Consider the following 57,671-nt stretch of genomic DNA (forward strand, 5'->3'; position numbering starts at 1 on the left):
GGTCGACGACGAGGCCATGATCGTCGAGCTGCTGACCGTGAGTTTGCGGTTCCAGGGGTTCGCGGTGGCCTCCGCGTCCGATGGTGCGCAGGCGCTGGATGTGGCGCGCAGATTCCGGCCGGATGCGGTGATCGGAGTGCGCGCAAGGCCTCTTCGCTGAAGGCGCGACACGAGTCGTAGCGGTCCGCGGGGTTCTTCGCCAGCGCCCGGTACAGCACCGCGTCGATGGCCGGCGGCTGTCCGGGGGCGCGCCGGGAGGCCGCGGGGGGAGGCCGGGCGCCGGGCGCCGGGGTTTCTCCGGTGCCGGGCGGCGCGGTATCGCCGGCGGGAGGTTCCGCGGTCGGTGCACCGACCGACAGGATCGCGGCATCGGTGAGCGCCCGGGTGCGGCGATGCCGCAGGATGGTGGAGACCGACAGTTCCTCGAAGGAACCGTCCGGGAGCCGGGCGGGGATATCGACGGCGTTGTGCCGGGCGTAGAAACCGGGTGTCGGCAGCGGTGTGGGCCGATGTCCGGGAACGCGGAACCGCTGCCGGGACAGTTCGCGCTGGCCGAGTTTGGAGACGAACTGCTCCCGGTGCGCCAGCAGCATGGCGCCGATGGTGGCGGCGATGAGCAGGGCTCCGGTGAGCTCGAACGCCCACATATACCGCACGAAGATCAACTCGGCGAGCGCGCCGATCACGTCCTGTCCGGGGAAACCGGTGGCGGGGAAGGTGATATCGGAACGCCGGATACCGTGCGCGATACCGGTGCAGAGCAGGATGCCGAAGCCGATCCCCACCACGGCGGCGGCGATACGCTGCCCGCGCAGGGTTTCCCGCAGGGATTCCGCGGAATCGACGCCCACGAGCATGAGGACGAACAGGAAGAGCATCATGACGGCGCCGGTGTACACGACGATCTGGACGACACCGAGGAACAGCGCATCCTGGGCGATATAGAAAACCGCCAGGCTGATCATCGTGGCGGCCAGGCAGATCGCCGAATGGACGGCCTTGGCCGCGAAAACCATACCCAGCGCACCGAGTACCGCCAGCGGTGCCAGGATCCAGAACTGGACGGCCTCGCCGGTTCCCGTCTCGGTGAGGGGAGCGGCGGCCACGAATGCGGTTGCGGGGCTCATCGGGTGCCTCCTTGTCCCGCGCCGGCGACGGGGCGCTCCGTATCGCCGTGGACGCGGCCGAGGTAGTAATCGGCCTCCGTGGTGCCCGGCTGCATGGCGTGTGGCGGGGCCTGCATATCCGGTGCCAGGGGCGCGAGGAGCCGGTCCTTCTCGTAGATGAGGTCGGCCCGGTTGTCGTCGGTGAGCTCGTAGTCGTTGGTCATCGTGAGCGCCCGGGTGGGGCAGGCCTCGATGCACAGGCCGCAGCCGATACAGCGCAGGTAGTTGATCTGATACACCCGGCCGTAGCGTTCACCGGGGGAGAAGCGTTCCTCCTCGGTGTTGTCGGCGCCCTCGACGTAGATGGCATCGGCCGGGCAGGCCCACGCGCACAGTTCGCAGCCGATACATTTCTCCAGCCCGTCCGGGTGCCGATTGAGCTGGTGGCGGCCGTGATATCGCGGCGCGGTGGGGACCTTTTCCTCGGGGTAGAACTCGGTATTGGGCTTTTTGAACATGGTGGCGGCGGTGACCGCGAAACCCGCCAGCGGTTCGAAGAGTCCGGCCGAGGAGGTGATGGTGGAGGTCCGTTCGGGAAGCGGCGGGGTCGGGAAGCCGAGGAAAACCTCGGAACCGCTCGGCTGCCCCGCGGTGGGGGCGGCGATCTCCTCGTCCGGCGGGAACTCCGGAGCCGGGGCGGGGATGCGGCCGGCGCGCAGGAACAACCCGATCAGCAGTGCGGTCACCAGCAGACCGGCGATCACCAGGATCGGCGTGGCCGCCGCATAACCTTCCAGATCGAGAACGCGGGCGGTGGCCACGACCATCACCCACGCCAGCGAGGCCGGAATCAGCAGTTTCCAGCCGAGGTTCATGAACTGGTCGTAGCGCAGCCGCGGCAGGGTGCCACGCAACCAGATGAAGACGAACAGGAACATCCACACCTTGGCGGTGAACCAGAGCAGCGGCCACCAGCCCGAATTCGCGCCCTCCCAGAGATTGATCGGGAACGGGGCACGCCAGCCGCCCAGGAACAGGGTGGTCGCCAGCGCGGACACCGTCGCCATGTTCACGTATTCGGCGAGCATGAACATCGCGAACTTCAGCGACGAGTACTCGGTGTGGAAACCGCCGACGAGTTCGCCTTCGGCTTCGGGCAGGTCGAACGGCGCACGGTTGGTCTCGCCGACCATGGAGATGCAGTAGATCAGGAACGACGGCAGCAGCAGGAACACGTACCAGGTGGGCTGCTGGGCCGCGATGATGCCCGAGGTCGCCATGGTGCCGCCGAGCAGGAACACGGCCGCGAAGCACAGCGCCATGGCGATTTCGTAGGAGATCACCTGGGCGGTGGAGCGCAGGCCACCGAGCAGCGGGTAGGTCGAACCGGAAGCCCAGCCGGCCAGCACGATTCCGTACACCCCGATCGAGGTGATCGCCAGAATGTAGAGCACACCCACGGGCAGATCGGTGAGCTGCAGCGCGGTCGGGTTCCCGAGGATCGACACCTCCGGCCCGAACGGGATCACCGCGAAGGCCATCACTGCGGCGATCACCGAGATGATCGGGGCGAGAACGAAAATCGGCTTATCGACGATCGCGGGGACGATGTCCTCCTTGAACGCCATCTTCACCCCGTCGGCCGCGCTCTGCAGCAAGCCTTTGGGGCCGACCCGGTTCGGCCCCACCCGCATCTGCATCCAGGCGACGACCTTGCGTTCCACCAGCACCCCGAACAGGACGGTCAGCAGCAGGAACACGAAAATGGCGACGGCTTTGGCCGCGACCAGCCACAGCGGGTCGAGGCCGAAAAGAGACAGATCAGTCATGGTCGGATGCCTCCGTCCGTTCGGCGCGCCGCACCGTGACGACGCTGCCCGGTCCGGCGCCCAGATCGGTATGCACCGAGCAGCCGGGTGAATTCATCGGCAGCCACACCACCCTGTCGGGCATGGGCGTCACCACCAACGGCAGAGTGACCGTGCCCTTTTCGGTGCCGACCGTGACCGGATCGCCGTCGGCCGCGCCCGCTTCCGCGGCGGTGGCCGCCGACATCCGCGCGACCGGCGCCCGGGCGATACCGGCGAGATTCGGCTCGCCGTCCTGGAGCCGGCCGCGGTCGAGCAGCATCCGCCAGCCGGCCAGGACCGCTGACCCGGCCGGGGGTGCGCTCAACGGGCCGGCCGGATAGGTGGGCGCAGCGGTGGTGGCTCCGGACCAGCCGGTGAGCCGGTCGAGTTCGGCGCGGGCGGCGGCGGTATCGGGCAGGCCCAGCGGTACACCGAGTTCCGCGGCGAGGCTGTGCAGTACCCGCTGGTCCGACATCGGCGCCGCGGTACGGCGCACCGTGCTCTCGGTCAGCGCCGCGGCGAACGGCCGCGGGCGGCCCTCCCAGGTGCGGTAGGTACCGGATTTCTCCATCGCCGTCGCCACCGGGAACACCACATCGGCGTACGCGGTCACCTCGCTGTGCCGCTGTTCCAGGGAGATCACGAAATCCGCCCCGGCGAGCGTGGCCCGGGCCGCGGCCGGATCGGGCAGGTCGGCGAGTTCGACACCGCCGACGACGAGGGTACCGACCCGGCCGGTGCCGTCGAGGATCATGCCGGTATCACGCCCCGGCCCGGCCGGTAATTCGCCGGCGTTCCAGACCTGGCAGACCTGACGCCGGGCCTCGGGGTCGGTGACGGGCCGGCCGCCCGGGAGCAGCCCCGGCAGAGCACCCGCTTCCACCGCGCCGCGTTCACCCGCCCGGCGCGGCACCCACGCGAGCGCGGCGCCGGTATCGGCGGCCAGCCGGATCGCCGCCGACAACGCCCCGGGGACCGCGGCCAATCGTTCGCCGGCCAGGATCACCGCGCCGGGCTCGCGCAGCAGCCGTGCCAGGTCCGCCGAGACGTGCTCGGATTCGGGCGAGGGCGCGGGCCCGCCGAGAGCGGCGAGGGCCTGCGCTTCGGCACCCGGCACCGTCGGTAGCAGGATGCCCGACATTCGTTCCAGACCGCGGGAGGCGTACGGAGCGATGGAGTAGACGGGCAGGGCCCGGGTGCGCGCCTGCTTACGCAGCCGCAGGAACACGATGGGCGATTCCTCCTCGGGCTCGAAACCCGCGAGCAGCACCACCGGCGCGGTGTCGAGACTGTCGTAGGTGACGGAGTCGGGATGGCCGGCGACCCATGCGCCGAGGAACTCGGCCTCCTCCGCAGAATGGGCGCGGGCGCGGAAATCGATATCGTTGGTGCCCAGGACCATCCGGGCGAATTTCGCGTAAGCGTAGGCCTCCTCCTCGGTGACCCGCCCGCCCGGCAGTACCGCCGCATTCCCCACTCCGGCGCGCAGCCCACGCGCAGCAGCGGCCAGGGCCTCCGACCACGAACAGGGCGCCAGCTCACCGTCGGGACCACGGAGCAGCGGTGTGGTGATCCGGTCCCGTTCGGTGGCGTAGGCGAAAGCCCACCGGCCCTTGTCGCAGTTCCATTCCTCGTTGACCTGCGGATCGTCACCGGCCAACCGGCGCATCACCTTCCCGCGCCGGTGGTCGGTGCGTTGCGCGCACCCCGAGGCGCAGTGTTCGCAGACACTGGGACTGGACACCAGGTCGAAGGGCCGGGCCCGGAACCGGTAGCTCGTTCCGGTGAGCGCACCGACCGGGCAGATCTGCACGGTGTTCCCGGAGAAATACGAGTCGAGCGGTGCGTGCTCGGCGGTGCCGACCTGCTGCAGCGCGCCGCGATCGAGTAGTTCGATGAACGGATCTCCGGCGATCTGCTGGGAGAAACGGGTGCAGCGCGCGCACAGCACACAGCGTTCCCGATCCAGCAGTACCGCGCTCGACAGCGGAATCGGTTTGGGAAAGGTGCGTTTGACACCTTCGAACCGGGATTCGGTACGCCCGGTGGACATCGCCTGGTTCTGCAGCGGGCATTCGCCGCCCTTATCGCAGACCGGGCAGTCCAGCGGATGGTTGATCAGCAGCAGTTCCATCACACCCTGCTGCGCGTTCTCCGCGGCCGGCGAACTCAACTGGGTGCGGGCCACCATGCCCTCGGTGACCGCCATGGTGCACGAGGCGACCGGTTTGCGCTGACCCTCCACTTCCACCAGGCATTGCCGGCAGGCGCCCACGGGCGCGAGCAACGGATGATCGCAGAATCGCGGAATCTGGACCCCGATCAGCTCGGCGGCGCGGATGAGCAGTGTTCCCGGCGGGACGCTCACCGTAGTGCCGTCGATGGTGAGGGTGACCAGGTCGGCGGGCTGCAGATCGGCGGAATCGGAACGGACGGTAGCTGTCATCGGATTACCTCTCCGGCCGCGGTCGGGGCCCAGGCGGTGGCGCGCGCCGGGTCGAAGGGGCAGCCACCTCGTTCCAGATGGGCGATGTATTCGTCGCGGAAGTACTTCATGGAGGACACGATCGGGCTGGCGGCGCCGTCGCCGAGCGCGCAGAACGATTTACCGTTGATGGTGTCGGCGATATCCAGGAGTTTGTCCAGATCGGCCGAGGTGCCGAGACCGGCTTCGAGCCGGGTGAGCAGCTGCACCAGCCAGTAGGTGCCCTCCCGGCACGGCGTGCATTTTCCGCACGATTCGTGCGCGTAGAACTCCGTCCAGCGCAGGACGGCCCGGACCACACAGGTGGTGTCGTCGAAGATCTGCAGCGCCTTGGTGCCCAGCATCGACCCGTGCGCCATCACATTCTCGTAATCCAGTGGTACGTCGAGATGTTCGGCGGTGAACAGCGGGGTAGAGGAGCCGCCCGGGGTCCAGAACTTCAGTTCATGGCCCGCCCGGATGCCGCCCGCGTAGCCGAGCAGTTCCCGCAGCGTCACCCCGAGAGGCGCCTCGTACTGACCCGGCCGGGTAACGTGCCCGGACAGCGAGTACAGCGTGAAACCGGGCGATTTCTCGGTGCCCATCGCACGGAACCAGCTCGGCCCGTTCCGGAGGATCGGTGGCACGCTGGCGATGGATTCGACATTGTTGACGACCGTCGGGCTGGCGTAGAGCCCGGCGACGGCGGGAAACGGCGGCCGCAGCCGGGGCTGGCCGCGGCGGCCCTCCAGCGAATCCAGGAGCGCGGTTTCCTCACCGCAGATATAGGCGCCGGCGCCCGCGTGCACGGTGAGTTCGAGGTCGTAACCGGAGCCGAGGATATCGGCGCCGAGCAGTCCGGCGGCGTAGGCTTCCGCGACGGCGGCCTGCAACCGGCGCAGCACCGGCACCACCTCACCGCGCACATAGATGAACGCATGCGCGGCCCGGATGGCGTAGGCCGCGATGATCACACCTTCGATCAGCGAATGCGGGGACGCGAGCATCAAGGGGATGTCCTTGCAGGTGCCCGGCTCGGATTCGTCGGCGTTGACCACCAGATAGTGCGGTTTCACCGTGCCGTCGGGTTCCGGATCCTGCGGGATGAAACCCCATTTCATCCCGGTGGGGAAACCGGCCCCGCCGCGGCCGCGCAGCCCGGCGTCCTTGACCGTCGCGATGACCTCGTCGGGCGCCATGGCGAACGCGATCGGCAGCGCCTCGTACCCCTGGTGCGCGCGGTAGGTGTCGAGGGTCCAGGAGTTCGGCAGATTCCAATACCTGCTCAGTACCGGAGTCAAGGTCATCGCGCACCGTCCTCGTCGGTCTCCGGGACCTCGGGGGCACGCATTCCCTGTTCGCGCGCGATATCCAGACCCGCCAGCGTCGGACCGCCCGGGTCGCCGTCCAGCACACCGGGGCGGGTATCGGGGAACCCGGCCAGTACGCGTGCGGTCTCGCGGAAGGTGCACAGTGGCGCTCCCCGGGTCGGCCGGACCGATTGCCCGTCGCGGAGATCGTCGACCAGGGTCTTCGCCGATTCGGGTGTCTGGTTGTCGAAGAATTCCCAGTTCACCATGACGACCGGCGCGTAATCGCAGGCGGCGTTGCATTCGATGTGCTCGAGGGTGATCTTGCCGTCCGCGGTGGTCTCCCCGTGCGTGATCCCCAGATGCTCACGCAGTGTGGCGAGGATGGCGTCGCCGCCGAGCACCGCGCACAGCGTATTCGTGCAGACACCGACGTGGTATTCACCGGTGGGAGTGCGCCGGTACATGGAGTAGAAGGTCGCCACCGCCGTCACCTCGGCGCCGGTCAGGCCCAGTAGTTCGGCGCAGAACTCGATACCGGTGCTGCTCACGAAGCCCTCTTCCGACTGCACCAGGTGCAGCAGCGGCAACAGGGCCGAACGCGGTTGCGGGTATCGGCCGATGATCTCTTTCGCCTCCGGTTCCAACCGGGCCCGGACCTCGTCCGGATAGGGTTGCGGCCGCGTGCTCAGGCGCAGCAGGATCTCGGTCATCGGTCCACCCCGCCCATCACCGGGTCGATACTGGCCACGGCGGCGATCACATCGGCGACCATGCCGCCCTCGCACATCGCGGCGACCGCCTGCAGGTTGGTGAAGGACGGATCGCGATAGTGCACGCGATACGGCCGGGTACCGCCGTCGCTGACCATATGCACCCCCAGCTCCCCGCGCGGTGATTCCACCGCCGCGTAGACCTGCCCCGGCGGCACCCGGATGCCCTCGGTGACCAGTTTGAAATGGTGGATGAGCCCCTCCATGGAGGTGCCCATGATCTTGCCGATATGCCGCGGTGAGTTCCCGAGCCCGTCCTCGCCGAGGGTGAGATCCGCCGGCCAGGCGATCTTCTTGTCCGAAACCATCACCGGGCCGGGACGCAGCCGGTCCAGGCACTGTTCCACGATTTTCAGCGACTCCTTCATCTCCTCGATCCGGATGAGGTAGCGGCCGTAGCAGTCGCAGGTATCGGTGGTGGGGATATCGAATTCGTAGTTCTCGTATCCGCAGTAGGGCATGGCCTTGCGCAGATCGTGCGGGAGCCCGGTGGACCGCAGCACCGGTCCGGTGACACCGAGGGCGATACATCCGGTGAGGTCGAGGTAACCGATACCCTCGGTGCGGGCTTTGAAGATCGGGTTATGGGTGAGTAGATGTTCCATATCGCGGAGCCGTTTCGGCATGAGCTCCAGCAGTTCCCGCACCTTCGTGACCCCGTCGTCGGGGAGGTCCTGGGCGATACCGCCGGGCCGGATATAGGCGTGATTCATCCGCAGGCCGGTGATGGCCTCGAAAACATCCAGAATCAGTTCCCGCTCCCGGAACCCGAACAGCATCGGGGTGAGCGCACCGAGCTCCATACCTCCCGTGGCGAGCGCCACCAGATGTGAGGAGATGCGGTTGAGCTCCATGAGCAGCACCCGGATCACGGTGGCTCGCTCGGGAATATCGTCGGTGATTCCGAGCAGGCGTTCCACGCCCAGGCAGAAGGCGGTCTCGTTGTAGAACGGGGACAGATAGTCCATCCGGGTGACGAAGGTGACGCCCTGCGCCCAGGTCCGGAATTCCAGATTCTTCTCGATCCCGGTGTGCAGGTAGCCGATTCCGCAGCGGGCCTCCACCACTGTTTCGCCCTCGATCTCGAGGATGAGCCGCAGCACCCCGTGCGTCGACGGATGCTGGGGTCCCATATTGACGACGATGCGTTCTTCCCCGGCGCCGCGCAGCGCATCGGCGACATCGTCCCAATCCTGGCCCGCGACCGTCACCACCGGCTGATCGGATTCCGTGCCCGGCGCGGCAGGGGTCGTCCCGGTTCCGGAGTCGTCGTGGCCCGGGCCGCCGGAAACCCCGGGCCGGATATCGATTTCACTCATCAGCTGTAGGCCCTCCGCTCATCGGGCGGCGGAATGCGCGCGCCCTTGTATTCGACCGGTATCCCGCCGAGCGGGTAGTCCTTGCGCTGTGGGTGCCCGCGCCAGTCGTCGGGCATGGTGATCCGGGTCAGCGAGGGATGCCCGTCGAACCGGATACCGAAGAAGTCGTAGGTTTCCCGTTCGTGCCAGTCGCAGGTCGGGTACACGCGGTACAGCGAGGGAATATGCGGGTCCGCATCGGGTGCCGCCACTTCGAGGCGCAGCCGCCGGCCGTGCGTGATCGAGTTCAGGTGGTAGACGGCGTGCAGTTCGCGGCCCGTCTCGTCGGGATAGTGCACGCCGCTCACTCCGAGGCATAGTTCGAAACGCAGGGCGGGATCGTCGCGTAATGCCCGCGCCACCGCCACCAGATGGTCGCGGCGCACATGCAGGGTGAGTTCGTCACGGTCCACGACCACTTTTTCGATCGCCGCGTCGAAGCCGGCGCCGGTGTTCAGTGCGGTGCGCAGCAGGTCGACGACCGTATCGAAATAGCCACCATAGGGCGGGGGAGTACCTCCCGGCAGGGCGATCTCGTGCACGAGGCGCCCGTACCCGGAGGTGTCGCCGCTGCCGGAGATACCGAACATGCCGCGGCGGCGGCCGATCACCTCGTCGTGCGGTCCGATGGGCTGTTCCGGTTCGACGGCTCGGCTGTCGGTGGATTCGGGACGGTCGGTGCTCATCGCAGCAAACCCTCCATCCGGATCGTCGGGGTCGCGGCGAGGGCGGCCTGCTCCGCCGCCCGGATCGCCTCGGCGCGATTCACGCCCATCGGGGTGTGCTGGATCTTGTCGTGCAGCGTGATGATCGCGTTGAGCAGCATTTCCGGTCGCGGGGGGCAGCCCGGCAGGTAGATATCGACCGGCACCACATGGTCCACGCCCTGCACGATCGCGTAGTTGTTGAACATTCCGCCCGAGGACGCGCAAACCCCCATGGCCAGTACCCATTTCGGCTCGGTCATCTGGTCGTAGACCTGTCGCAGCACCGGCGCCATCTTCTGGCTGACCCGTCCCGCGACGATCATCAGATCGGCCTGCCGCGGTGAAGCCCGGAAAACCTCCATACCGAAACGCGCCGAATCGAATCGGCCGCCGCCGGTGGCCATCATCTCGATGGCACAGCAGGCCAGGCCGAACGTGGCCGGCCACAGCGACCCCTTGCGCATATACCCCGCCATGGCCTCGACCGTGCTGAGTACGAAACCGCTGGGCAGTTTCTCTTCCAAACCCATATCCGACTACTCCCTGGGGCTATGGGCCCGCGCCGGAACGCGGGCCGCGGCTGATCGGAGGTTCGCGGCTCAGTCCCAGCCGAGGCCACCGCGCCGCCATTCGTAGGCGTAGGCGACCGAGACGTTGACGATGAACAATGCCATCGCGACCAGGCCGAACACCCCGAGCGCATCGATATGGACCGCCCACGGGTAGAGGAACACGATCTCGATATCGAAAATGATGAAAAGCATCGCGGTGAGGTAGTACTTCACCGGAAAGCGTTGGCCGGTTGTGCTTCCCGCGCCCCCGGCCACCGCGTGCGGGGTCGGTTCGATACCGCATTCGTAGGCTTGCAGTTTCGCGCGGTTATAGCGTTTCGGGCCGATGAGGCCGGCGATCAGGACCGAGATGATCGCGAACGCGGCGGCAACCGCGCCGAGGACCAATATCGGCAGTTCGGTGTTCACGACTGCGCTTCCCCTCCTTGCGAACTCCGGGCCCCGGCGGTTGTGCCGCGGGGCCCGCGAACGGGGCCGGGCGGTCGATGCGTACGGCCCGCGCCGCCGGATCGTCCCCGAAATCGAGAATGGGCTGGGGGCAGATTTCGGCGTCGCGGGTTATTTCATCTCCCGCGCTCATGTGAGCTACAGCACAGCCTACAACCGTCGCGGCAGGATGAACGGGGATTCACGGACCCGTTTGATCGAATTCGGGACTGAGATTTATGAGCGAATGAACCTAATCGGCCAAGGTGGCCGGACGGCGGCGCAGTAGGTCGACCACGAGCTCGGTGAGCTTCAGCGGGTCGATCGGATGGGAGGCGACGGCCTCGGCGCGCGACCAGTTCGCCAGCCACGCGTCGTCCGCGCGGCCGGTGAGCACGATCAGCGGCGGGCATTCGGCGAGCTCGTCCTTGAGCTGTTTGGCCAGGCCCAGCCCGCCGACCGGGGCGGATTCACCGTCCAGAACAGCCAGATCGGCCGCGCCGGCATCCATTCGTTCCAATACCACCGGGGCGGTGGCGACCTCGAGGTATTCGAGCGGGGGTAGGTCCGGATGCGGGCGGCGCCCGAGCGCCACCATCACCTGACTCCGGGTGTCGGCGTCGTTGCTGTAGACCAGGACCCGCAGTACGGCGGGAGGATTCGCATCGGCCACGTTCGCATGGTACGTCCGCGACCGCGCGGTTGGGGGCAGCTTGGCCGAGATGGTCCGCGCGCGGCGCTGGTCTAAGCTGCCGGCGTGACGGACGAATTGGTCGGTGAGCTCATCGATACGGTGGCCTGGGTGCTGACCGTGGACGGGCGGATCCTGTGCGCCCGCCCGGCGGGTAAGGAGATCTTCTACATACCGGGCGGAAAACGCGAAGCGGGTGAATCCGATGAACAGACCCTGGTGCGCGAGATCGCCGAAGAGCTCACCGTCGCGCTGGTCGCCGGAACCGTCGAACCGGTGGGCGTCTACGAGGCAGTCGACGGTACGGCCCGGGTACGGATGAGCTGCTACCGCGCCGACTACCGGGGACAGCTGACCGCGAGCAGCGAAATCGCCGAAATCGCCTGGTTCGGCTACGCCGACCGACCGCACGTACCCCCGGTGGATCAGCTGCTCTTCGACGAACTGCACGCGGCGGGCGCCCTGCGCTGAGTATCGGCTGTGCCTGTTGTGCCGGAGCGCGGGCCCGGCGTGGTTACGCTGCGCTACCGCCTCCGGACCCGATGCGCTCCGGCGGAGCCGGCGAGCGGCTCCGCCGGCGGATCACCCGGGGTTGGCGGTCAGATCGGGCCGGGTGGCCCGATCGATCAGATACTCGATCAAGCTGAGCAGCACATTCTTCGCCGAAACCCGATCACGGGCGTCGCAGAGCATCACCGGCATCGAGCCGTCGAGATCGAGGGCGTCGCGGACCTCGTCCACGGTGTAGCGGGGTGCCCCGTCGAAACAGTTGACCGCCACGAGGAACGGTAGCCCGCGGCGTTCGAAGTAGTCGATGGCGGCGAAGGAGTTCCCGAGCCGGCGCGTATCGGCCAGGACCACCGCACCCAGCGCGCCCCGCGCCAATTCGTCCCACAGGAACCAGAAACGGTCCTGGCCGGGCGTGCCGAACAGGTACAGCACCAGATCCTTGTCGATGGTGATCCGGCCGAAGTCCAGCGCCACCGTCGTGGTGGTCTTGGATTCGACACCCGACAGATCATCGATCCCGGTACTGAGTTCGGTGATCATCTCCTCGGTCCGCAGCGGCGGGATCTCACTGATCGAGGCCACCATGGTGGTTTTTCCGACGCCGAAGCCGCCGGCGATGAGGACCTTGACCGACGCGGCCAGGGCCGGCGCCGCGGGGTCGATCCGGGCAGGGTCAAATTTTTCGGATTCCATCCAGTACCGCTCGCAATATGTTGAAGTCGCCGGGTCCGGACTCCATCTGCACCGGAGTCCGGAAGATCAGATGGCTGTCACCGATCAGATCTCCGACGAGAATCTTGGTCACCGCCAGCGGCAGTTTCAAGGCGGCTGCCACCTCCGCCACTGTCTGTGGTTCCGTGCACAACTGCACGATATCGAGATATTCGGGTTCGGTACGACGTAGTGGCGGGGCTCCGCGAGCTCTGACCACGATGGTGAGCATATCCAGATCGTGTCCGGCACCGACGGTCCGGCCCCGGGTGATCGCATACGGCCGCACCAGCGGTCCGGCATCGTCGTCGAACCAGGAATCCCGTGTACCGGTCATCGCCGTATCGCTGTTCTCACGGTTGCTGTGGTCGGTCCCCGGTTCCGCTGCGGGAACTGGTCGAGAGATGAGTACCGACGCGCTGTACGGTCAGATTCATCTCGTAGGCCACCATGCCGAGATTGGCGTCGGCGGCGGCCTGGACCGCGATACAGGCGTTATCGCCGGCTGAGGTCACGAACAGTACGGCCCGATCGAGTTCGATCACCGCCTGCCGGACGTTACCGCCCTCGAAACGTGCGCCCGCGCTACGGGCCAGGCCGTGCAGGGTCGACGACATCGCCGCGAAATGCTCGGCCTCGGTGCGGTCCATTTTCGAGGAGTGGCCGAGCAGCATTCCGTCGGTGGACAGTACGACCGCCAGCCGGACCCCCGCGAGTCGCTCGACGAGATCGTCGAGCAGCCAGTTCAGGTCACCTTGAGTGGAAGTTGACACTTAGCCTTCCTGTTCATCCGGGGATGCGCCGTCCGGCGCCGGGTTCGCGGCGCCGGAATCCGTGGCGGGCAGGGGCCTGCGGCCCTGCCGGGTACCGTTCTCGATCGCCGCCATCAGATCTCGGGCTTGTTCGGCCGAGCGCGGCCGCGCCGTTGCGGCCTGCTGGGCGCCCGAATCTTCCGGTCGCGGTGCGACTTTAGCCTGCCTGGTGCGGCGTGGTAAAGCCGGACGACCGTCGGGCAGTACCTCCGGTTCGGCGGTGGTCGCGCCGGTCTCCGCCGCCGCGGCCTCCGCCGGCGCCGGATCGGGGCGAGCGGCGGGCCGCGGGCGGTCCTCGACGAGGGTGGCCGCCGGGGCTTCGGCGCGTTCCTCGGGTGCCGGGGGCGGGACCGGGGCAGCCGGCCGCGTCAGTCCCGTCAGCGGCGCGGTTTCCTCCGCGGGGTCGGTGAGCAGTGCGGACGGGATGATCACGACCGCACGCACACCGCCGTACTCCGATTCCCACAGTCGTACCGAGATACCGTGCCGGTGGGCCAGCTGCGCGACCACGAAGATCCCCAGCCGCGAATCCCGCTGCAGTGAGGCGACCTCGAAATCGGGCGGGCTCTCCAGGATCTCGTTGAGCCGGTCGCGGCTGTCGGCGGGGATCCCCATACCCTGATCGGTGATCTCGACGGCCACCCCCTTGCCGATGACCGATCCGGTCACCTGGACTCGCGACTGTGGCGGCGAGAACGAGGTCGCGTTGTCGACGAGTTCGGCGAGCAGATGGATGAGGTCGCCGACCGCGCTACCCGCCACCCGCAATTCGGGCAGCCGGGCCAGGCGTACCCGCGGATAGTCCTGGGTTTCGCCGACGGCGCTGCGCACCAGATCGACCAGCGGTACGGGGGTGCGCCACTGGCGGCCCGGTTTCCCGCCGCCGAGCACGATGAGGTTCTCCGCGTTACGGCGTTCGCGGGTGGCGAGATGGTCGAGTTTGAACAAGACGTCCAGCATCGCCGGATCTTCTTCACGCCGTTCGGCCTCGTCGAGGATCTCGAGCTGTTTGTGCACCACGATCTGGCTGCGGTGCGCGATATTCAGGAAGATCGATTTGACGCCTTCGCGGTTGCGGGCCTCGGTGACGGCGGCCGTGACGGCCACCGCGTGCGCGTGCTCGAATGCGGTGGCCACCGCACCGAGTTCGTCGTGACCGAAATCGAGTTTCGCGGCGGCCGCGGCATCATCGACGTCCTCCCCGGCGCGGAGCCGGTCGAGCATATCCGGCAGTCGTTCGTCGGCCAGGGCCAGCGTATGATCGCGCAACCGCACCAGGCGGTGGATGAACCGGTTGGCCAGCACCAGGGAGATACCGAACGCCGCCGCGGAGATCACCAGGACGGCGAGCCCGATCAGCAGGGATTGCGTCGTGGTGCGGGCCGCGGCATCCAGCGAGGCCTGCTGCATGACCAGGTTCTGCTCGTCCCAGAGTTCGAGCATCTCGTGATCGAGATGATCGGCCGCGCCCTGCCAGGCGGCGAACTGGGCGGGCGGCAGACCCGAGGAGTCGTCGTCGGCGCTCGGGAGGCTACGGGCGATGAGGGTGTTCTCGGTGCGGGTCAGCAGCTGCCACTGCGGGCTGCTGAGTAGATTGTTCAGCCGTTCACCGAGCTCCGGGGCGAGCTCACGGGCCAGCAGCGCGGTTTCGGTGTGGTAGAAGCCGGTCTGCTGGATGTACTCCTCGGGCAGGGCCACCGGCTTGCCGGATCGCAATGCCGCTCCGGCCAGTGCATGACTGCGGGAGGTGGCCTCCAGCATGTGCATGATTCGGGTGGCGAGGGTGAGCTGGGTGGCCGAATGTGCGTCGGGCGCGAAGGACTGCGAGATCTGCGCGCCGACCGCGAGTGCGTCGAGCAGGCGCGCGTAGAAAGTGTAGGCGTCCCCCGGAGAGACCGCGCGGCTGTCGACGGCGCCCCGGATATTGCCCAGTTGCTGGATGAGCGTGGCGAACGAGCCGACATCGTCGGTGATCTGATCGGGTTGCAGGTTGCGCAGCTCCTGGGAAGCGTCGAGGAGGCCGCGCAGCGCCTGCTCGCTGTCGGGGCGTACGGCGGCCAGCGCATCGGCCGCGGCGGAATCACCGGTGAGGAAGGCAAGCGTGAGCCGGCGTTCGTTCTGAACGATCTCGTACACCGTGCGGGTGGGGCCGGAGGCCGCCCGCATCGCCTCGGTCACCTGGCGGTCGTGCTGGCCCTGGTCGATCAGATAGCCGGTCGCGCCCACACCGACCACCAACAGGGTCAAACTCGGGATGAGCGCGATCGCCAGGATCCGGGCGCGGACACCGAGCCTCGCTCTGAACATCGCCACAAAGTAACCTTTCGACCCGCTTCCGGCACATCGGATCCCATTGAACAGGACTCCCTTCGACCTCGCGACCGGCAGCGGTGTAGGCCGCGTGAACGTGCCCGGGATCGAGTGTGGCAGCGACTGCCGAGGACCGTCCGCGCGGGCGTGATCATCGCCCATCCGGAAGAGGCGAGGATCGGGCGATTCAGCCCCGGTTACGTTTGCGGGACTCGAAGGCGGCGGCCTCGGCGGCGCTGAGCCGGCGGGCGCGCAGCAGGAAAACCGCGGTATCCGCGGTGGCTTCGGCACCGTCCGGCGGCGGCCCGGTATCGGCGGGGACGTCCACGGTCAGGTGGTCGCGTTCGAAATACTTGTACGCCTGCTCGCTCATCCACAGTTCGGTATGCCAGGCCAACCGGCCGAAGAGGGTATCGCCCTCGGCCGCCCGGAAATCGCGGATGGGCAACCAGGTCGGCGCCGGTTCGCCCGTATCGTGATGGGGCAGGTAGAGCAGGATGGGGCCGTGCTGTTCGATCAATTCGCGTAACGCGTTGCGGGCCCTGTCGGTTACCGCCACCCGGTCGCTGCGATACGCCATCAGGAACTCCGTGCCACACCGCGGCACCGCGGCGCTACCGATCCGATCCGATGAAACATTGCGCGCTCCTTGCACCTAGTCTCCGGCGCCGGCACCGGCCGGGCGCACCGATTCCGGCTCGCCGCAGCCCGGTATCCGGATCGCTACTTCGCCAGCACTTTTGCGAACACATTCTTGCGTATCCCGTTTTCCGGGGCGAGGGGGCGTGGGTGGTCCGGCGAAAAGGCTTGTGGTATAGGGCAAATGGTTGCGCGCGAGGGGCCCGTCGCCCGATCCTCCGGCACCGGCGGCGCGGTAGCCGGCTACTTCCGGATGAAGATGCCGGCCAGATCGGCCCGCTCGATGGGGGTATCGGCATTGGCCTGGACGGTGCACAGGCCGTCGACGGCGGCCATGGACAGGTCCACATTCGTACCGGTCGGCGCCTGACCGTGCTGTTCCTCGAGGAACTTGGTGATGGTGACGCGTTTGGTTTCCTGGTCCTGCGCGATGTACTCGCGGCAGGGTGTGTCGCCGCCCTTGTTCAGCGCCTGCTCGATCTCGGTGCACCCGGACAAAGCGAGCGCGGTGGCCGCGATCAACAGACCGAACCGGGCTTTCGTGGCGTTCATCGGCAATCCTCCTGGTGGCTCGGACCGGCGCCGCGCCTGCCCGGGACGTATACCCACCCTATGTCCGTCGACTCGCCGGTGCGGAGGGGGCGCGGTGAACCCGCGCGGGGTATGCAGAGGGTATGAGCTCACCGAGGGAATTCCGCTTCGGCGTCAACATGGTCGTGCCGGATTCGCGCGACGATTGGGTACGCAAATGCCGCCGGGCCGAGGAACTGGGGTACGACGTGATCGGCGTAGCCGATCATCTGGGCATGGCGCCGCCGTTTCCGGCGCTGGTGCTGGCGGCCGAGAACACCGAACGGGTACACCTGAACACGTTCGTGCTGAATGCGCCCTTCTACAACCCGGCGTTACTGGCCCGCGATATCGCCGGGACCGATCGGTTCGTCGAAGGACGGCTGGAACTGGGGCTGGGTGCGGGGTACGTGCGCGACGAATTCGAAACCGCCGGTATCCCGTTCGGTACCGGTGCGACCCGGGTGGCGTATCTCGAGCAGACCGTGCGGACGTTGCGCGACCTGTTCGCGGATCCCGGCTATGAACCTCAGCCGATGCGGCCGGGCGGCCCGCCGTTGCTGATCGGCGGCTGGGGTGATCGGATGCTCACGCTCGCCGCCCGCTACGCATCGGTTGTCGCATTGACCGGGGCTGCGACCACGGGCGCGGGCCCGCTGCGGCCGGCCGGCCCGGCGGAAATCGATGAACGCGTCCGGTTCGTCCGCGCGGCGCTGGGGGAGCGTGCCGCGGAGGTGGAGTTGAACATCCTGGTCCAGTCGGTGGTGCCCGCCGCCGGGCGCGACGAATTCCTCGACAGGTTCGGCTCGGCAGTCGAGCCCGAGGTGCTGGCCGCGGTGGACGAGTTGCCCACGGTGCTGCTGGGCGGTCCCCGCGAGATCGCCGATCGGCTGCGGGTCAACCGGGACCGGTTCGGCTTCGGCTATATCACCGTGCTCGAACCCGACCTGGAGACCTTCGCCCCGGTCATCGCCGAATTCCGGTGATCGGAGCAGGCGCGTTGCGGTGCCGGTGGCGGTCCTTTATGAGCAGGAGGGAAAATTGAGGTAAATATCACGTTGGTCGAGGTCGTGGCGGGGGAAACTGCGGAGTTCTCGACCTGAGGTACGGGGCTTGCCGGTGCCACCACTGATATCGGCTACTCTCGGTTACAGGTAAAAGGTGCGTCTGTCATGATCGACGGCGAACCCGGCACGAACAGACGAGGAACGCAATGACGCGGCATGTCGACGTACTGATCATCGGAGCCGGTCTGTCCGGTATCGATGTGGCCTGTCATCTGGAGAAGGAGAACACCGGGCGCAGCTACGCGATCCTGGAACGGCGGACCGCCATCGGCGGAACCTGGGACCTGTTCCGGTACCCGGGGATCCGATCCGACTCCGATATGTACTCCTTCGGCTACGGTTTCCGGCCCTGGCGCGGCACCAAGATGCTCGCCGACGGCGCCGCTATCCGCCGCTATCTCGAGGAGACCGCCGACGAGTACGGGGTCACCCCGCATATCCACTTCGGCCGGAAGGTGATCTCCGCGAGCTGGTCCAGTGCGGACAACCAGTGGACCGTCCGGGTCGTCGAGGAAGCAACCGGCGCCGAGGAACTGTGGACCGCCGGCTTCCTGGTCGGCTGTACCGGCTACTACGACTACGACCAGGGCTACCGGCCGTCGTTCCCCGGCGAAGAAAACTTCAGCGGGCAGATCGTCCACCCCCAGCACTGGCCCGAAGATCTCGACTACCGGGGCAAAAAAGTCGTGGTGATCGGCAGCGGGGCCACCGCCATCACGCTGGTGCCGTCGATGGTCGCCGACGCCGGCCATGTGACGATGCTGCAGCGTTCGCCCACCTATATCGCCTCGATCCCGGCCGACGATCCGGTCGCGATCGGCCTCACGAAAGTCAAATCCCCGGCCGCCCTCACCTATCAGGTCGGTCGCGCACGTAATATCGCCGTCCAGCAGGCCAGCTATCAGCTCTCGCGCAAACAACCGGCCCTGGCCCGGAAAATGTTCCTGAACTGGGTCCGGATGGCGGTCGGACCGGGTATCGATATGCGGCATTTCAGCCCGGATTACGCGCCCTGGGACCAGCGGCTGTGCGTGGTACCCGACGGCGACCTGTTCAAGGCCCTGCGCCGCGGACAGGCGTCCATCGTCACCGACACCATCGACACCTTCACCGAGAACGGGATCCGCCTCTCCTCGGGCACCGAGATCGACGCCGATATCGTCGTCACCGCCACCGGCCTGACCATCCAGATTCTGGGCGGCGCCACCCTGGAAGTCGACGGGGAGCCGGTGGTGACACGGGAGCGGGTCATGTACAAGGGTTCGCTGCTCGACGGTGTACCGAACGCGCTGATGGTCCTCGGCTACACCAACGCCTCGTGGACCCTGAAGGCCGATCTCGCCGCAGAATATTTCTGCAAGGTGCTCAACCGGATGCGGGACCGCGGCTATACGCGGTTCGTGGTGAACGCGCGCGAGGGCGACCGCTCCGACGTCTCGGTGATGGGTGGTGCGCTCAGTTCCGGCTATATCCAGCGCGGCGACGCGGTGATGCCGCGACAGGGCACCGGTGGACCGTGGAAGGTGGTCAACAGCTATTTCCGGGACCGCGCCTACCTGCGTAAGAGCCCGATCGAGGACGGCATTCTGACCTTCACCGACAGCAACGGCCGGTCGACCACCGGTTCCCGCCGCCCCGCCCGCACCGCCATGGACCGGCTCCCGCTGATCGGCTCGCGTACCGCCTGACGCCGAGACACCCGACCGGCGGCCAGGTCGTGACGGGCCCGGACGAGGAGTTCGGACCGGACGCCTGTGGAGTCGTCGCGAGCACAGTGAATCGGCGCGGGCGCCGAGGACGAACACACATCTCGGCGGTATCCAGCGGACCCGCCGAGATTTGGCTGATGGTGAAGAGCGACCCGGTCGCCGAGCGCGGGCCGGCCATCGCCGAAACCGGGTTCGCCATCGACCTTGCGGGGTGCGGTGATCGGGAACGATCACCGCGTCGAACTCTGCTGGTACCAGGATGGGTGCCTGTCATCCGGTGGCGTGAGGGTGGCGGCCGCCGGTGGTATCGACGAGATTCGTGGCCGACTGGGTAGGTTGATCGTATGACCGAGCGGTTGGTGATCGTCGGCGGTGACGCGGCCGGTATGTCGGTGGCTTCCCAGGCACGCCGGTACCGAGAGGCCGGCGACCTCGAGATCGTGGTGTTCGAACGCGGGCATTTCACCTCGTACTCCGCTTGTGGGATCCCGTACTGGGTCGGCGGGCAGGTCCGCGACCGGGACCAGTTGATCGCGCGCACACCGGACGAGCACCGGGCGCGGGCGATCGATGTGCGGCTGCGCAGCGAGGTCGTCGAACTCGATATCGCGGGCGGCCGGGTGCGTAGCCGTGATCTCGCCACCGGTGCCGAAACCTGGACCGGCTACGACCAACTCGTCCTCGCGACCGGTGCCCGGCCCATCCGTCCGCCGCTGCCCGGTATCGATGCGCCCGGTGTGCACGGGGTGCAGACCCTGGACGACGGCGAAGCCCTCATCGCGACCCTGGCCGCCACCGGCGGTCGCCGCGCAGTGGTGGTCGGCGCGGGATATATCGGAGTCGAGATGGCGGAGGCCCTGATCCGCCGCGGTTTCGACGTCACCGTCGTGCACCGCGGGGCCGAGCCGATGTCGACGCTGGACCCCGATATGGGCGCCCTGGTTCGCGAGGCGCTGGGCGGGCTGGGCATCGTGGTGGCGGGCGACCGGGAGGTGACCGGGATCCGGACCGGTGCCGACGGCCGGGCCCGCGCCGTGGTCGCCGGCAGCAGTGAATACCCCGCGGATGTGGTGGTGCTCGGGATCGGGGTCGCTCCGGAGACCGAATTGGCCCGCGCGGCCGGATTACCCATCGGCGGGCACGGTGGGATCCTGACCGATACCGCCATGCGGGTTCTCGGGCACGAAAATATCTGGGCCGGGGGCGATTGCGTGGAGGTGCTCGATCTCGTCTCCGGCATGCGCCGCCATATCCCCCTGGGCACCCACGCCAACAAGCACGGCCAGATCATCGGCGCCAATATCGGCGGGGGTTACGCGACTTTTCCCGGTGTGGTCGGTACCGCGGTGAGCAAGGTGTGCGATCTCGAGGTGGCGCGAACCGGTCTACGGGAGAAGGACGCCCGGACCGCCGGCCTGCAATACGTCACCACGACGATCGAATCCACCAGCCGTGCCGGTTATTACCCGGACCCGGCGCCGATGACGGTCAAGATGCTGGCCGAACGCCTCACCGGGCGCCTGCTCGGCGTGCAGATCGTGGGCCGGGAAGGCGCCGGAAAGCGGGTCGATATCGCGGCGGTCGCGCTGACCGCGGGAATGACGGTGACACAGATGACCGCACTCGATCTGGGATACGCCCCGCCGTTCTCGCCGGTCTGGGATCCGGTGCTGGTGGCGGCCCGCAAAGCCGTTCGCGCGGTTGGGGAGCGCGGATGAACGCGTCCGCGCGGTCACCGCGTACTATCGTCGATCGTCAGAACGGAACGGGTCGAATGAAGGGGGGCGGTGTGCGGACTCGCGGTATCCGGGTCGGGGGGCGCCGGGAACTACTCGACAGTGTGGTGGCCGGATGAACCCGGAGACGAACGGCGGGGGCGCCGAACCCGGCGATATTCTCGACGCGGTGACCGAACCCATGCCGGCGGTGCGCGATACCTTGGACACCCGCCGCCGGGCCGCGGCCGCGGAACGGACCGTTCCGCGCCAGGCGGTGACGCCGGGGATCCACCGGGTGGCGCTGCCGGACGACGGTCTGGCGGAAGTGGTCTGTGTGCACTGCGGGACCCAGGGCCGCGGCCCGCGCTGTCCCGTCTGTGATCATCCGCATCGGCTTCAGGATCGGTTCGAGGCCGATCTCGGGGTGGCCGCGCTGGTCACCGACCGTGGAATCGTGCATGCGCGTAACGAGGACGCCGTGGCCGCGGCGGTTGCTCCCGACGCCAGCGGGCAACCGGAGACTCTCGTCCTGGTGGTGTGCGACGGTGTGTCGTCGTCGCCGGATCCGCAGGCCGCCTCGGGGACCGCCGTACGCACCGGCGTTGATGCTTGCCTCGCCGCCCTCGCCGAGGATCGGACGGCCGAGGAGGCCACGGCCGCGGGGATGGCGGCCGCGTCGGAGGCAGTGCGCAACCTGGCCGGGCCGGACGGGGACGCGCCGTCGTGTACCTATGTTTCGGCGATCGTGCGCACCGAGGCAGACGGCCGGATATCGGTCACCGTGTCGAATATCGGCGACAGCCGCGCCTACTGGCTGGCGGCCGGGGACCGGGTTACCGAGCACCCGGCGCGTCCGGGGCATCCCGGTCCGCTCGCCGGCCCGCAGAAGCTGACGGTCGACGATTCGTGGGCGCAGACGCTGATCGAGGCGGGCGCGATGGACGAGCAGGCTGCCATGGCCGATCCGCGGGCCCATACCCTGATGCGCTGGCTCGGCGCGGACGCCGGGCAGCAGCCCTGGTCGGGCGACAGTATCCGGTCCTACTACGTCGACGGTCCGGGTTCGCTGCTGTTGTGCACCGACGGCCTGTGGAACTATCTGCCCGGTCCGGTCGAGCTTTCGCAACGTGCACTCGGGGTGCCGACGAGCGACGGCGCGCGGGCGCTGGTCGACTACGCGGTTGTCTGTGGGGGCAGCGATAACATCACGGTGGCTCTGGCCCCGATTTCCGGCGGCAGGTGACCGTTTTCCGGCCGCGGCGAATCTTCGGCAAACCCGAGGGGTCGCCGGGACGGGGATCGCCGGTCGCCGGAGTGACAGTGCGGACACACAGGACATTTGCCTGTCCGCTGTGTTTGCAAGAGTGCGAAGTCGGGTACAAGTCCGGAAAGCCGGTGTGACCACCGAGGGTCGCGCGGTGAGCACGTACGCACCTACCGCAAGGAGGTTCGTCATGAAGGGTGGCCTTTCCGCCGCTCCCGGAACAACCATGGTCACCACGAATCATGAGATCATCCGCCAGTGGGCCCAGCGGCGCGGTGCCAATCCGGCGACGACGCCCGGCAGTCAGTACAACGGCGAGGTGGGAGTGCTGCGCCTGGACTTTCCACACTATGGTGGCGCGGTCCTCCAGCCCGTCAGCTGGACCGACTGGTTCGCCACTTTCGACGCACGCAAACTGACTTTCCGTTACCAGGAACTCCGCGCCGACGGCACTCCGAGCAACTTCTTCCGTTTGGAGCATGCGCGCGACATCTGACAGTGAGTCATTTCACTTGGGGGGTTTACTTCGCAGGCATAGCGGCTACTCGTATAACCGGAAGGTTGCTCGAGTAAACTGAGTAGCGGGCTGTCGCGTCGGTTTGGGGATGCGAAACCCGCGCCGCGGCACGCCACGTGCGTCTGCAAGGGATTGAAAATTGAGCGCGAACCTGATGATCGTGGAAGACGACGACCGGGTCCGGGGTGCATTACGCCTGGCCATGGAGGACGAAGGCTACGACGTCGCCGAGGCCGAGGAAGCCGAGGCCGCGCTCACCCATCTGCGGACGATCGGTGTACCCGATGTCATGATCGTCGATCTGATGCTCGGCGGAATGGACGGATTCACCTGTATCCGGGAGATCCGCCGCGATCACGACGTACCGATCATCGTGGTGAGCGCACGTGACGATACTCATGATGTGGTGGCCGCCCTCGAGGCCGGCGCCGATGATTTCGTCACCAAACCGTTCGAGATCAAGGAGATCACCGCGCGGATGCGCGCCCTGCGGCGCCGTGCGCGCCTGTCGGTGGAACGGGAGACTGCGCCCATCGAGGTCGTCCTGGACGCCGATCCCACCACACCCCTGATCCTCTCGCCCGAAGGTGGCGCGGTGCGCCGCGGCGACGAGGAGATCAACCTCACCATCACCGAATTCCGCCTGCTGTGCGAACTGGCAGATGCGCCGGGCCGGGTCCTGAGCCGCGATGTGTTGCTGGAGCGCGTCTGGGACCGGGGATTCTTCGGTGACGAGCGAATCGTAGATGTCCATATGCGCAGGTTGCGCACCAAAATCGAGCGCGACCCCTCCGATCCGCAGATCGTGGTCACCGTCCGTGGCCTCGGTTACCGGCTGGACGTGCAGCGCTGATCGATGGCCGGCACAACGATTGCGGCCCGGGTCGAACGCGATCCGGGGCGCTGGAGCCTGCGCAGCCGGGTGACGACCGCGTTCGCGGCGTCCTCCGGTCTGATGGCGCTGGTCCTGGTCTTGGCGGTGTTCGCTGTGGTCAGCGATGAGAGCCGCACCTTCAGTGAGCGGTTGCATCACCGCCCGGCACTGCTGGTGGGCTGTGCCGTCGCCGCGGCGCTGGTCGGCGCCGCGGTCGGGGTCGGGGTGAGCCGGCGCATGCTCAAACCACTACGCGACGTCGCCGAGGCGGCCGCGCTCATCGCCTCCGGTGAACTGGGCACCCGGCTGCCGGACAGCAACGACCAGGATCTCGCCAGTACGGTTGCCTCGTTCAACCGGATGGTCGATTCGCTGCAACGCCGGATCGATCGCGAACACCGGCTCTTCGGCGATGTGAGCCATGAACTGCGCACCCCGATGACCACCCTGACCACGGCGGTGGGTGTGCTGGAACGCTCGCGTGCGGAACTTCCCCCGCGGTCCCAGCGGGCCTTGGATCTGGTGAGCGCCGAGGTGGAACACCTGCGCCGGCTGCTCGACGATCTCCTCGCCCTGGCACGGGTGGAAGCGGGTATGCACCACGGTGATGTGGATCCCGTTTCGGTGGGAGACCTGCTGGTACACACGTTGCGCGATAGTCACCGGCCTGCCGAGCTGCTCACAGTCGCCGAGCCCGTCACGGTTCTGGGCCGTAAACTGGAACTGGAGCGCGCCCTGCTGAATGTGCTGAAGAATGCCGACCGGCACGGCGGGGGTGCGGTGGCGGTGACAGTGCGCCGCGACGGCGCGGAGGCCGTCATCGAGATCGACGATGCCGGTGCCGGGGTTGCACCGGCCGACCGCGACCGAATTTTCGAACGTTTCGCAACTTCCCGAAGCAGCCGCCGGTCCACCACCGGTGGTACCGGAATCGGTCTGGCGCTCGTCGCCGAGACCGTGGCCACTCACCGTGGCCGGGTCGAATGTACGGAACGCCCCGGAGGGGGTGCCCGATTCGTCATCCGGCTTCCTGCCATCGATCGAGAGGGGCGTCATCAGCCTGTAACACAATCGTAAAGAACTCGACCAGGTCACCTCAAAGTTGATTCGTAAGCCTGGGAAAGTACTGCAAGCAGACATCGGAGTTGTATGTCTTTACACACTGAGTCCACGCAGATTGCCGGTTCGACCGGCACGCAGACCGCCGGTTCGACCGGCACCGGCTCGACCACCTCGTCCGCCGCGACCGATGCGGAGCCCGCCAGTACCGGCGTGAGCTTGCGCGCACCGCGGATCACGGACGCCGCGCGATTGTGGCAAATCGCCGACGAGTCGCAGGTCCTGGACGTCAATTCGAGCTATTCCTACCTTTTGTGGTGCCGAGATTTCGCCGCCAGCTCGGTGGTCGCCGAAAGCGACGGTCGTGTCGTCGGCTTCGTCACCGGCTACCTGAGACCCGATGCGCCCGGCACCCTGTTCGTCTGGCAGGTCGCTGTGGACGCCGACCAGCGTGGCCGCGGAACCGGGGTCGCCATGCTGGACTGGTTGGTCGCCACCGTCACCGCGCCGGATCATCCGGCCGGCGGTGCCGTAAACGCGCTGGAGACCACCGTGTCCCCCGATAATCCCGCCTCGATCGCCATGTTCGCCTCGCTGGCTCGCCGCCGCGGCGCCGAAATGGTGCGAAGCGTTCTGTTCGAACCGGATGTTTTCCCGGACAGTCACGCCGCCGAGGACCTCTACACCATCTCCCCGATCGCCCGTAAAAACGAAAGGGATCACTGATGATTACCCCTGAAACGACGATCTTCGACGACCTGGAATCCAACGTCCGCGGTTACTGCCGCTCCTGGCCCGCGGTGTTCGAGACCGCCCAGGGTGCCTGGCTGCGCGACGAGAACGGCCGGGATTTCCTCGATTTCTTCGCCGGAGCGGGCGCGCTGAACTACGGCCACAACAACCCCCTGCTGAAGACGGCGCTGATCGACTACCTGGCCGGTGACGGTGTTACCCATGGTCTGGACATGTCCACTGTCGCCAAGCGCAAACTCCTGGAGACCGTCCGCGATACCCTGCTGGCGCCGCGCGGCCTGGACTACAAGGTGCAGTTCCCCGGCCCGACCGGCGCAAACGCGGTGGAAGCGGCGCTGAAGCTGGCCCGTAAGGTGACCGGCCGCCAGACGATCCTCAGCTTCACCAACGCATTCCACGGGATGACGCTGGGTGCGCTGTCGGTGACCGGTAACGCCATGAAGCGCGCCGGTGCCGGTGTTCCGCTCAACCATGCGACACCGATGCCCTACGACGGTTACTTCGACGGCACCACCGCAGACTTCCAGTGGATGGAGCGGGTGCTCGACGATTCCTCCTCCGGCCTGGACCGCCCGGCCGCCGTGATCGTGGAAACCGTGCAGGGTGAAGGCGGGGTGAACCTGGCCCGCGCCGAATGGCTGAAGCATCTGGCCTCGCTGTGCTCCGCCCGCGGCATCCTGCTCATCGTCGACGATGTGCAGATGGGCTGCGGTCGCACCGGCCCGTTCTTCTCCTTCGAAGCGGCCGGGATCACCCCCGATATCGTGACCCTGTCCAAGTCGATCGGCGGTTACGGCCTGCCGATGGCGCTGGTGCTGTTCAAGCCGGAGCACGATGTGTGGTCACCGGGCGAACACAACGGCACCTTCCGGGGTAACAATCCATCCTTCGTGACCGCGCAGGTGGCGCTCGAGCATTATTGGTCCGATGATGTATTGGAGAAGTCCACCGGCACCAAGGGTAAGCGGGTGGCCGCGGCGTTGAACGATATCTCCGCGGCCGCACCGGGAATCTCGACTCGGGGCCGCGGTTTGGTGCACGGCCTGGTCTTCGACGACGCCTCGCAGGCCGGGAAAGTCTGCCAGGTCGCGTTCGAGCGTGGCCTGCTGGCCGAGACCTCCGGGGCATCGGATGAAGTTGTGAAACTGCTGCCGCCGCTGACCATCGCCGACGACGAACTGGACCACGGTTTGCGCATCCTGGGCGATGCCGTCGAAACCGTCTGCAGCTGAGAGGAACTACAGAAATGATCGTGCGCACCACCGACGAGATCACCGGCACCCACCGCGATGTCGGTGCGGAGGATTGGCGTAGCAAACGGATCGTGCTGGGCGGTGATGGTGTGGGGTTCTCGTTCCACGAGACCACCATCAAGGCCGGCACCACCCACGTCTTCCACTATCAGAACCATGTGGAAGCGGTCTGGCTGGTCGAGGGTGAAGGCACCCTCACCGACCTGACCAACGACCGCACCTACGATCTCGCCCCGGGCACGATGTATCTGCTCGACGGGCACGAGAAGCACGAGGTGCGGACACGGACACGGATGCGGATGCTGTGCGTGTTCAATCCTCCTGTCACGGGGCAGGAGGTGCACGACGAGAACGGCGTTTATCCGTTGATCGCCGTTCCGGCCGACTGAGAGGAAGGACGAACGACGTTGGTTGACAATCGGATCGATCGCTATCCGACCAGAACCGCCGAGCGGCTGGCGCTTCAGGAGCGACACGACGCGACGGTGTGGGGCCGGATCGGCAACGCGGAGCTGGCTGCGTTCGATACCGACGGTTACGCGATTCTGGATCGTTTGCTCAGCCCCGAAGAGGTGGCCGAGTTCGCCGCCGAGATCGATCGGCTGGCAACTGATCCGGAATTGCGGGGTGACGACCGGCTCATCGTGGAGAAGACGTCGCAGCGGGTGCGCTCGGTATTCGATGTGCACACGCTGAGCCCGGCGGTGAAGGAGCTGGTACGCGAATCCCGGGTGGTGGATCTGGCCCGGCAGGTTCTGGGTTCGGATGTGTACATCCACCAGAGCCGGGTCAATTACCTCCCCGGATTCGGTACCGGCTTCTACTGGCATTCCGATTTCGAGACCTGGCACGCCGAAGACGGAATGCCCACGCCACGGGCGGTGAGTCTGTCCATCGCGTTGACGGATAACTACCCGTACAACGGCAGCCTGATGGTGATGCCTGGATCGCATCGCACTTTCGTCCCCTGCCAGGGCGAAACTCCGGCGGACAACTACCGCGAATCACTGCGTGAGCAGGAGATCGGGGTACCGAGCCAGGCCGATATCACCGAATTGGCCCATAAGTACGGAATCGAGCAGTTCACCGGTCCGGCCGGGTCGGCGCTGCTGTTCGATTCGAATATCATGCACGCGTCGGCGAACAACATCACGCCGTTCCCGCGGTCGAATATCTTCCTCGTGTTCAACAGTGTGGAGAACACGCTGGAAGAGCCGTTCGCGGCACCGGCACGCCGACCGGCATATATCGCGAGTCGCGACTTCACGGCGGTGTAGGAGGGACTTATCGCCCATGGCGACGGGGTGCCGGGCGGCGGGTTCGCGGCGATGCGGTCTCGGACAACCGGTGGTACAGGGTGAGCCATGCTGGTGGTGGAACCAGCCCCACCGGTAGGTCGGTCGCGATCCCGGCCGCGGCGCAGGCCCGGTTCACCGCCCGGGCCGGATGCGCCTGCCGGAGTGAGGCGGCAAGTGAACCGCCGATTCCCGAGAATCCCAGTTCCACCATTCGCCGGTAATCAGCGCGGGCACCGGCCGGTAACAGCGGGACCGGGCGGCGCACAATGCGCAGTATCGCGCCGTCGACCCGGGGTACCGGAAAGAATTCCCTGCGGTCGATCCGTTCACCCAGGGCCGGAACCCGATCCGGCCAATGAATTACGGTCGATTTTGTCCACCGTCCGTAATCGCCGCTGTATTTCCGGGCGAATTCGTATTGAGTGAGTAGCGTGGCCGAAGTGAGCCGAGGCGCTCCCAGACACCAGCGCAGAATATCCGTGCTCGCCCCGAACGGGATATTGCCGACGACGGCGAACGGTTGTGCCGGTGGGACGACGAAACGGAAATCCTTGTTCACCACCCTGATTCGGTCGTCGGTGGCGTACCTTACGGAGAGTCGGCGGGCATATTCCGGATCCTTTTCATAGGCAACCACCAGTCCTGCATATCGAAGGAGGTGGCGGGTGAGCATACCGTCGCCGGGCCCGATCTCCAGGACGAGTTCGGATCGGCCGATATCGGCGGCCACCACGATGCGGCGGGCGGTGGCGGGTTCGGTCAGGAAATTTTGTGACAGCCTTTTGCGAGTCGCGGGCATACGGGTACGCGGGCGGGACATTGGTCCTCCGGAGGAGTGGGCCGAATCGAGGTGCGCTGATTCGCCCGGACCCATGCCGGTGCTGTACGCGGCGCCGAAGCGCCGGATGATCGCGACGAGATACCGGCCGGGTGGACCGGTATCGATTACGGCCGGGGGTCCCGTGAGCGGGACGACCCGGCGGCGTCAGCGGAGTGCGAGGTGCGCCGGCAGAGTCCGAGCTGCCGTGCGCAGGCGGAGGTAGTACACGCCCGCGCACACTCCGCTGGTGCACAAAGTTCCCATAGCGCTCACTCTAAGACGGCTCGTGGAGAACCGTCCAACGGTTTTCGGGCGGATTCGAAAAGGACTCTGCCATCAGTGCGTCCGCCTGCTCATCGCACTCCCGCGGGTTCGCATCCCGTCGCGTCGCATGGCTGTTCCGGTATCAGTCCGGTGAACTCGGCCTCGAGATCGTTCGCGGGCAGTTCGGCCAACGGTGTATCGGCGCCCGGGGCGCCGAGCGAGGTCGCGATATCCGGATCTGTTTTCTCCCTGCCGTGTTCCGAATCCTCCACCCGCGGACCGCCTGCGCGGTAGCTGCGGCTCAGGTAGCGGTAATGCTTGCTGCCGAGGGCGTAACCGGTGAACAGCAGGCCGAGGACACCGAGCAGGACGAACACCAGCGCCATACCGCGGGCTTCGCCGGTGCCGAACCAGCCGCCGATCCAGCGGGCACCCGACCCGTCGGTCATCAACGGGATGAAGAAGAACTGCGCCAGCGGGCTGATCAGGAATGCGGTCAGTGGAGAGGCCGCCTGCTCCACACTCTGCGCGAAACCGAACACCCGGCCCTGCCGTTCGTACGGGACGACCTTTTGCAGCACAGTCTGTTCGGCGGCCTCCGCGAAGGGCATCAGCACCATGAACACTGCCATACCGCCCACCAGCAGCAGCACCGAATCCCGGAGCGGGAACACCAGCATCACCGCCCACAGCGCCAGGTTGATCAGCAGGATCAACCGCACCGGATTCGACGAGGTGCCGGTTCGGGCCACGAGCAGGCCGCCGGCGATCATCACCGCGCTGAGCGCGCCCCAGATGATGCCCCAGGCCTGCACCGACATCATCGACAAGGCGTACGGGTCCATCAGCGCCATCAACCCACCGAATAGAAGGTTGTTCAACGCCGTGAAGGCAATCAGCGGGATCATGCCCGGAATTCCGCGGATGATCCGCACCGTCCCGCGCAGGTCGACCCGTTTGGGTTCGCCCGCGGCGGCGGCACGGGACAGCGCGTCCGGGAGAGTGAGACGTTGCAGGTGCAGGACGGCGCCGGTGAGGACGACGACGGCCATCACCAGCACGCCGAGCATTCCGTTCCAGCCGACCAGCAGCGCACTGGCCACCGATGTCGCCAGCTGCGATATCCCGGTGGTCGTGCCGACCAAGCCGTTGGCGCGATCCCGGATACGGGGGTCGAACATGGCGGTGACCACGGTCGGCAGCGCGATCGTCCGCAGACCACCGGCGATCACGCCGGCCATCACGAGCACGATGAGCACCCACAGGCGGATACCGGCCGGATCGCGCCATGCCTCGGCCGGAGTGACCAGGTAGAACGCGAGTGCGATCGCATAGACCGCGAGGGACACCAGCGCGGAAGCCTGCATCACCGACTTCTTGCGGTGGTGGTCGACGATACTGCCGAACCACACGCCGGTGCCGGCCATCGCGACCAGGAAAATCCCGGCGATCATCCCGGTCGCGAAAACGGAGCGGGTCTCCAGGTAGACGAAGAACGTGATACCGAACCAGATCGTGAAGTTGATGAACGATACGAGCAGCACGTTCACCAGCAGCTGAGCGAAAGTCCGGACGGTGGGGTCGGCGAGGTCGAGGCGGGTGCCGGTCGCGTCGGCAGGTCCATTCGGGGCTTCCATACTCATGAACTCAACAACCTCGACATTGGTTTAGGTCAAGTGGCGACCGGTGGACATATCACCACCTTGGACCGCCGCCGCGCCCGAAACTCATCGCAACCGCCGTCGCGTGCAGTCGCACGGCAACCCGGCCGGGGTTTTCCCGGCAACCGCGACCGCCGGCGCCGACGGGGTGATCGGCCGTTGAACGACAGCGCGCTCAGCCGGATCCCGGTCCGCAATACCTGGTCCCGGGCGGCCGGGCCGACTGCCGAATCCGCTGCCGATCCCGACCGCGACAGCGGTCCTGTCGTCGGCGAAACCGGTGCCGGTGCCGGACTGCCGTGCACGGAACGGCCGGCAACACATCTGGCGGCGTATCCATGGTGGTCGCAGTATCGTCGCCGGAACCCGGCCGCGTGTTCAACTGGTTTTCAGGCCGCAACGCCCCCGTGCATCCTCAGCGCATGCCGGTGAGTGTTTCGCCGGCAGCCGGACGGCGGGTCGCGGTGGCGATCACCTCTTCGGCCACTGCCTGAGTACGCCACATATGAGCCTCCGCGACGGCGCCGCGCTGTTCCAGGAGTACCGCGAGTTCGGCCATGGCGGGGATCATCCGCCGACCGGCCGCAGCCCGCCACCACCGCTCCGCGGCGCGCGGATCGTTCCGATGCAGCGACAGCGCGCCGAGGTCGAAGATGGCTGCGAGATGCCCGGCCCGCGCGGCGCGGGTCCACAGGAGATGCGCCCGGTCGTCGTCACCCTGGGCGTGTGCCACCGCGCCGAGCGAATGGAGGCGAGCCGGGTCGATCTCGTCGTCGGTATACGGCTGGTCAGCGGGTGGAACCGGCGCGAGTGAATCGTCGGCGAGGGTGTCGACGAGCGAGTGATCGTCGCGCACTGCGATTTCCGTGACCGCTTCGTCGCCGGAGAGCAGCGGTGTGCAGTACAGGGAGGTGTTCGCGGTGGAATCGGTTGTTGCCTGCCGGGGCGGCTCGGGGCCGTAGTCGGTGAATCCGGCATCGCGGATAATCGGGACGAGGCCTGTCAGTTCCGGGTTCTCGGCCCATCCGCGCCGCCCGGCGTCCGGATGAGGATCCGCGTCGGCCGAGAAGTGGTGGCCCGCCGCTGTTCCGGTGAGCGGGTCGTCGTACCCGGTGAAGTCGTCGACCAGCGCGCGGTGCGGCGCGGTGGCCTCCATGTCACCGATGTGATCCGGTTCGTCCGCGTATGTTGGGGCGGCCAGTTGGATATCGGCGAAACTGCAGGGGTATCCCTGTATCTCGGCATCGTCCTCCGCGGATTCGGTCAGGGAATCCGTGGCGCCGGCTGCCCACGCAGTTTCGCCGACAACGGATTCGGCCGGCGAATCGGGTGCGGGGGGTGTCGTCACCCAGTCCGCTTCGATGTGGGCCCCCGGGGAACGGCGGGCCGCCTCAGCGGTCTGGACTGTCGGTGTGACCGAGTGGTTGCTGTCCGGGGGTGCCGTCGGTGAGTCCGGGGTTCCCGGTGTGGCCGCGGAGTTGCGGGTTGTGGTCGCTGTCAGGGCGTTGCGCGGCATAGGTGCGGACGTGAAGTCGCCTGTAGTGGGCGTCGACACCGCGGGTGCGGCCGGAGGGCTGGTTATAGCGGGAGCCGAGACAGCCGGTACGGCCGGCAGGCCGAATGTGGTGTGCTCCGGCGCGGTGGGTGTGGGCAGTGGATCGATTGTGGTGTGTTTCGGCGCGGTGAGTTCGGGCAGAGCGCCGCCTGTGTTGTGCGCTGCTGTGGTGAGTGCAGGCAGAACGCCGAATGTGGTGTGGGTCGGCGCGGTGGGTGTGGGCAGCGGGTCGGTTGAGATGTGCGCCGAGACGGTGGGTGTGGCTGGAGGGGCGGTTGCGCTGGGCGTCGACACAGCGGGCATCGACATTGTGGGCGTCGACGTTGTGGTTTCGGCTTCGGAATCTGCTGCGGTGGGCTCGGGCTCGTGGACGACCGGTGCCGGCACGGACTCGGGTGTGGTGGATTCCGTCGCGGAGTCGTCGGTGACTGCTGCCGCGGCGGAGTCGTCCACGGCAGGCGTCGTCAAGGGTTCGACCGCAGTCGGCTCTATCGGGGATTCGCCGGCAGCCGGCGACGTCGCCGAGTCGTCCGAGGCAGGTTCGTAATGCGCTGCCCACGGGTCGTGGTCGAGATCGTCGGAGTCGGGATCATCGGGTTCCACCCAGTGGTGCCGGTTTCTCCGGCGTTCCGGGGGCGTGGCCGTGGAGACGGTGGGGATGGCACCGGACATGAACAGGTGCGGGTGGGGATCCAGCGGAGTGCTGCGCACCTCGATCACCAGATCGGCGAAATGGGGTGGACCTTCGCCCATACTGCACCACAGGACGGTACGGCCCGTTTCCGTGCGCTCGACGACGATTCCGTAGTTACCCGACCACGATTGGGGCTCCCCCGCGGCGTTCGACCACACCGGAGTGAGCGCGAACAGGGCGTCCGGCGAGTCCGCGGCCAGGTCGAAGGTGATACCGCGTTCCAGTGCGTCGCGCCAGATATCGACTCCGGCCAGGTGGCGGTCGTCGAGATCGATATATCCGTCGATCACCGACAGGCCGATACCGACGGCGGCCAATCCGGCCGGCGGTGTCGCGGAGAGCAGGGTCATGGTCAGTGCCGATGCCGGAGTCGGCAACTGTTCGCTGTACATGGGATATACCGTGGCGCCGTCGAGGTCGATCGGATCGGCGCTGCGATAGCGCGCGGCGAGCGTGCGGCGCTGCGGTGCCGGTTCCGCGCTGTGACGTGGCCCGGGAGCGGGCCGTGCGGCGCCCGTCAGCAACGGTGTGGCATCGCGATATCCGCCGCGTAGATACCTGGGCAGCTGACCGGCTCCCGATACCGGTGCGGACCTATCGGCCTGCGATGGAACGAATCCGATACCCGGCGATCCCGGATCGTGCATATCCTGTGCCCCGCCTTTCCCACCGCTTCGATTCACCCCGCAGCAATGCAGTGGCTATACCGTACTCGCCGAATCCGCGGCGTGTGGGGCGATTCCGTGGGCGACTACACGTTCGAGTGCGGCGATATCGCGTTCGAGCGTCCGGAACAGCAGATACGCCCCCGCGAAAGCGAGTGCGCTGCCCAGTGACAGCACCCGCAATGCCGGCCGCACCTCAGCGATATCGGCGGCCGGCAGGAATGTTGCACCGGCCGCACCGAGTAGCGGGACCGCCGCGGCGAGCAGCAGGAAATAGGTACTGCGCCGATCCAGTGCGCGCAACTGTTCCAGATCGCTGCCGAACGCACCACCCAGCGGCAGGAACGCCGGATACAGTGAGCGCACCGCATAGGTGCCGACCAGGAAATACGGATACGCCATGGCCATCGCGCCACAGATGATCTGGGTCCCGAAGAAATGCGCCGAGGCCGCCGCCCCCAGCGTGCTACCGGACGCCTGCACCGTGACAGGGACGGCGATTCCGGTGATCGCCCAGAGCAGGAAACAGGCCAGCACGGTACGACTGCTCAGCAACAGGGTGTCGCGTCGGGCCCGGGCCAGCGCGGCGTTGTCGTAACTGCGGCCGGCCCGCCCGCCTCCGCCGCGGTGGAGGCCACGCAGTACCGAACCCAGATGCGCGGTGAGCACGGTGGTGACGAGGAAACCGGTCAGGAATGCGAGACCGTAGGTGATCGGCGCGACCCGCTGGAAGATGTCGTGCGCCCCGGCGTCCAGGTCGTCGATGATGAGAACTCGATTGTGATAGTAGCTGTACCAGATGGCGAGCGCGTTCGGTACGGCGATGGACAGGAACATGATCGGGTGCAGCAGGGCGCGGGCACGGCGACGCAGGCTGCCCCGCGGTGGGTCCACCAGATCTCGTGCGCGGGGGTCCAGGCAGATCTGGAGTTGGCGTGCCATATCGGCTCCGTGGGACCAGCGCTGGGCCGGATCCGGATCGAGGGCTCGCACCAGCGTGCGGCGCAAGGCGACGGGACAATCCGGCGGGAGGTCGGAGTAAGGAAGGGCCCGGGCGCCGCGTCGGCGCAGCGAGAGCATGGCTTCGAGGGTTGTCCGGTCTCCGGGGGCCGGCTGCCGGGGCGATTCGGCGGGCGCGGAGCCCGCCGGTTCGGGTGGTGGTCCGGCGGTGGCGGCCGGATCCGGCGACGGCGGGACGGGTCTCGCCGCGGCATCGCCGGCGGTGGTTTCCGGGTGGCCTGTGGCGGGATCGGTGGCAGTGGCGGTGTCATCGAACGGCCGGCGTCCGGTGAGTAGCTCCCACAGCACGACCGCGAGTGCGTAGAGATCGCTGCGGGTGTCCAGATCGGCGGCGGTGCCCGGTAGATCGGGGTGGATGACGGCGAGTTGTTCGGGCGACATGTAGGCCAGCGATCCGCCGAAATACGCCACGGGGCTCGACCCCGCCACATTCGCCCCGAAACTGATGTTGAAGTCGGCGAGCTTCGGTATCCCTTCGGCGGTGAGCAGGACGTTGGCCGGTTTGACGTCGCGATGCAAGACCCCGGCCCGGTCCGCGTGATCCAGGGCCCGGGCCAGCCGGGTGCCCACCCATGCCACGGTCTCGGGCCAGGTCAGCGATGAGATCTCGGTGCGGGCAGCCGATTCGGCCGGGCGGATCTCGCCTTTGTCGTCGAGGACGTCGTCGATCGCGTCGAGCAGTAGCGCACCGCTGCGGTCGGCCGGCGGGGTGTCGCGGACTCTGCCGAGCACGGTCAGCAGGGTCCCGCCGGGGATGTACTGCATGTACAGCAGTCGCAGCCGTGGTCTGGGCAGGATATGCCGGTCGAAGACCCGCACGATGTAGTCGTGGTCGAGCTGGGCGAGCGTCTGCGGTTCGGTGCCGGAGTCGGCGGAGATCTTCAGCGCGACCAGCCGCTGCATGGTGCGCTGCCGGGCCAGGAAGACCCGAGCGAAGGCGCCGCGGCCGAGCAGAGTGAGCAGATCGAAATCGTCGATGCGGCTACCTGCCTCGATATCGTCCACGGTCGCCGGCTTTTCGCCGGTGGTGCTCCCGAACTGTGTACTCCGGTACTCGCCGGTGGCCAGGAGTTCGGACAGCTCCGCGGCCTGATCCGGGTACTCGGCCGTGTATTCGTCGGGGTCGACCGGCAGGCCGGCGCGGCGCCGCTGGTGGTATTCCTCGTAGACGAGGTCCGGGGGCAGCGGCCGATCACCCAGTTCCGGGATCTCGGCCACATAATCGGCGAGGCGTTTGTCCTGCCCGGTGTATCGCGGGCGGTGAACGAGGTCGATCTTGATCAGCTCGATGAGTGCCACCCGCCGGAGGGCGGTGGACTCGGGTAGGTACCGGGAGAGATCAGGAGGTGGGGGCGAATCCTGCCACGCCGCGGTGAATCGGCGCAGGGTTTCCGCGAGCTGATCGCCGTGCAATCGCCCGAGGGTGTCCGCGCGTGGTGTGGCGGGTTGCCCCATCTGCGCATGGTAACGCCGGGCGGGGACGGAAACAGGTGGATCACCGAGGACGAACGCCCCAAGTATCTGTTACTAGCGGTTACAGATACATCGGGGATGCGGGAAAGTTGCCGAAAGGCGACTGCGTCAGCCTACACCACACCATCCCAGCCCGGCCGGCTACATGATGACCATGCAACCTTCGCCCGACGACAGGCTGCACAGTAGCCGGCTCAATTCCATGATCAGGCCCTGAACGGGGTTGGACGGGACAACGGCCGGAGTAACCATGGGTAGCCTCCCTGGCGGGATCGACGAGCACGTACACCGGGATAATCGCCGATGAGGCGCCCGGTGTTAGGGGGCCGGTGTTCGCATCGCCGGGATGGGTAGCGCCCGCGGCGGGTGATCAGCCCAGCGGCATTCCCGGTGCGGGCGGGAAGCGCACCGGAAGCGCGATGAGCGCGCGGTGGAAGGGGCCCGGTCGCCAGATCGTCCGATCCGGGTCGAATGCAGGACTCAGATCGGGTAGCGCATCGAGTAGCTGATCGACCGCTTCCTCGGCGAGCAGACGGGAAATTGCCCGGGCATGCGCCGGGCACGCGTGTGGTCCGCGGCCCCAGGCGAGATTCTGGTCCTCGGGGGTGTCCGACCGATCGACTCGGCCATGGCAGGCAGCCGCGCCGATGAGTACGGGCTGATCCGCGGGTAGCAGGACATCGTCGACCAGCACGGGAAACGGTGGATAACTGATGCTGTGATTCGCCAGCGGCGGATCGCTCGCCAGCACCTCGTCGAGTGCGTCGCGGGCCGGCGGTGCGAACCCGGTGTGATCGCTGGTGAACCGGGGATCGGTGAGGATCAGCAGCAGCGTATTGGCGATCAGATTGCGCGGCGGTTCGATCCCGGTCCAGTACAGGCCCAGCAGTTGGTGAACGAGCTCCTCATCGGACAGGTTCGCGGGGTGCCGGATCAGGCGGCTGGTGACATCGTCGCCGGGTTCGGCGCGTTTACCGGCGATCAGCTCGGCGAGCAGCCGCTGGATCCGGGGCTCGGCGCCGTCGTCGGCGGCACCGTCGATCATTTCGGTCAACGCGCGAGACAGTAGATCACCGAGTTCGGTCGGGCAGCCGAGGATATCGTCCATCGTCCGGAACACCAGCGGCACCACATACCGGTCGAGCAGATCGGCGGCGCCCTCGGAGCAGAACCGGTTGATCAGATCCATTGCGATGCGCGAAACGGTGGTACGCAGCGAATTCGGGTCCACGCCGGCCAGCGCGTCCACGGTGGCCGCACGGTAGCGGTCGTGGTCCGGGCCGTGTGTGCGTAGCGGATTGGGCCGCCACTGCATCATCGGCACGATCGGCAATCCGGCCGGTGCCTTCTGCTGCCAGGCGCGAGGGTCGGATGGGAAAGTGCCGGGGTCGTCGAGGATTCGCTGTGCTGTCCGGTCGTCCACGACGAGGGTGGCGGGCACCCCCGGCGCCAGGTCGACCGGGACCAGCGTGCCGAAACGCCGGCGCATCCACTGGTAGAAACCGTGCGGGTCGGTCGCGAATTCGCGAGAGTAGAGCGGGATTCGGGAACCGGTGGAATCCGCCGGTGTGACGGTGCTACCGCGGCGTCGTGTGGACGCCGGCCGGGACTGCCCTGTCACTGATACCCCCTGCGGTTGTGCGCCGGGATTCCGGGCGCAGTCCGGAACGGCCGGAACTACCTGCTCGAAAAGGCTCGGCCGGTACACGTTTCGCGTACGGCCGGAAATAATACCCACGCGCGAGGCGGCTGTGCGGGACCCTGTCGCGCTGCGGGTCGCCGCGGGAGACACCGTGGCAGATCAGCGTTCGCGTCGCACCGGGGCCGGTGCCTGCCGGAGTTCGATCGCGACCAGGAGCTCGACGAGATCGGTGACGGTGCGGATATTGCGGCCGGTCAGTTGCTGGATCCGGCGCAGCCGGTATTTGGCGGTGTTGTGGTGGATACGCAGGGCCTCCGCCGCTTCGCGCAGATTCGCATCGGCGGCGATGAAGGCCCGGATGGTATCGGCGAGTACCCCGCCCTTGGCCTGATCGTCGGCGAGGGCGCGGGCGATGCGCGGGTCGACGAGGCTGCGCGCGGTATCGTCCGAGCTGAGGACCAGATAGCGGAACGGGGTGAGTTCGGGCAGCGCCAGCACGCCACCGCTGTCGGGCAGCAGGTCCAAGGCCGAGAGTGCTTCCTGCCGGCCGCGGGGGAGTTGTTCGATACCGGTGATCACCGTGCTGATCCCGAACGCGGTGGTGATGCCCTCCGCGAGGAGGGCGTCGCGGGTACGCCGTAGCCGGGTGCACAGCTCGCCGGCGGTGGCGCGGCCGAGCCCGGCGACCGCGGCGATATCGGTAGCACGGACGACGGCCAGGGTACGGTGCCCGTTGACCCCGGTACGTGCCAGCGCCGACGAAACAATATGCGCTGCGTCGGTTTCGGAGCGGACGCTGCGGTCAAGGATCGTGGCCGCGATGACGACGAGGCGTTCCCCGGGCGCAGACCCGATACCGTGGGCGGCTGCGGCCGCCGGGAGTGGTCCACGCTCGGGAAGCGTGCCGGTGAGCAAAGCTTCGACGAGATCGTGCTCGTCGCGACCGGCTTCGGCCGATTGGTGCTGCTGGAAATCCAGGTACGCCTGCGTGGCCTCGGTGCTGATCAGATCGCAGTACCGGGTAAGCGGCAGTACCAGTGACAGTGTCGCTTCCCGGGCGGTGGGTGAATCGCCGGCGTGCGCGATCAGGTTCTTCCAGAAGGTCTGCTGGCCGAGCCGGAAGGCGGTGATGTAGTCGGCCAGTGGGAGTCCGGATCGGGCGCGCCGCACCGCCGCCCGGCGGGTCTGGGTGAGTTCCGCCGCGGTGACCCGTCGGTGGTTCAGTAGTGCGCCCAGTCCGGTGCGGCACAGACGGGCCACCTGGTCGTGGACGTCGGCGCGGAATTCGCTGTCGCGGCCGCCGTAGCCGGGGACCTGGGCGAGGATGGCGGTGCTGCCCTGTGCGGCGATCTCCTCGGCACGGTCGTAGACGACGCCGGCGATCCGGGTGCGCGCGAGCTGTACCGGTTCGGGAAGCGATGCGGCGAGCGGATGTGATCCAGCAGACATAGTCGGATGGTCCACGCGCTAGCGGGGAATGTCAACATTCGGCCATATATGTATCAAATTACGCCCTGCTCACTTGTACTTCGAGGACAAATGCGGCGGCGATAATTGGGACGCATGAGCTGATGTGTTTCATTCATTCCGCTCTTACGCTGGCCTGACCCATAGCCGGTCCGACGGACTATGTGCTGCCCCACAGCATTTCGGTCGCGACCACGCCCCCGGAGGATGCATGCTCGAGATATCCGGCCTGACCGTTCGCTTCGGCGGTATCACGGCCCTCGACGATGTCGGATTCGCCGTGGCGCCCGGCGAAATGACCGGTCTCATCGGCCCCAACGGGGCGGGTAAGACCACGCTGTTCAACTGCTTGACCAGGCGCTGCGCCCCCACCGCCGGCGCACTCCACTACCTCGGAACCGATCTGCTGACGGTACGGCCCGATCTCATGGCCCGGCTCGGAATCGCGCGGACGTTCCAGAGCCTCGGCCTGTTCACCCGTATGTCCGTCCGGGACAACGTACTCGCCGGCGCCCACCACCGGGCACGTGCCGGATTTCTCGCGGCAAGCCTGTTCCTACCACCGGTACGCACCGAAGAACGCCGGCTGCGCACTCAGGTAGACGGCTTGCTCGAACGCCTCGACCTGGCCGATATCGCCGACCATCCGGCCGCCGGTCTGCCGTTCGGCACGCTGAAACGGATCGAACTCGCACGGGCCCTGGCCGCCGGACCCCGCCTGCTGCTGCTCGACGAACCGGTCAACGGACTCAGCCACGGGGAGGTCGGCGAATTCGCCGGACTGCTCGCCGGCCTGCGCGTGGATTTCGACCTGACCGTGGTGGTGGTCGAACACCATATGGGCTTCGTCATGAGCCTCTGTGATCGCGTGATCTGCCTCGAATTCGGGCGGGTCATCGCCGACGGGACGCCTGCCGAGGTCCAGCGCGACCCCGCCGTGATCGAGGCCTACCTGGGAACGGCGGCATGACCGCCGCGCCTGCCGACCGGCCGGCACGGGAGGCCCTGGGCCGGTGAATGTTTCGAAAGGACGTGTCATGAGCAGTGAGCCCCTGCTCGCCGTAACCGGTCTCACGGCCGGTTACGGCGCCGGCGAGGTGCTGCACGGGATCGATATCTGCGTAGCCGCCGGCGAGATATGCGCTGTGCTCGGTCCCAACGGGGCCGGTAAAACCACTCTGCTGCGGGCGCTGAGCGGTCTCGTCCGGGTGCGCGGATCGGTAACCCTGGCGGGATCCGAAATCGGCGGGCGCGCGCCGGAAAAGATCGCCCGGACGGGGGTGGCGCATGTTCCGGAGGGACGTGGCACCTTCGCGCCGCTGACCGTCGAGGACAACCTCCGCCTGGGCGCCTACACCCGCGGCGGGGCCCGATTTCGCCGCGGAAGCATCAGTACCGGATTCGGCCGCGGGGGCGGCGCCGGATTCGGCTGTGGTCGCGGAACACGTGACGACAGCGCGGGACCCCGCCGCTCCCGAGCCGGTCTCGATACCGACCTGCGCCGCGTCTACGACTACTTCCCGGTCCTGCGCGACAAACTGCACGAAAAGGCAGGACGGCTCTCCGGTGGTGAGCAGCAGATGCTGGCGCTCGGCCGGGCACTCATGTCCCGACCGCGGCTGCTGCTCCTGGACGAACCGTCACTCGGCCTTGCGCCGATGGTCACCCGGGAACTCTTCCGCATCGTGCAATCCATCAACTCGGAGGAACACACCACTGTGATCGTCGTCGAGCAGAACGCTCAGCTGGCGCTGCGCACCGCGCACCGGGCATATGTGCTGGAAAGCGGGCGGATCGTCCTGTCCGGTTCGGCGGCCGATATCGCCGCCGACGAACAGGTCGCCCGGTCCTACCTCGGATACCGGGTGTGACCGTGTCCGGATTCGCGCAGCAGATCATCGAAGGGCTGAGCGCCGGGGCTCTCTACGCCGGTATGGCCCTCGCCCTGGTCCTCATCTACCGATTCACCGGGATCGTCAACTTCGCCCAGGGCGAGCTGGCCATGTTCTCGGCGTTCCTGGCCTGGCAGCTGGTGCAGAGCGGGACACCGTTCTGGCTGGCACTGCCGGTAACCCTCGCGATCTCGTTCGCCGGCGGCATGCTGATCGAACGGGTTGTTATCCGGCCCGTCGAGGGGGCGCCGGAACTCACGCTGGTCATCGTCACCGTCGGATTGTTCTTCTTCGTGAACGCGGCCGCGGGCTGGATCTGGTCGTATCAGCTGAAGAGTTTCCCCAACCCGTTCCCGGAAGGTGCGTTACGGGCGGGTGGGGTCACCGCCGGATACGGCAATCTGGGGATTCTCGCCGTGGTGGCGGTGGTGATGGCGCTGCTGTACGTGCTGTTCCGTTACACCCGGACAGGGTTGGCGATGCGTGCGGTGGCCGCCAACCCGCAGTCGGCGCGGCTGGTGGGTATCGGTGTCGGCACCGTGCTCGCGCTCGGCTGGGGACTGGCTGCCGCCGTGGGCGCAGTCTCCGGTGTCCTGTCGGCGCCGCTGCTGTTCCTCGAACCCAACATGATGGGCGGGGTTCTCATCTATGCCTTCGCGGCGGCCACGCTGGGCGGTTTCGACAGCCCCGGTGGTGCGGTGGCCGGGGGGCTGATCGTCGGGGTCGCGGAAACCCTGGCCGGAGCCTATCTCGACGTCATCGGCACCGAACTGAAGATCGGTGTGCCACTGGTGATCATCCTCGGTGTGCTGCTGCTCCGGCCGCATGGTCTGTTCGGCACGCCGGCGGTGGAAAGGGTATGAGCGATATGGGAATTCCGGATACCACGATGGCCCCGGAGAAGCGCCCTCCCGCAGCCGAACCGGTGCGGCCGCGGCCTCGGTTCCGGCGGATAGACCGGTCGTGGACGGCGGTGGCTGTACTACTGGTCATGGCCTGCTGGGCGCCGTTCGAACTGGCGCCCTTCCACACCTTCCAGCTGTCGCTGGCGATGATCTACGCGGTCGCCCTGCTCGGGCTGAACCTGCTGGTGGGACATACCGGGCAGATATCGCTCGGGCACGGGGCATTCTTCGCGGTGGGCGCCTACACCACGGCGATCATGATGGACCGCTGGGATGCGCCCTACCCTATGACCCTGCCCGTCGCGGCGACGGTCGCGTTCGTCCTCGGCATCGGCCTGGGTATCCCGGCTCTGCGGTTACGCGGGCTCTATCTCGCACTGGTCACCCTGGCCATCGCGATATTCCTGGTACCCCTGCTGAAACGTTTCGAATCGGTGACCGGCGGCTCCATGGGCCTGACCCTGGACAAGCCACAGCCACCGGCGTGGACCGGGCTGGCCGAGGACCAGTGGTTGTATTTCCTGGCTCTCGCGGTGACCGCCGTCAGCTATCTGCTGGTCGCCGGGATGCTGCGGTCGCGGGTGGGGCGGGCACTGCACGCGGTGCGGGACAACGAGATCGCCGCCGAGGTCACCGGCGTGCGGCCGGCGTTCTACAAAACCCTGGCCTTCGCCTGGGGTGCGATGTTCGCCGGGGCCGCCGGTTGCATCTACATCTGGGTGATCGGGTACGTGTCCCCGGACTCCTTCACGCTCACCTTCTCCATCACCCTGCTGGCCGGACTGGTCGTCGGCGGACTCGGCGGACAGTGGGGCCCGCTGCTGGGCGGCCTGTTCGTCATGTACGTGCCGACCGTCGCCCAGGACATCAACCAAGCCGCACCGGGGGTCGTGTTCGGGCTCCTCATCATCGCGGTCATGTACCTCGCGCCGAATGGATTGGCCGGACTCGTCGGCCGGGCGGCGCACTGGCTCGGACACCGGGCCCGGAAAGGAAGAACCGATGCGCACTAGAGCGATACAGGCGGCGCTCGCCGCCACCGCGGTCGTCGTCGCCGTCGCCGGCTGCGGGGGTCGCGACGACGCCACCGGCAATACGGCCTCCGGCGATTGCCAAGGCCAGCAGACGACCGGACTCACCGACAGCACGATGAAACTGGGCGGCGTATTCCCGCTGTCCGGCCCGGCCTCCGCCTACGCCGAACTCCCGAAGGGGATGCAGGCCTACTTCGAATACGTCAACAACGAACAAGGCGGTATCGACGGCCGCAAGGTCGAATACCTGCTGCGCGACGACGGCTATCAGCCCCCGAAAACCGTGGAGGAGACACGGCGGCTGGTCGAACAGGACCAGGTGTTCGCCGTCCTGTCCACGCTCGGCACCCCGACCTCGGCGGCGGTCTGGGACTACCTGAACCAGCGCGAGGTGCCGCAGATCTTCGTCGCCGGCGGGGCCACCCAGTGGGGTGTCGGCGACGGACATCCGTGGACCATCGGCTGGCAGCCCAGCTACCACGCCGAAGGCCAGGTGTTCGCGCGGTACGTCACCGAGCAGAAACCGGAGGCCACCGTCGCGGTCCTGTACCAGAACGACGACTTCGGCAAGGACCTGCTGGCCAGTTTCACCGAGGCCACCGCGGGCAGCGGGGTACGGGTGATCGCCGAACAGAGTTACGAGGTCACCGACCCCACGGTCGACCCCCAGTTGCGCAACCTGGCGAACTCGAAAGCCGATGTGCTGCTGAACTTCGCCACCCCGAAATTCGCGGCGCAGACGCTGGCGGCGGATGCGCGCAATCCCGAATGGAATCCGCTGCATATCCTCACCCAGGTCTCCAGCACGATGAGCGTGCTCGAGCCGGTCGGGTTCGAGAATGTGCAGAACGTCGTCACCTCGGTCTTCGTGAAGGACCCGGCCGACCCGCAGTGGACCGACGACCCCGGGATGCGCCTCTACCGCGACAAACTGGCCCAGTACGTCCCCGGCGCCGACCCGTCCGATGGATACACCCTGGTCGGCTGGGCGATGGCACAGAGTTTCCACAAAACCTTCGACGCCGCGGCCTGCAAAACCCGAGAAGGCCTGCGCGATGCGATGCGCTCACTCGACGGTGTCGAGATCGATCTGCTGCTGCCGGGAATCACCCTGCAGACCGGCGAGGGCGACGGCTATCCGATGGAGGCCATGCAGATCCAGCGTTTCCGAGGAGACCGCTGGGTGCTCGCCGGCGATCTGGTCGACACCTCCGGCCGGTAACCGCCCCCGAAAACGTCCGCGGCGCATTCCGGCGCCGACGGCCGCCTCGATATCAACCGATGAGGACACAACCATGAAACTCCGAACCAGTGTCGCTACCGCGGCTCTCGCGGTAGCGGCCCTCGGTGCCACCGCCGCCCCGGTCTCCGCGCAACCCGCACCGCGCGAACTCACCTACGAGATCACGCACTCCGGCGACAGCGCCGTGGTCGAAACGAACGGAAAGTGGCAGGTGGCGGGCGATCAGCTGATTCTGCAGGCCATCGACGACACGCTGCTCACCACGGTGCCGCTCACCTATCGCAAGGACAATATCGCCTACCCCATCGCCGCGAAGATCGACGGTGGCACAGCGGTACTCACCCCGCAGCGCGAGGGCGGTGTGCCGGTGGCGCCGGTGAGCGCACCCGTGGTCACCCCCGAACAGGCGGCCCAGGAAGTGGCCGAACAGTTCACACCCCGCGATATGCAGGCCCTGGGGGTATTCGCCCAGCGGGCGACGATGAGCGCGGCGATCGCCGGCGCGGTCGGCGCGGTGATCGGTGGCGGCCTGGGCTGTGTGCTCGGCGCCGCGACCGGTGCACTGGTATCCAGCCCCATCGCCCTGCTGCTGGTCCCGTTCGTCGGCGCCACCATCGGCGGCTGCGTCGCCGGTGCTGCGACCCTGGGTGCCGCCGGAGGCATCATCGGTGCGTTCCTGGTCGGTGGCCCGGTCGCTGTTTTCGCGGCCTTCCAGTACTTCTCGACCATCCTGTCCCCGTGCCCGCCGGAGCATCCGGCGTGCCGGCCGACGACCCCGTAATACGAACAGTGCGCGCTGCCCGTCCCAGTCCACCGGGACGGGCAGCGTGTTGTCGGCTCATATGCGGATTCCGGCTACGCCACCAGCGCGACGGTTGTCTCGCGGGTCATCGCCAGCCGGTGGACCACTGGAGGGCCAGCGCCGACACGGCCAGGACCACCGCGAGCACTCCGCCGAACAGCAGCGGCCGCGAGCCGGCCGACCGTAGCCGCCGCCAGGTGAGTGAGGTGCCGATCGCGGCGAGTACGGCGGCGACCAACCAGGAACTGAGGTCGGTGAGGTGCGCGGTCCAGGACGACGGCAGGGCGCCGGTTGCGGCGACGACCGAGGCGGCGAGGAACAGCACGACGAACAGGGGGATGGTGCGCCACAGGGGAGTCGTGGCGAGGTCGCCGGTGCCGGCGCGGCGGCCGGTGAAATGCAGGCCGACGCACAGCGGGACGATCATCAGGCTGCGCACCAGTTTCACGATCACCGCGAAGCTCGCGGCCACCGGCCCGAAAGCGATACCGGCAGCGAGTACGGACGAGGTGTCGTTGATCGCGGTCCCGGCCCACAGGCCGAACGCCTCCTCCGACATACCGAAGGCCCGGCCCAGCGGGGGATAGACGAGTACCGCGACGATATTGAAGACGAAGATGGTGCCGAGCGCGTAGGCGACGCGTTCGCGGTCCGGTTTCAGCACGGCGGTGGTGGCGGCGATGGCGGAGGCGCCGCAGATCGTGGTCCCGGCGGCGATCAGGATCACCGATTCGCGATGCAGCGCCAATGACCGGCCGACGATCAGCGCGGTCACCGCTCCCACACAGAGGGTCCCGAGCAGGACCACGGCGGTTTCACGCCCGACGGTGAATACCGCCCCCATCGGGAGGCCGAGCCCGAGTAGCAGGATCGCCGCGCCCAGCAGATGTTGCCGCGCCCAGGTCAGGCCCGGCCCGAACCGGCCCGAATCCGCTACCTGCGCCTCGGCGCGCATACCGAACACCGCACCGGCGGCCAGGGCGAGGACCGGCGCGCCCGCGACCGGCACCAGCGTGCCGAGCAGCGTGGCCACGGTCGCGAGGACGGCGGCGAGGCCGAGTCCCGGAATTCTGCGATACACCTCGTTCACCAGTCCGACCTTGTCGGACCCGGCCCGGTCCCGGTAGCGGGCGAATCCGCAGGAGGTCATAAGCGGAGCTGATGGGTGCCGGTCGGGCGTAGTGGCCGGCACCCCATAATCGACCCTGTGACCCTGCCACCCGGAACCCCCGACCTCGCCGTGCTGGACCTGCTGGTCTCGGTCGCGGATACGGGAAGTCTGGGGGCGGCGGCGCGCCGTCACGGCATGAGCCAGCCTGCGGCGAGTATGCGCATCAGCGCCCTCGAACGACGGATGCGCGTGCAGCTGCTCGACCGCGGCCCGACCGGTTCCACCCTCACCGATTCCGGCCGCACCGTGGTCGCCGCCGCGCGAACGGTGCTGGATGCGGCCCGGTCGTTCAACGACACCGTTGCCGCGCTGCACAGCACCGAGGCGCCGCGACTGCGTATCGCGGCCTCGAAAACCATCGCCGACCATCGGATTCCCCAGTGGCTGGCGGCGTTGCGCGCTATCCGGCCGGATATCGCGGTATCGCTGGAGGTGGACAACACCACGCATGTGGAAGCCATGGTGCGCGCGGGTGACGCCGACCTCGGCTTCGTAGAGGGGCCTCATCCGCCGCCGGACCTCGGTGGCCGGGCACTCGGCGCCGACGAGTTGCTGCTGGTGGTGGGACCGGCGCATCCGTGGGCCACCCGGACCACGCCGGTCTCGTTGCGCGAGCTGGTCGCGACACCGCTGCTGTGGCGCGAACCGGGCTCCGGTACCCGCGATACCGTCTGGGAAATCCTGAGTGGGTACGGCCCGCCGGCCCCGCCGGCCGCCGAACTGGGCTCCGCGGTCGCCATTGTCGCGGCCGCCCGGACCGGAATGGCCCCGGCGGTGCTCAGTTCGCTCGTCGCCGCACCCGAACTCGCGACCGGTGCCTTGCGCCGGGTGGCGCTCGCCGAGGCGGTGGTCCTCAACCGGCAGTTCCGGGTGATCTGGCGCCGCGCGACGCCACCGGCCGGTGCGGCGGATCTGCTCGTCCAGTGCGCCATCCGGACCTGAGCTGTCCTACGTCGCTTGGAACGCCGTAGTCCAAGTAGGCGTGGACTTCGTCAGATACGATGAAGCAACTCAATGCGACGGACTGTCCGGGACAGGCGTGGCATGCTGTCGCTTATGGCCGATATCCGCCTTGCTGTTTCCGATTCCGTTGCCACCATCACCCTGGACCGCCCGGCCCAGCTCAACGCATTCACCACCGCTATGGGCGAAGAGTTGATCGAGGCGTTCGACACCTGCGACCGCGACGACGGCGTGCGCGCGGTCATCGTCACCGGCGCCGGCCGGGCCTTCTGCGCCGGCGCCGACCTCTCCGCCGGTGGGCAGACCTTCGTCGCGCCGGAGGACGGGGACCCGGAAGCATTCCGCGACGGTGGTGGGGAAGTGGTGCTGCGGATGTTCGAATCGCGAAAACCCATTATCGCCGCCGTCAACGGGCCCGCCGTGGGCGTCGGTATCACCATGACCCTCGCCGCCGATTTCCGGCTGGCGGTCGAGGGCGCCCGGATCGGGTTCGTCTTCAACCGGCGCGGTATCGTCCCCGAATCCTGTTCCAGCTGGTTCCTGCCGCGACTGGTGTCGATGCAGAAGGCGCTGGACTGGGTGTATTCCGGCCGGCTCGTGGATGCGGCGGAAGCGTACGAGGCGGGGTTGTTCTACGGACTGTATTCGGCGGAAAGCCTGCTGGACGAGGCCGATGCCCTGGCCCGGCGCGTCACCGAGCATTCGGCGCCGGTGTCGGTGGGGTTGTCGCGGCAGATGCTGTGGCGCGGGCTGGGCGCCGATCATCCGATGATCGCGCACCGGGTCGAATCGCGTGGAATCCGCAGCCGCGGAGCCAGCGCCGATGCGCAGGAGGGTGTTTCGTCGTTCCTGGAGAAGCGGGCGGCGCAGTTCCCGGACAGCGTGCTGCGCGATACCCCCGATATCTTCGGGGCGGATCTGCCGGTGCCGCCGTTCCGGGGGTGACCCGGATTCGCCACGGCGAGTGTACTTTCGGTATCAGTTAACTCCGGAATAGTGAGTTCGCAAAAGTGCGCGGACACGGTGTCTCTTGTCTAGGATCTGTGGCACAACGATTTTCGGAGGTGCGCAATGCCGGACGAAGTCCTGGCGCCCAATATCGAGCTCTTCTCCCGTAACGGTTTCGCAGGCCCGAACACCACCATCGTCCGGGCCCAGTACCGGCCTCGCTTCCTGCGGGCCCGCGGCGAATACCTACCGCGTCGTTTCCACACCTGGGATCTACCGGACCAGGTATTCGCCGAACCCAAAGCCCTCCCGGTCGCGATCCTGGAGGGCGAGGGCATCGGATTCGAACTCAACCGCCGCGCCGCCGCTATGACCTTCGGTTACGTCAATGTCTGGGCCGACGAACTGCACTACATCGTTTCCGGGCGCGGTCGGCTCGATACCGAGGTCGGCACACTCGACGTCCGTGCGGGCGATTTCGTCCTCATCCCGCGTGCCGTCACCTACCGCTGGGGCGAAATCGCCGAAGAGATCAACGAATTCATCGTGGTCACCACCAGCGAGCTACGCCTGGACCCGGAGGGCGCACCCGCCACCTTCAACCCCGACCTCCACCTCGATCGCCCCGTCCCGCACGGCCGGCCCGGGCATCCGGTGGACGACGAGTACGAGATCGTGGTCCGCACCGGCGACAGGTTCACCTCCTACTTCTACGATGTCGACCCGATCCCGTGCCTCGATGTCATCGGCGCCCCGCTGGTGGTCCGGTTCAATATCGAGCATGTGCAGGGGCTCGGCGTCGCCCAGGGCGGACTCCCGCCCGCCCAGCTGATGAGCAGCACCTCCGGCCGCGATTTCGTCTTCGGTGTCGGTAGCCGGCACAGTGCCCGGCCACCGGTGCATCACAACGCCGATTTCGACGAGGTCATCTGCTACGGCATGGGCCCCTCGCCGTGGGGTTCGGTCGATACGCCCGGCACGATCACCTGGACCCCGAAGGGCATCCTGCACCAGGGCCCCGAAGAGAACGTGCAGCCCGGCTACCGCGCCTGGCTGCTGGAAACCCGGTCCTCGTTGACGATGACCCCGGCCGGCCGGGATATCGCGCATCTGATGGAAACCGACCGATACGGGGTCCATCCGGCCGAAGGGCAGCCGGTCACCGCGCGCTGAGCCGGGGTCCGGCCGGGCGCGGCACATAGGGGCCGGTGGGGGTACGACCCACCGGCTACTGCCGCGTTCGTGGCATCGAGGCTAACCGTTGCGCGCCGTCCGGCCGAGCCAGTCGAGGATCGTGTCGATTCCGGCACCGAAACCGGAGGAATCGGGACGGTCGAGGAAACCGTGGCGGGTGCCGGGGACGACGCGATGTTCGGCCGGCACCCCGGCCTCGGTGAGTTCACCGGCGAAGGCGGTACTCGACGCGCTCAGAGTGTCGTATGCGGCATCGAGCAGCAGAACCGGCGGCAGGCCCGCGAGTTTACCGCCGCCGGGGAAAACCTCCGGATCCGCGAGCAGTTCCGGCGACCCCACATAGTTGAGGTTCATCCGGCGGATCATGTGCGGTGTATAGGTGCCGATCCGGCGCCGACCCCGCACCCGTGCCCGGACGGAATCCGGCAGCGGCGGCAGTTCGGCGTGCAGGGTCGCGTAGGCGAGGATTATTCCGACCGGCACCTCCGCCGACCGGTCACGCAACCGCAGCGCGCCCGAGGCGGCCAGGCAGGCGCCCGCGCTCGCGCCACCGATCACGATCCGCCGTTCCTCGGCCATGAGGTCGGTGGCGGCGGTGAGGACATCGTCCAACGGCGCCGGGTAGCGGTTGCGCGAGGGACGCAGAACCGGGGGACCCCAGAGCCGGAACCGCGGCACCAGCGCATAGTCGACAGTGCGCACCCGCCTTCCGGCCGCGGCCACCCGCAACGCCACCGCATGGGATTCGTGCTGATCGAGTCCACCGGAGACGAACGCGCCCCCGTGGATCCACAGCAGCGGGTCGGCCGCCGGATCGGGGTCCGCAGGCATATACTCCCGGATCGAGACCGGTCCGCGGACTCCGTCGAGCGTCCGGTCCCGGACCTGGGGGTCGTTCATCCGCTGTCCTCATCCGTTCATCCGCTGTCCTCATCTATGGCATGCGAGCTCGGGAGGGCCGGAGATGCCCGGGAAATTCGCCCCTCGGTATCCGAGTCGACAGGCGCCGGATACCCCGCAGACCACGGCGATCGTATCGTCCGGACCGCCGAGCGGGCTGTGAGGTCGGTCGGCGACGGTCATGATCGGCACCGGTACGCGTACAGAGCTGCTGGATGCGGTCGGCGGACCGCCGAGCTCGGATCGCGCCCTCCGCGATCCAGTTCGCGTGCCGATACTGCCGAATCGCGCAGATCGCTGTGCACCGGGAAGCAACTCGCCGAGCCGGTACTCGACCGACGGATCCGGTAGCCCAGGTGGGCGAACTCACAGCCCGGATCAGGAAACCTGTCCCGGGACCACCTGTTGCACGAGAGCGTGACTTCTACCGCCACCGGCACGGCCACGACTCCGGGACCCTCTGCTCGCACCAGCTGGCATATCCCGGCGATGCTGGCGCTGGCGCTGGGCGGCTTCGGGATCGGCACCACCGAATTCGTGACGATGGGGCTGCTGCCCGATATCGCGGATGCGTTCACGGTGTCCGAGCCCACCGCCGGCCATGCTGTCTCTGCCTATGCGCTCGGGGTGGTGGTCGGCGCGCCGGTGATCGCGGCGGCGTGTGCCTCGGTGGCGCGGAAACGTCTTCTCGTCGCCCTCATGGTGGCGTTCACGGTCGGCAATCTGGCCTCGGCTTTCGCGCCGAACTTCGCGACGCTCGTCGTGGCGCGTTTCGTGGCCGGCCTGCCGCACGGCGCGTACTTCGGGGTCGCGTCGCTGGCCGCGGCCACACTGGCGCCGGCGGGACAGCGTGCGAAGGCGGTAGCGGCAGTGATGCTCGGGCTGAGCACCGCCAATGTCGTCGGTGTTCCCGCCGCGACCTGGCTCGGGCAGCATCTCGGCTGGCGCAGTGCGTTCGTTCTGGTCGGGGTGATCGGGGTGGCCACCATCGTGGCCCTGTTGCGCTACGTGCCTGCACTGACCGGGATCGCGATCACCAATCCGCTCACCGAACTGGGTGCACTACGTCGCCCGCAGGTGCTGCTCACGCTGGCCGTGGGCGCCATCGGCTTCGGCGGCATGTTCGCGGTCTACACGTATGTGAGCACGACTCTCACCGATGTGGCCGGCTTGAGCACCGGGCTGGTGCCGGTGGTGCTGATGCTGTTCGGCGTCGGCATGGTGCTGGGCAATATCATCGGCGGCGTACTCGCCGACGGTGGTGTGGACCGGTCGATCTTCCTGGCCATGGGCGCGATGATGGTGATCCTGACGGTGTTCGTGGCCGCCGCGCACAATCCCATCACCGCCGGGATCGGCGCGTTACTGGTCGGGGCGGCGGGCGCCGCCCTGGCACCCGGACTGCAGACCCGGCTCATGGACGTGGCCGCCGACGCGCAGACCCTGGCAGCGGCGCTCAACCACGCCGCCCTGAACATCGCGAACGCGGCCGGCGCCTGGCTCGGCGGGCTGGTGATCGCCGCGGGTTACGGCTACACGGCCCCCGCAGTGGTCGGTGCCGGTCTCGCTCTCCTGGGTGTCCTGCTCTTCACCGTCACGGTGTGGACGGCCCGGCGCCCAGCGGCATCGCGGGCCTGACAGCAGAACGCATCAGGGGAACCCGGGAAACTATTCCGGCTCGGCGACCGCTGTCTCGTGCACCGCGACCCAGTGGCAGGTCAGGTCCGGTTCGACGCGCAGCACCGCGGTGGTGCGGCGGTGGTCCTGCCCGGCAGCGTCCCGCTGGCTTTCGACGAAACGGACCACGGTGGTATCGCCCTCCGAGCGCAGTGTTTCGACCTCGGAGATCTCGATAACCAGTCCGGGGCGGCTGTGGCGCGCCCGGTGCAGCCCGGACAGCAGGTCGCGTTTGCGCACCACCGTGCCCGCGGCGGTGACCATCGAGAAGTCCTCGTCGTGCGCGGCGGCGAACCCGTCGAGGACACGCGGCGAGGCGGCCGAACCCAGCCAGGTCGCCAGCAGATCGTGGACCCGCTCGATTTCGGCCGCGATATCGAGTTCACCGGTGCGGCCGGGTGACCGGGAAGATTCCGTCATCCGAGCAGGATAGTGCGGCGACGGCCGGGAACGGACCATCGAGCCGGTTTCCGCGCGGCGGTCGACAGGCCCCGCCACGGAGGCCCGCGGGTGTCGATGGTTGTCCCGGTTGCCGATCGGCACATCGCCTGCGCTGGACCGCCCCTCATCGGCGGCCCAGCGCATTCGGTGCCTACCCGATGTTCGCCGCGGGCACGTTCGAACCGGCCTGCAGGTGTCCGGTCGCGGAATCCGCGGCGGCCAGACCGAAGACGAGTGCGGGGGCGATCCCGCCGGCGTAGGCATAGTGGTAGAGGCCACCGGTATCGGAACCCGCGGCGAAAAGCCCCGCGATCGTGCCACCGGCCGCGGACAGGACCCGTGCGGTGGCGTCGATGCGGATGCCGTGGAACGGGAAGGTCAGCGCTGGGCACGTTTCGATGATGTAGTACGGGCCCTTGTCCAGCGGCTCGGCATCATGGGTCCTGGTCGGACGGACCGCGGCACCGGCGGCATCGACCTGCCTGATCTGCTCGGCGACGGCGGCACCGTCGTATCCCCACTCCGGCGGCAGATAGGCGAAATCCTCCAGGGTCTCCGCGACACCGCAGCGGCCACCGCGGCGCTGGGTGAGCTCGAACTTGTCCACCGCGATCGCCCCCTCGACATAGCTGCCGAGGACCCACTCCCGGTAGACCCGTTCGTCGGCGACGAGTAGTCCACGGGATTCCGGCTGGTCGAGCAGGTGCATCGCGGTGAGGTGATCACCCTGGGTCTCGTCGGTGAAGCGCCGGTTGTCGAGGTTGAACAGCAGTGCGTGCTCGCTGTAGTACAGCGACAGCGCCACGAAATCGGCGGGATCGCGGAACGGTACCTGCGTCGGTACCAGATGGCCGTAGAAGCCGGAGCGAGTACTCCCGGTCGCGGCGCCCACGTTTTCGGCCAGGCGCAGACCGGCTCCCGCGCTCACCGGGTTGGAGCGCACCTGCATCTCGGCGGCGCGGGGATGGATGTGCTCGGCGACGAGTGCGCTATCGGCCTGGAACCCGCCGGTGGCGAGAACCACTGCGGCACTGTTTATCTCGAGCTCTGTGCCATCCGGCCTGCGTACTCGGGCGCCGGTTACCGTACCGTCGGTGGTGCGCAGGGCCAGAGTGTCCGTACCGGTGAACAGTTGCCCGCCGGCGCTCACCCGACGCCGGCATTCGTCGAGGTACTGGTTGGTGTCGAACTGGTGGCCGCGGCCGTAGCGCAGGATCGGCACCGCATCGGCGCAGTGCACGCCGAGTGCCCGGATCCATCCGATACCGTCGGCGAATCCGTCGACGAGTGCGTTGCGCAGCGCTGGGTCGCCGTTCGGGTTCACCTCGTCCATCACCGCCCGGTCGGGCGCGGTCCAGGCGTATCCGGCAAAGCGCGCCGAGCCGCCGACGGTCTCGGCCTTCTCGACCACCACGACCGAAGCGCCGCGGTCGAGCGAGCGCGCCGCGGCGGTGAGACCGGCCATACCCGCGCCGATCACCAGCACGTCGGTTTCGATCCTCTGCATTCTTGCTCCCTTGTTGCTCGATCCGGTGATTCAGACGGTGAACCGGCCGCCGTTGCTCAACAGCACCGCGCCCACGACATTGGCGGCGGAGGGTGCGGCGAGATACAGGATGTTGTCGGCCAATTCCTCGGCGGTGGCGTAACCGCGGGCGGCGCCCTCGGACATGGCGGCGCGCAGATGCGGCGGCGTGCGCTGGGCCATCCCCGTATCGACCGGACCCGGCGCGACGGTGTTCACCCGGATCCCGAGATGCGCCACCTCTTTCGCCACCGACTGGCTGAGCGCGTGCACACCGGCCTTGGACGCTGCATAGTGCGGATAGCCGGCCAGGGTGTCGAACGCCGCGGACGAGCCCACGGTGACGATCGCACCGCCGCCGGTGCCCTGCATCGCGCGGACCGCGGCGCGCAGGACGTGGAAGGTACCGTCCAGATTGATCGAGAGGATACGCCGCCAGTCGGTGTCCTCGAGGTGGGTGAGGACCTCCGGCGGCCGGTTCTGGTCGGCTGCCTCGTAGATGCGCTGCTTACTGCGCGGATCGTCGACACCGGCCGCGTGGACCACGATATCGATCCGGCCGTGCTCGGCCAGCGCTGCCGCGAAGGCCCGATCGACCTGCGCCGAATCGGCCACATCCAGTTCGACCGGGACGCCGCCCACGATATCGGCCGCTACCGTGGCAACTGCCCGCCGGTCGATATCGCAGAGGTGCACGGCCTTCGCACCGCGCCGTGCGAGCAGCCGCGCGGTGGCGGCACCGATCCCCGATCCGGCGCCGGTCACCAGCGCCACCTTCCCGTCGAACTGCTGTTCCGGCACGGCTGTCTCCTCGTGTGTAGTGGTGGGATCGGTGCTCACTGGAAGATGTTTTCCCAGTCGTTGCGGTACTTTTCGGCGCCTTCGCCGACGGTCACCTCGAGGTTCTGGTCGGGAATGTCCTGCGCCACCGCCAGCGACCCCTCGATACCGGGCAGGACAGACCCGTATCCGGGTGACGTCGCCTGCTGGCCGGACCGGCTCACCATGAAGTCCGCGAGTACCTGCGCGGCATTGGGGTGCGGGGCCGAACCCAGGGCGAGGCCGTACCAGCGCGCACCCCACACCGCCGGTCCGGCGGTCCAGCCGACGGGCGCGCCGGCGGCCTGTTCGGGCAGCATCGGGTTGCACATCAGCGCGGCCACGATTTCGCCGGAGGCCAGTGCCTGCCCGAGTGGTTGTGAGCTCGGGTAGATACGCGGCGAGTTCTGCGCGAGCCGGTCGAGGAATTCGCGGCCGCCGTAGTGCTCCTCGATATGGTCGTAGTAGTCGATGTAGGTCGGCGAGGTGGCCGGGGTGACGATCCCGACCTTGCCTTTCAGCGCCGGGTCGAGCAGATCGTGGGCTGTCCGGATGCCCTTGGGGTATGCGGCGGTGTTCCAGCCGAATCCGAGGACCACCGCGCCCTCGAGGAAGAACTTTCCGTCGACAACACTGTCGGCGCGCCGGTACTCGGGCGCGTCGAACGCGGGGCCGATCACCTCCACCGCCTTGTCGGTGTCTGCGGCTGCCTGCATCCAGGCGGCATCGGTGATCACCGCGATATCCCCGGCGCCCTTGCCCGTGCGGGCTTCGATATCGACGCGGAAGAGCAGATCGGAGTCCACGCCCCGGACCACGGTCAGATCGATACGAGGATAAGCCTTTTCGAAGGCCCGCTCGAGATCCGCAAGCACCGGTTGCGCTTGGGTCGAGTAGATCGTGACGGAGCCCTCTTCGTTCGCCGCCGCCACCACCTCGTCCCACGATCCGGAGACCGGCCGGGACACCGCGGTGGAGCCACCGCATCCGGCGAGAGTCAGGGTGATCGCTCCCAGCACCGCTGCCGTCCCCAGAACCCTCGTTCGAAGGGTTTTCCGCATACTTACCTCATCCTTTCTGTGGCGGACGGCCCGTGCCCGATCGGAGATTCCCGGGTCCGCCCGCCGGTCACGCCGGTGGCCGGCGTAGTTCGGTGGGGCTCCGGTCACCCGGCCGGTGCGTGTACCTGCGCGCTTTCGAGAATCGCTGCCGCGGCCGCGTATCCTTCGGCGACAGCGTGCGATACCCGCCGGGGGACGAGGGCGTCGCCGATGACCTGCACTCTGGCCTGCGGTAGCTGCTCCGGGAAGGGGCGCCAGTCGGTGGCGAGCCGTTCACCCACGACCACCACCCGATCGCAGGCCAGCTCACGCAACTCACCCGACAACGCGTTGCGGTAGCCGACGATGGTGCCCGGTCCGCCGTCGCGCACCTCGGCCGATGCGGCCTGGACGATGAAATCCACCGGGCGGCCCGCCAGCCGGCGCAGCAATTGCACCCGGCTTTCCGCCGGTATCCCCGCCGCGATCGCCTGGCCCGGGACCAGCACGGTGACCCGGCCGGCGCCTCCGGCCAGCGCCGCTTCCACGGCGCCGAGCGCGGGCCAGTAGCCGAACCCGTCGTCGACCACCACCACATGGTTGCCGGGCCAGATCTGCCGCGGATCGGTGAGGACCGAGGTGGTCGTCACGGCGTGGGGTGTTGCGGTCTCGGTGGCGCCGGTCGCCACGATGATCTCGTCGAAATCGGTGAGATCCGCCGGCGATACCCGGTGTCCCAGTTCTGTCCGGACACCGTCCAGGTTGTCCTGGTAGTAACGCAACAGCGCCGACCAGCCTGTCCGGTTCGGTGCCTGCGCGGCGGTGCTCAGCTGGCCGCCGATCCGGGGCTTCGCGTCGAAGAGGGTGACGTTGTGCGATGGTGCCAGCCGGAGGGCGGCTTCCAGGCCCGCCGGTCCGGCGCCGACGACGGCGACCCGACCCGCTCGGTCGCGCGATCGGCCGAAGCGTAAGGGCCGCGCCGGGCGGGCCGAGTGGCCGGGCGGCGCCAAGACCGGGTTCACCGTGCACAGCAATACCGGGGTGAATGAGCGGCAGTCCTCGTTACAGGACACGCAGGGCCGTATCCGGGAGTCCTCGCCGCGCAGGAGTTTCGCCGCGATATCCGGGTCGGCGATGAAGGGCCGCGCCATCCCGACCAGGTCCGCGCCTGCGGCGAGGGCACCTTCGATATCCGGTCGCGACCGGAACGCCTGGGAAACCAGCAACGGCCGGGTGGTTGCCGCGCGAAGCCGCTCCACCAGCGGTAGCAGCGGCGGTTCGGCGGTGGCCATATCGCGGACGTAGGTGGTGCGCACGCCCGCCGTGACATTGAGATAGCCGAACATATCCAGTAGCGGTAGTAGTTCGCACAGACCGTCGGCATCCAGTCCCGCCTCCTCGGCGCCGTCGATCGAAAGTCGCACGCCGACAACGAGACCGGGGCATGTTCGGGTGATGGCGGCGTGCAGCCGGTGCAGTATCAGGACCCGGTCGGCGCAGGTGGCGGCATCGGCCCGGATGTTCGTTACCGGGGA

At 67.7% G+C, this 57,671-nt stretch carries 50 protein-coding genes and 3 pseudogenes (1 of these 53 running past the window's edge); 23 read left to right on the top strand and 30 right to left on the bottom strand.

Annotated features, from left to right (window positions below):
• Positions 1–133, top strand: a pseudogene (locus tag QH196_RS12380) (DNA-binding response regulator); the annotation flags it as partial.
• A 235-nt stretch (positions 134–368) separates the two neighbouring features.
• Here QH196_RS12380 and QH196_RS12385 read toward each other — a convergent pair.
• The 11 genes and pseudogenes from QH196_RS12385 to QH196_RS12430 form a co-directional block, all read right to left on the bottom strand.
• Positions 369–1,127: pseudogene (locus QH196_RS12385) on the bottom strand (NADH-quinone oxidoreductase subunit J); the annotation flags it as partial.
• On the bottom strand, positions 1,124–1,684 hold the full coding sequence (nuoI, locus tag QH196_RS32350; protein WP_348538070.1) for an NADH-quinone oxidoreductase subunit NuoI: 561 nt from the start codon (positions 1,682–1,684) through the stop codon (positions 1,124–1,126). The pseudogene QH196_RS12385 and the gene nuoI, both read right to left, overlap by 4 nt.
• 15 nt (positions 1,685–1,699) lie before the next feature.
• Positions 1,700–2,935: pseudogene (nuoH, locus tag QH196_RS12390) on the bottom strand (NADH-quinone oxidoreductase subunit NuoH); the annotation flags it as partial.
• The gene (locus QH196_RS12395) at positions 2,928–5,402 is read right to left on the bottom strand and encodes an NADH-quinone oxidoreductase subunit G (protein WP_280415921.1); all 2,475 of its coding nucleotides are present in this window, start codon (positions 5,400–5,402) and stop codon (positions 2,928–2,930) included. The pseudogene nuoH and the gene QH196_RS12395, both read right to left, overlap by 8 nt.
• Positions 5,399–6,727 carry an NADH-quinone oxidoreductase subunit NuoF gene (nuoF, locus tag QH196_RS12400; protein ID WP_280415922.1) on the bottom strand — a complete coding sequence of 443 codons (1,329 nt, stop codon included), beginning with the start codon at positions 6,725–6,727 and terminating at the stop codon, positions 5,399–5,401. Before nuoF ends, QH196_RS12395 begins: the two co-directional genes overlap by 4 nt.
• Positions 6,724–7,443, bottom strand: coding sequence for an NADH-quinone oxidoreductase subunit NuoE (gene nuoE / locus QH196_RS12405; protein ID WP_280415923.1), 720 nt, complete (start codon positions 7,441–7,443; stop codon positions 6,724–6,726). The genes nuoF and nuoE overlap by 4 nt, the downstream gene beginning before the upstream one ends.
• The gene (locus QH196_RS12410) at positions 7,440–8,822 is read right to left on the bottom strand and encodes an NADH-quinone oxidoreductase subunit D (RefSeq protein ID WP_280415924.1); all 1,383 of its coding nucleotides are present in this window, start codon (positions 8,820–8,822) and stop codon (positions 7,440–7,442) included. Before QH196_RS12410 ends, nuoE begins: the two co-directional genes overlap by 4 nt.
• The gene (locus tag QH196_RS12415) at positions 8,822–9,547 is read right to left on the bottom strand and encodes an NADH-quinone oxidoreductase subunit C (protein WP_280415925.1); all 726 of its coding nucleotides are present in this window, start codon (positions 9,545–9,547) and stop codon (positions 8,822–8,824) included. The genes QH196_RS12410 and QH196_RS12415 overlap by 1 nt, the downstream gene beginning before the upstream one ends.
• Entirely contained in the window at positions 9,544–10,098 is a 555-nt protein-coding gene (locus tag QH196_RS12420; protein WP_280415926.1) for a NuoB/complex I 20 kDa subunit family protein, read from the bottom strand. The genes QH196_RS12415 and QH196_RS12420 overlap by 4 nt, the downstream gene beginning before the upstream one ends.
• A 69-nt stretch (positions 10,099–10,167) precedes the next feature.
• A complete protein-coding gene (locus tag QH196_RS12425) occupies positions 10,168–10,548 on the bottom strand; it encodes an NADH-quinone oxidoreductase subunit A (protein ID WP_033241829.1) in 381 nt (126 codons plus the stop codon).
• A 271-nt stretch (positions 10,549–10,819) separates the two neighbouring features.
• Entirely contained in the window at positions 10,820–11,164 is a 345-nt protein-coding gene (locus tag QH196_RS12430) for a hypothetical protein (RefSeq protein WP_280415966.1), read from the bottom strand.
• A 159-nt stretch (positions 11,165–11,323) separates the two neighbouring features.
• Between QH196_RS12430 and QH196_RS12435 the strand changes: the two genes are divergently transcribed.
• Positions 11,324–11,728 (top strand): NUDIX hydrolase, encoded by a 405-nt coding sequence (locus QH196_RS12435; protein ID WP_280415927.1) that lies wholly within the window; start codon positions 11,324–11,326, stop codon positions 11,726–11,728.
• A gap of 111 nt (positions 11,729–11,839) precedes the next feature.
• On the opposite strand, the gene QH196_RS12440 is transcribed toward QH196_RS12435, so the two are convergent.
• From QH196_RS12440 to QH196_RS12465, 6 genes are all read right to left on the bottom strand, one after another.
• Positions 11,840–12,460: a GTP-binding protein gene (locus QH196_RS12440; protein WP_051157594.1), complete on the bottom strand. Its 621-nt coding sequence runs from the start codon at positions 12,458–12,460 to the stop codon at positions 11,840–11,842.
• Positions 12,441–12,815: a DUF742 domain-containing protein gene (locus QH196_RS12445; RefSeq protein WP_033241831.1), complete on the bottom strand. Its 375-nt coding sequence runs from the start codon at positions 12,813–12,815 to the stop codon at positions 12,441–12,443. Before QH196_RS12445 ends, QH196_RS12440 begins: the two co-directional genes overlap by 20 nt.
• A gap of 16 nt (positions 12,816–12,831) precedes the next feature.
• Positions 12,832–13,251 carry a roadblock/LC7 domain-containing protein gene (locus tag QH196_RS12450; protein ID WP_033241832.1) on the bottom strand — a complete coding sequence of 140 codons (420 nt, stop codon included), beginning with the start codon at positions 13,249–13,251 and terminating at the stop codon, positions 12,832–12,834.
• On the bottom strand, positions 13,252–15,597 hold the full coding sequence (locus tag QH196_RS12455) for a sensor histidine kinase (protein ID WP_280415928.1): 2,346 nt from the start codon (positions 15,595–15,597) through the stop codon (positions 13,252–13,254).
• Between the two features lie 190 nt (positions 15,598–15,787).
• A complete protein-coding gene (locus QH196_RS12460; protein ID WP_280415929.1) occupies positions 15,788–16,180 on the bottom strand; it encodes a DUF779 domain-containing protein in 393 nt (130 codons plus the stop codon).
• 302 nt (positions 16,181–16,482) lie between these two features.
• Entirely contained in the window at positions 16,483–16,791 is a 309-nt protein-coding gene (locus QH196_RS12465) for a hypothetical protein (protein WP_280415930.1), read from the bottom strand.
• 122 nt (positions 16,792–16,913) lie between these two features.
• Between QH196_RS12465 and QH196_RS12470 the strand changes: the two genes are divergently transcribed.
• From QH196_RS12470 to thpD, 11 genes are all read left to right on the top strand, one after another.
• Positions 16,914–17,795, top strand: a complete 882-nt coding sequence (locus QH196_RS12470; RefSeq protein ID WP_280415931.1) for a TIGR03621 family F420-dependent LLM class oxidoreductase — start codon at positions 16,914–16,916, stop codon at positions 17,793–17,795.
• 227 nt (positions 17,796–18,022) lie between these two features.
• Positions 18,023–19,564, top strand: a complete 1,542-nt coding sequence (locus QH196_RS12475) for a flavin-containing monooxygenase (protein ID WP_280415932.1) — start codon at positions 18,023–18,025, stop codon at positions 19,562–19,564.
• Positions 19,565–19,929: 365 nt separating this feature from the next.
• The gene (locus QH196_RS12480) at positions 19,930–21,303 is read left to right on the top strand and encodes an FAD-dependent oxidoreductase (RefSeq protein ID WP_280415933.1); all 1,374 of its coding nucleotides are present in this window, start codon (positions 19,930–19,932) and stop codon (positions 21,301–21,303) included.
• 133 nt (positions 21,304–21,436) lie between these two features.
• Complete coding sequence (locus QH196_RS12485; RefSeq protein ID WP_280415934.1) at positions 21,437–22,546, top strand: PP2C family protein-serine/threonine phosphatase; 1,110 nt, start codon at positions 21,437–21,439, stop codon at positions 22,544–22,546.
• A 211-nt stretch (positions 22,547–22,757) separates the two neighbouring features.
• Positions 22,758–23,063 carry a hypothetical protein gene (locus QH196_RS12490; protein ID WP_280415935.1) on the top strand — a complete coding sequence of 102 codons (306 nt, stop codon included), beginning with the start codon at positions 22,758–22,760 and terminating at the stop codon, positions 23,061–23,063.
• A 160-nt stretch (positions 23,064–23,223) separates the two neighbouring features.
• On the top strand, positions 23,224–23,937 hold the full coding sequence (locus QH196_RS12495; RefSeq protein WP_280415936.1) for a response regulator transcription factor: 714 nt from the start codon (positions 23,224–23,226) through the stop codon (positions 23,935–23,937).
• Between the two features lie 3 nt (positions 23,938–23,940).
• Complete coding sequence (locus QH196_RS12500; RefSeq protein WP_280415937.1) at positions 23,941–25,035, top strand: HAMP domain-containing sensor histidine kinase; 1,095 nt, start codon at positions 23,941–23,943, stop codon at positions 25,033–25,035.
• A gap of 72 nt (positions 25,036–25,107) precedes the next feature.
• Complete coding sequence (gene ectA, locus QH196_RS12505) at positions 25,108–25,743, top strand: diaminobutyrate acetyltransferase (RefSeq protein ID WP_280415938.1); 636 nt, start codon at positions 25,108–25,110, stop codon at positions 25,741–25,743.
• Positions 25,743–27,002 carry a diaminobutyrate--2-oxoglutarate transaminase gene (ectB, locus tag QH196_RS12510; protein ID WP_280415939.1) on the top strand — a complete coding sequence of 420 codons (1,260 nt, stop codon included), beginning with the start codon at positions 25,743–25,745 and terminating at the stop codon, positions 27,000–27,002. The genes ectA and ectB overlap by 1 nt, the downstream gene beginning before the upstream one ends.
• 14 nt (positions 27,003–27,016) lie before the next feature.
• A complete protein-coding gene (locus tag QH196_RS12515) occupies positions 27,017–27,412 on the top strand; it encodes an ectoine synthase (protein WP_280415940.1) in 396 nt (131 codons plus the stop codon).
• A gap of 18 nt (positions 27,413–27,430) precedes the next feature.
• Entirely contained in the window at positions 27,431–28,300 is an 870-nt protein-coding gene (gene thpD, locus QH196_RS12520; protein WP_432278022.1) for an ectoine hydroxylase, read from the top strand.
• A 7-nt stretch (positions 28,301–28,307) separates the two neighbouring features.
• Here the strand turns inward: thpD and erm are convergent, their stop codons facing one another.
• From erm to QH196_RS12550, 6 genes are all read right to left on the bottom strand, one after another.
• Positions 28,308–29,141, bottom strand: a complete 834-nt coding sequence (gene erm / locus QH196_RS12525; protein ID WP_432279482.1) for a 23S ribosomal RNA methyltransferase Erm — start codon at positions 29,139–29,141, stop codon at positions 28,308–28,310.
• 353 nt (positions 29,142–29,494) lie between these two features.
• Positions 29,495–31,048 (bottom strand): MFS transporter, encoded by a 1,554-nt coding sequence (locus tag QH196_RS12530; protein ID WP_280415942.1) that lies wholly within the window; start codon positions 31,046–31,048, stop codon positions 29,495–29,497.
• 433 nt (positions 31,049–31,481) lie between these two features.
• Positions 31,482–33,962: a hypothetical protein gene (locus QH196_RS12535; protein ID WP_280415943.1), complete on the bottom strand. Its 2,481-nt coding sequence runs from the start codon at positions 33,960–33,962 to the stop codon at positions 31,482–31,484.
• A gap of 54 nt (positions 33,963–34,016) precedes the next feature.
• The gene (locus QH196_RS12540) at positions 34,017–36,455 is read right to left on the bottom strand and encodes a serine/threonine-protein kinase (RefSeq protein WP_280415944.1); all 2,439 of its coding nucleotides are present in this window, start codon (positions 36,453–36,455) and stop codon (positions 34,017–34,019) included.
• Positions 36,456–36,843: 388 nt separating this feature from the next.
• Positions 36,844–38,094 carry a cytochrome P450 gene (locus tag QH196_RS12545; protein WP_280415945.1) on the bottom strand — a complete coding sequence of 417 codons (1,251 nt, stop codon included), beginning with the start codon at positions 38,092–38,094 and terminating at the stop codon, positions 36,844–36,846.
• Positions 38,095–38,274: 180 nt separating this feature from the next.
• A complete protein-coding gene (locus QH196_RS12550; RefSeq protein WP_280415946.1) occupies positions 38,275–39,564 on the bottom strand; it encodes a PucR family transcriptional regulator in 1,290 nt (429 codons plus the stop codon).
• A gap of 229 nt (positions 39,565–39,793) precedes the next feature.
• On the opposite strand from QH196_RS12550, the gene QH196_RS12555 reads away from it, so the two are divergent.
• The 6 genes from QH196_RS12555 to QH196_RS12580 all read left to right on the top strand — a co-directional run bounded on the left by QH196_RS12555 (position 39,794) and on the right by QH196_RS12580 (position 45,437).
• The gene (locus tag QH196_RS12555) at positions 39,794–40,552 is read left to right on the top strand and encodes an ABC transporter ATP-binding protein (protein ID WP_280415947.1); all 759 of its coding nucleotides are present in this window, start codon (positions 39,794–39,796) and stop codon (positions 40,550–40,552) included.
• A 67-nt stretch (positions 40,553–40,619) separates the two neighbouring features.
• Complete coding sequence (locus QH196_RS12560; RefSeq protein WP_280415948.1) at positions 40,620–41,453, top strand: ABC transporter ATP-binding protein; 834 nt, start codon at positions 40,620–40,622, stop codon at positions 41,451–41,453.
• Complete coding sequence (locus tag QH196_RS12565; RefSeq protein WP_280415949.1) at positions 41,450–42,337, top strand: branched-chain amino acid ABC transporter permease; 888 nt, start codon at positions 41,450–41,452, stop codon at positions 42,335–42,337. The genes QH196_RS12560 and QH196_RS12565 overlap by 4 nt, the downstream gene beginning before the upstream one ends.
• On the top strand, positions 42,334–43,392 hold the full coding sequence (locus QH196_RS12570; protein WP_280415950.1) for a branched-chain amino acid ABC transporter permease: 1,059 nt from the start codon (positions 42,334–42,336) through the stop codon (positions 43,390–43,392). Before QH196_RS12565 ends, QH196_RS12570 begins: the two co-directional genes overlap by 4 nt.
• Positions 43,382–44,635 (top strand): ABC transporter substrate-binding protein, encoded by a 1,254-nt coding sequence (locus QH196_RS12575; RefSeq protein WP_280415951.1) that lies wholly within the window; start codon positions 43,382–43,384, stop codon positions 44,633–44,635. The genes QH196_RS12570 and QH196_RS12575 overlap by 11 nt, the downstream gene beginning before the upstream one ends.
• Positions 44,636–44,708: 73 nt before the next feature.
• Positions 44,709–45,437, top strand: coding sequence for a hypothetical protein (locus QH196_RS12580; protein WP_280415952.1), 729 nt, complete (start codon positions 44,709–44,711; stop codon positions 45,435–45,437).
• A gap of 106 nt (positions 45,438–45,543) precedes the next feature.
• Here the strand turns inward: QH196_RS12580 and QH196_RS12585 are convergent, their stop codons facing one another.
• Positions 45,544–46,608: a YeiH family protein gene (locus QH196_RS12585; protein WP_280415953.1), complete on the bottom strand. Its 1,065-nt coding sequence runs from the start codon at positions 46,606–46,608 to the stop codon at positions 45,544–45,546.
• Between the two features lie 57 nt (positions 46,609–46,665).
• On the opposite strand from QH196_RS12585, the gene QH196_RS12590 reads away from it, so the two are divergent.
• From QH196_RS12590 to QH196_RS12600, 3 genes are all read left to right on the top strand, one after another.
• Positions 46,666–47,571 (top strand): LysR family transcriptional regulator, encoded by a 906-nt coding sequence (locus QH196_RS12590; protein WP_280415954.1) that lies wholly within the window; start codon positions 46,666–46,668, stop codon positions 47,569–47,571.
• 114 nt (positions 47,572–47,685) lie between these two features.
• Positions 47,686–48,537, top strand: coding sequence for a crotonase/enoyl-CoA hydratase family protein (locus QH196_RS12595; protein ID WP_280415955.1), 852 nt, complete (start codon positions 47,686–47,688; stop codon positions 48,535–48,537).
• Positions 48,538–48,663: 126 nt separating this feature from the next.
• Positions 48,664–49,713, top strand: a complete 1,050-nt coding sequence (locus tag QH196_RS12600; RefSeq protein ID WP_280415956.1) for a homogentisate 1,2-dioxygenase — start codon at positions 48,664–48,666, stop codon at positions 49,711–49,713.
• An 81-nt stretch (positions 49,714–49,794) separates the two neighbouring features.
• On the opposite strand, the gene QH196_RS12605 is transcribed toward QH196_RS12600, so the two are convergent.
• Positions 49,795–50,634: an alpha/beta hydrolase gene (locus tag QH196_RS12605; RefSeq protein WP_280415957.1), complete on the bottom strand. Its 840-nt coding sequence runs from the start codon at positions 50,632–50,634 to the stop codon at positions 49,795–49,797.
• Positions 50,635–51,051: 417 nt separating this feature from the next.
• Here QH196_RS12605 and QH196_RS12610 point away from each other — a divergent pair, with 417 nt between their 5' ends.
• Complete coding sequence (locus tag QH196_RS12610; RefSeq protein ID WP_432279483.1) at positions 51,052–52,272, top strand: MFS transporter; 1,221 nt, start codon at positions 51,052–51,054, stop codon at positions 52,270–52,272.
• A 30-nt stretch (positions 52,273–52,302) separates the two neighbouring features.
• Here the strand turns inward: QH196_RS12610 and QH196_RS12615 are convergent, their stop codons facing one another.
• The 5 genes from QH196_RS12615 to QH196_RS12635 all read right to left on the bottom strand — a co-directional run.
• A complete protein-coding gene (locus QH196_RS12615; protein WP_280415958.1) occupies positions 52,303–52,731 on the bottom strand; it encodes a DUF4440 domain-containing protein in 429 nt (142 codons plus the stop codon).
• Between the two features lie 172 nt (positions 52,732–52,903).
• The gene (locus QH196_RS12620) at positions 52,904–54,259 is read right to left on the bottom strand and encodes an FAD-dependent oxidoreductase (protein ID WP_280415959.1); all 1,356 of its coding nucleotides are present in this window, start codon (positions 54,257–54,259) and stop codon (positions 52,904–52,906) included.
• Positions 54,260–54,289: 30 nt separating this feature from the next.
• The gene (locus QH196_RS12625) at positions 54,290–55,117 is read right to left on the bottom strand and encodes an SDR family NAD(P)-dependent oxidoreductase (protein ID WP_280415960.1); all 828 of its coding nucleotides are present in this window, start codon (positions 55,115–55,117) and stop codon (positions 54,290–54,292) included.
• On the bottom strand, positions 55,114–56,157 hold the full coding sequence (locus QH196_RS12630; protein ID WP_280415961.1) for an extracellular solute-binding protein: 1,044 nt from the start codon (positions 56,155–56,157) through the stop codon (positions 55,114–55,116). The genes QH196_RS12625 and QH196_RS12630 overlap by 4 nt, the downstream gene beginning before the upstream one ends.
• A gap of 104 nt (positions 56,158–56,261) precedes the next feature.
• Positions 56,262–57,671: the 3' portion of an FAD-dependent oxidoreductase gene (locus QH196_RS12635; RefSeq protein ID WP_280415962.1), read on the bottom strand. Its footprint extends 534 nt past the window's final position; 1,410 of the gene's 1,944 nt are visible here — the last part of the coding sequence; its start codon lies beyond the right edge, outside the window; its stop codon occupies positions 56,262–56,264.

This window comes from Nocardia carnea (genome assembly GCF_029868325.1).
Taxonomy (GTDB): domain Bacteria; phylum Actinomycetota; class Actinomycetes; order Mycobacteriales; family Mycobacteriaceae; genus Nocardia; species Nocardia carnea_C.

What these genes read in the sequence shown, in the direction of transcription:
- QH196_RS12530 (WP_280415942.1), bottom strand. Translation starts at nt 31,048, where the DNA reads ATGAGTATGGAAGCCCCGAATGGACCTGCCGACGCGACCGGCACCCGC.
- QH196_RS12570 (WP_280415950.1), top strand. Translation starts at nt 42,334, where the DNA reads ATGAGCGATATGGGAATTCCGGATACCACGATGGCCCCGGAGAAGCGC.
- QH196_RS12605 (WP_280415957.1), bottom strand. Translation starts at nt 50,634, where the DNA reads ATGAACGACCCCCAGGTCCGGGACCGGACGCTCGACGGAGTCCGCGGA.
- QH196_RS12455 (WP_280415928.1), bottom strand. Translation starts at nt 15,597, where the DNA reads ATGTTCAGAGCGAGGCTCGGTGTCCGCGCCCGGATCCTGGCGATCGCG.
- QH196_RS12615 (WP_280415958.1), bottom strand. Translation starts at nt 52,731, where the DNA reads ATGACGGAATCTTCCCGGTCACCCGGCCGCACCGGTGAACTCGATATC.
- QH196_RS12515 (WP_280415940.1), top strand. Translation starts at nt 27,017, where the DNA reads ATGATCGTGCGCACCACCGACGAGATCACCGGCACCCACCGCGATGTC.
- QH196_RS12440 (WP_051157594.1), bottom strand. Translation starts at nt 12,460, where the DNA reads ATGGAATCCGAAAAATTTGACCCTGCCCGGATCGACCCCGCGGCGCCG.
- QH196_RS12595 (WP_280415955.1), top strand. Translation starts at nt 47,686, where the DNA reads ATGGCCGATATCCGCCTTGCTGTTTCCGATTCCGTTGCCACCATCACC.
- QH196_RS12555 (WP_280415947.1), top strand. Translation starts at nt 39,794, where the DNA reads ATGCTCGAGATATCCGGCCTGACCGTTCGCTTCGGCGGTATCACGGCC.
- QH196_RS12540 (WP_280415944.1), bottom strand. Translation starts at nt 36,455, where the DNA reads ATGGGGCAACCCGCCACACCACGCGCGGACACCCTCGGGCGATTGCAC.
- QH196_RS12395 (WP_280415921.1), bottom strand. Translation starts at nt 5,402, where the DNA reads ATGACAGCTACCGTCCGTTCCGATTCCGCCGATCTGCAGCCCGCCGAC.
- QH196_RS12470 (WP_280415931.1), top strand. Translation starts at nt 16,914, where the DNA reads ATGAGCTCACCGAGGGAATTCCGCTTCGGCGTCAACATGGTCGTGCCG.
- QH196_RS12575 (WP_280415951.1), top strand. Translation starts at nt 43,382, where the DNA reads ATGCGCACTAGAGCGATACAGGCGGCGCTCGCCGCCACCGCGGTCGTC.
- QH196_RS12430 (WP_280415966.1), bottom strand. Translation starts at nt 11,164, where the DNA reads ATGGTGGCGCTCGGGCGCCGCCCGCATCCGGACCTACCCCCGCTCGAA.
- QH196_RS12415 (WP_280415925.1), bottom strand. Translation starts at nt 9,547, where the DNA reads ATGAGCACCGACCGTCCCGAATCCACCGACAGCCGAGCCGTCGAACCG.
- erm (WP_432279482.1), bottom strand. Translation starts at nt 29,141, where the DNA reads ATGTCCCGCCCGCGTACCCGTATGCCCGCGACTCGCAAAAGGCTGTCA.
- QH196_RS12465 (WP_280415930.1), bottom strand. Translation starts at nt 16,791, where the DNA reads ATGAACGCCACGAAAGCCCGGTTCGGTCTGTTGATCGCGGCCACCGCG.
- ectA (WP_280415938.1), top strand. Translation starts at nt 25,108, where the DNA reads ATGTCTTTACACACTGAGTCCACGCAGATTGCCGGTTCGACCGGCACG.
- QH196_RS12580 (WP_280415952.1), top strand. Translation starts at nt 44,709, where the DNA reads ATGAAACTCCGAACCAGTGTCGCTACCGCGGCTCTCGCGGTAGCGGCC.
- nuoF (WP_280415922.1), bottom strand. Translation starts at nt 6,727, where the DNA reads ATGACCTTGACTCCGGTACTGAGCAGGTATTGGAATCTGCCGAACTCC.
- ectB (WP_280415939.1), top strand. Translation starts at nt 25,743, where the DNA reads ATGATTACCCCTGAAACGACGATCTTCGACGACCTGGAATCCAACGTC.
- QH196_RS12420 (WP_280415926.1), bottom strand. Translation starts at nt 10,098, where the DNA reads ATGGGTTTGGAAGAGAAACTGCCCAGCGGTTTCGTACTCAGCACGGTC.
- QH196_RS12500 (WP_280415937.1), top strand. Translation starts at nt 23,941, where the DNA reads ATGGCCGGCACAACGATTGCGGCCCGGGTCGAACGCGATCCGGGGCGC.
- QH196_RS12410 (WP_280415924.1), bottom strand. Translation starts at nt 8,822, where the DNA reads ATGAGTGAAATCGATATCCGGCCCGGGGTTTCCGGCGGCCCGGGCCAC.
- QH196_RS12620 (WP_280415959.1), bottom strand. Translation starts at nt 54,259, where the DNA reads ATGCAGAGGATCGAAACCGACGTGCTGGTGATCGGCGCGGGTATGGCC.
- QH196_RS12535 (WP_280415943.1), bottom strand. Translation starts at nt 33,962, where the DNA reads ATGCACGATCCGGGATCGCCGGGTATCGGATTCGTTCCATCGCAGGCC.
- QH196_RS12445 (WP_033241831.1), bottom strand. Translation starts at nt 12,815, where the DNA reads ATGACCGGTACACGGGATTCCTGGTTCGACGACGATGCCGGACCGCTG.
- QH196_RS12630 (WP_280415961.1), bottom strand. Translation starts at nt 56,157, where the DNA reads ATGCGGAAAACCCTTCGAACGAGGGTTCTGGGGACGGCAGCGGTGCTG.
- QH196_RS12480 (WP_280415933.1), top strand. Translation starts at nt 19,930, where the DNA reads ATGACCGAGCGGTTGGTGATCGTCGGCGGTGACGCGGCCGGTATGTCG.
- QH196_RS12600 (WP_280415956.1), top strand. Translation starts at nt 48,664, where the DNA reads ATGCCGGACGAAGTCCTGGCGCCCAATATCGAGCTCTTCTCCCGTAAC.
- QH196_RS12485 (WP_280415934.1), top strand. Translation starts at nt 21,437, where the DNA reads ATGAACCCGGAGACGAACGGCGGGGGCGCCGAACCCGGCGATATTCTC.
- QH196_RS12560 (WP_280415948.1), top strand. Translation starts at nt 40,620, where the DNA reads ATGAGCAGTGAGCCCCTGCTCGCCGTAACCGGTCTCACGGCCGGTTAC.
- QH196_RS12550 (WP_280415946.1), bottom strand. Translation starts at nt 39,564, where the DNA reads ATGTCTGCTGGATCACATCCGCTCGCCGCATCGCTTCCCGAACCGGTA.
- nuoE (WP_280415923.1), bottom strand. Translation starts at nt 7,443, where the DNA reads ATGACCGAGATCCTGCTGCGCCTGAGCACGCGGCCGCAACCCTATCCG.
- QH196_RS12460 (WP_280415929.1), bottom strand. Translation starts at nt 16,180, where the DNA reads ATGGCGTATCGCAGCGACCGGGTGGCGGTAACCGACAGGGCCCGCAAC.
- QH196_RS12490 (WP_280415935.1), top strand. Translation starts at nt 22,758, where the DNA reads ATGAAGGGTGGCCTTTCCGCCGCTCCCGGAACAACCATGGTCACCACG.
- QH196_RS12475 (WP_280415932.1), top strand. Translation starts at nt 18,023, where the DNA reads ATGACGCGGCATGTCGACGTACTGATCATCGGAGCCGGTCTGTCCGGT.
- QH196_RS12585 (WP_280415953.1), bottom strand. Translation starts at nt 46,608, where the DNA reads ATGACCTCCTGCGGATTCGCCCGCTACCGGGACCGGGCCGGGTCCGAC.